The following is a 57177-nucleotide window of genomic DNA, read 5'->3' as shown; positions in this document are numbered from 1 at the left end:
CAACAGCGATATCGACCAGGCGCTGATCGATGTGCTGGTCGCCGAGCAGGTGCCCGCGACGCTGTTTCTCAACAAGCGGTGGGTCGATGCCGATCCGGATCGTGTGCTTCGACTTGCCGCGAATCCGCTGTTCGAGTTGGCCAATCACGGCTCCGCGCACAAACCGCTCTCGGTCTCGGGTCGTTCCGCGTATCGGATCGCGGGCACCGCTTCGGCCGAGGAGGCCGCCTACGAGGTGTGGGAAAACCACCAGCGGCTCACCGAGCTCACCGGTCGCGCACCGCGCTTCTTTCGCACCGGCACCGCCCACTACGACGAGGTGGCGGTCGCGATCGTCAACGAATTGGGCGAGACCCCATTGGGTTTCACCGTGAACGCCGACTTCGGGGCGACCGCCTCAGCGGCTCAGGTCCGGCGCGCGATGAGCGCGGCCGCTCCCGGTGGCATCGCCCTGGCCCACATGCACCGCCCGCGATCCGGTACCGCGGCGGGCATGGCAGCCGCACTCCCGGCCCTGCGCGCGGTCGGCTTCACCTTCGTCCACCTCTAGCGAGTCAGCGCGGCGAAGTCGAGGGCGACAGAAGCCCCCCGGTCGACGGTGAAGAAGGCCGCCGCCAACCGCGTCCCGAGTTCGAGCTGACCGATCGCGGCCAACGGCACCGGCTGGATCAACCGCACCCGCCACGGCAACGGCTCGTCCCAGGCCCGCATCTCCAGATCGAGCCGGAGCACCGGATCATCGCGCCCGGTGTAGTCGGCGGCGATCGGCGCCACCGCGAGCACCGTCGCCTCGGCCCGCCGTCCGTTCGCCAGAATCTTCGCCGCCGCCTTACGCCCCGACTCCGGCACCTCGGGCACGAACAGCACCACCCGCTCCCGATCCCCCGGATCGACCCGACACCCCACCACGTCGCCGGTCTGCATCCACTCCAGGTCCTGGCTACGCACCCGCTGCCGCACCCGCGCGTCATATGCCAGCTCCCCAGGCACCGAAACCCGCACGCTGAACCGGTACCCGCCTTCCCCCCGCCGGGTCCGCACCGAAAGTACGCTCGCCTCCGCGGGCAACCCCCTGATCAGTAGTTCCCGCCGAGCCCCCTCGGACAACAACCCCGGCCGTCGCCCGAACACCCACACCCACCGGTCGAGCAAGGTCCGACCAGAGTCGACCGCGACAAGGCTCATAGCGAGAGCGTAGTGCGAACGCCTTTCGCACAAGGGCAAATTCCCCGCACTCACCACACCACGAAGGGGGATGCACCACCTGGGGACAACTCACAACACCCGCGTTTCGCCTACCGCCTCTCGACCCTCGGTCGATACCGAACACCGAACACACTCCGACGGCGCCGGTGCCCCGCAGCGACGTTCGATCCACCGAAACCGATACCGCGTGTCCTGCCTCACAGCACTACCCACCCCGAACAGCCCTCACCCCGCACCACTAAACTCACCCCCATGACCAGTGCGTTCCCGACCATTCCCGCCGACCTCAAGCCCGCCGACGGACGGTTCGGCTGCGGCCCGTCCAAGGTCCGTCCGGAGCAACTGCAGTCCCTGGTGACTGTCGGCGCCTCGGTGTTCGGTACCTCGCATCGCCAGAAGCCGGTCAAGGACGTGGTCGCCCGCGTGCGCAACGGCCTGCGTGAGCTGTTCTCCCTGCCCGACGGCTACGAGGTGGTACTCGGCAACGGTGGCACCACCGCGTTCTGGGATGCCGCCGCCTTCGGGCTGATCCGCGAGCGTTCGCTGCACCTGACCAACGGCGAGTTCTCCTCGAAGTTCGCCTCGGTCGCCAAGGGCAACCCCTTCATCGGTGACCCGATCGTCGTCAAGGCCGAGCCGGGCAGCGCGCCCGAGCCCGTGTCGGACCCCTCGGTCGACCTCATCGGCTGGGCGCAGAACGAGACCTCCACCGGCGTTTCCATCCCGGTGTCGCGTCCGGTCGGTTCGGAGAACGCCCTGATCGCCATCGACGCCACCTCGGGCGCGGGCGGTCTGCCGGTGAACATCGCCGACTCCGACGTGTACTACTTCGCCCCGCAGAAGTGCTTCGCCGCCGACGGTGGCCTGTGGATCGCGATCATGAGCCCGGCCGCGCTGGCCCGCGTCGCCGAGATCAAGGAATCGGGTCGCTGGACCCCGGAGTTCCTGTCGCTGCCGATCGCGGTCGACAACTCCTCCAAGGACCAGACCTACAACACCCCGGCGCTGGCCACCCTGCTGCTGTTCGCCGATCAGATCGAGTGGATGAACACCAACGGCGGCCTCGACTGGACCGTGAAGCGCACCCTGGATTCGTCTTCGCGCCTGTACACGTGGGCCGAGTCGAGCTCGTTCGCCACCCCGTACGTGTCGGACCCGGCGCACCGCTCGCAGGTCGTGGGCACCATCGACTTCGACGACGCCGTCGACGCCGCCCAGGTGGCCAAGATCCTGCGCGCCAACGGCATCGTCGACACCGAGCCCTACCGCAAGCTGGGCCGTAACCAGCTGCGGGTCGGCATGTTCCCGGCGATCGATCCGGAAGATGTTTCGCAGCTGACTCGTTCGATCGACTGGGTCGTCGGTCAGCTCTGAGATAAGACCGACATCGGGCCGGTGTGCGGTGAACCCTTTCGGTTCACCGCACACCGGCTCTTCTTTGCCGCGACTGCATACATTCGCAATATTCGCCGTGTTTCGACAGATCTCGGTATCGATATTTGATGTTGATCTATCACCAAAACCCCTGTACACAAGTGGGATTCGTGCGGTGAGCCGATCAGATTAGCCCCCTGGGCAGCCTTGGCGCGCGATTTAAGTCGTGCGTGTCTGCTGCGGCGGCCAAGTAATGTGCACTACTGTCTAGGAAAGTGGGCGGTGTCGTAGCCGACGCGATAGGGAGGTAACGTGCGTGAACTTCGAGTGATCGGGGTGACGCCCGACTCCACCCACATCGTCTGCAGCGACACCGAGTCCGGCACCAAGTTCCGGTTGCCCGCCGACGACAAGCTCCGCGCGGCGGCGCGCGGCGACCTCGCACGATTCGGCCAGATCGAGATCGAAACGGAGGCGACTATGCGTCCTCGCGATATCCAGGCCCGTATTCGCGCTGGAGCGTCCGTCGAGCAGGTCACGACGGAGTCCGGGATGCCGGAATCCAAAGTCGAACGATTCGCCTACCCCGTCTTGCTCGAGCGCGCTCGCGCCGCCGAATTGGCACAGAAGGCACACCCGGTGCGGCCCGACGGCCCCTCGGTGGAAACGCTGCACGAGATCGTCACCGCGGCCTTCGCCGAGCGTGGCCACACCATCGAGCAGGCCGAGTGGGACGCCTGGAAAGACGAAAAGGGTTTCTGGGTCGCCCAATTGCAGTGGCGACACGGGCACTCCGAGATCGCGGCGCACTGGCGCTACCAGCCCGACGCGCACGGCGGTTCGGTATCGCCGCTCGACGATCCGGCCACCGATCTGATCGATCCCGACTTCGGCCGCTCGCTGCGTGGCCTGGCCACGATCCTGCCCACGCCGGTTCCGGCCGCGTCGCCGGTGATCGAATCGCCGATCCCGGTGGAGCCGCGTCCGCGCGAGCACGCCACGCCCACGGCTCGGCCGCAGAGTCGTCCGGCGCCGAACGTGGACGAGTACTACGAACAGCGTCAGGTCGCGGCAGGCGGTGGAACGGCGGCGATTCCGACCGCACCGATCCCCGCGGCGCCGGTTCCCGCTGCCGCCGCTCCGAAGCCCGCTACCCCGATGCCCGCGGTACCCACTGCGCCGACTCAGCCCGCGGCGCAACAGGACAAGCCCGTCGCGGAGGAACCGGTAGCCGACAAGCCCGCACCGAAGCCCGCGCGCACCAAGCGCGGCAAGGCTCCCATGCCGTCGTGGGAAGACGTCTTACTCGGCGTCCGCAGCTCCGGAAACTGAGCCGCCTGTCCGGGTTGCAGCCGGACCCCGATTGCGGGACAGGCGACATCGGCGCCCGGCGGTTCGAGTGGAGTCGGCTCAGGTGATTCGGCCTGGATGGGAGGTGGCTCATGGTGGCGGCTTCTACACTCTGGTACGTCGATATGCCCGATCCGGTCGCTGTGCTGACGGGAAACGTCGAGTCCGATCCCGTCGCGGCGGCGGCGTTGGCCGGGCAGTTGTATGCCGACCACGACGTTCGCCCGCACATGGTCGGCACGCTGAGCGGGTGTGCGGCGCCGGATCGTGACGAGGTCTACATCGGGTGCTACCCCGGGTTGACCGTGGTGTGTACGGCCGAGGCCGCGCTGGTGCGACCGACGAAACTACCCGATCTGCTGGTGCGGCCACTGGCTTCCGACCACACCTACCTGGTGTCCTTCGATACGACACTGCACTGGGGTGCGTTCGCGCATTGGGAGCGCGGCGAATTCCGGCGGTCGTTCAGTTCCACCCGCGTGGACATTCTCGAGAACGAAGGGCTGCCGATGGTGTGGGAGCGGACGTTCTGGGCGGGTGAGCATCCGGTGCCGTGGCGGGGCACCGATCATCCCGAACCGCAGTCGCTGCCCTTCGATCCGCCCGATTTCGCCGACGCGGCCAATGCCGAATGGCTCGGTTTCCGCTACCTGACCCCGCCCGGACCTGGCCGGCTCGCCCCTGGCGACCTGGCGGTCTGCGGATTCACGCTGTATCCGAAAGGCCAGGCGCCGGAGCAGAAACGCGCGATGGCCGATCGCCCCGGCGCGGCGACACGGCGCAAGCGCGGGCTGCTCGGGTGGCTGCGTGGTACCGATCGGGTGCTGTGAACCTCAGCTGACCTCGTAGACGATCACAGCGATCCAGCCGAGTACCACCGCGGCGGCCGCACCGGCCAGCACCCACCGCACCACCGGCGTGAACCGCCACCGCCACGCCGTCGGCGCCACCCCGACGGCCGCCACCACGTTCACCGCGATCGCCAGCAGCGGGTCGACCGCGGCCAGCGCACAGCCGAAGGCATACACCGCGACCCCGCCGAGCAGGGCGACCAGCACGGCAACGGTGCCGCCCGCCGCCCACGGCACCGAATCCACCTGCGCCCGATACGGTCCCTCGCACTCCTGGCTCATGACGTGCGCACTCGTTCGTAGAACGCCATCGCCGCGGCGGTCGCGACATTGAGCGAATCGGTGCCGGGCGACATCGGGATGCGCGCGCGGATATCGGTGGCGCGCATGGCCTCTTCGGTCAAGCCGGGCCCTTCGGCGCCGAGCAGCAGCGCCACCCGCTCCCCCGTCATCGCCGTCGCCAGATTCACCGCCTCGGGATTCGGCGTCAACGCGATGATCTGGAAACCCTTGTTCCGCAGCAGGTCAAGGCTTTCCGGCCACTGCGGCAGTTGCGCGAACGGCACCCGCAGCACATGCCCCATCGACACCCGAACCGCTCGCCGATAGAGCGGATCGGCGCACCGGTCGCCGAACAGCACCGCGTCCGCGCCCAGCCCCGCCGCGTTGCGGAACATCGACCCCAGGTTCTCGTGATCGTTGACGCCCTCCAGCACCGCGACCGTGCGCGCACCCTCGAGCACCTCCTCGACGGTCAAGCCCGCTGGACGCGGCGCGACGGCCAATACGCCACGATTGAGATGGAATCCGACCACCTCGGCCATCACCTCCGCGCTCGCGCGGTAGTACGGAAGATCGCGATCGGCGAGATCATCGGCGAGGGTCTCCAGCCGCTTCCCGACCCCGAGCAGGGCATTCGGCGCGAAACGCGAGTCGAGCATCCGCTGGACGACCACTACGCCCTCGGCGATGACCAGGCCCTTGCGCCCCGGCAGGTCCGGCCTGCGGTCGGCATTGGACAGGTCACGGAAGTCGTCGACGCGCGGGTCGGTGGGGTCGTCGATATCGATCACTTCGGCCACCGATCAATCCTGGCATGCTGGAAGCATGAAGATTGTCCAGTTGATCTTGAACGTGCTCTGGGTGCTGCTGTGCGGGTTCTGGATGGCACTGGGGTACCTGTTCGCAGCACTGATCTGCTTCATCCTGATCATCACCATCCCCTTCGGGATCGCCTCCCTCCGGCTCGCGGGGTACGTGCTCTGGCCGTTCGGTCGCACGGTGGTGGACAAACCGAGCGCGGGCGCGGGCTCGCTGGTCGGCAATGTGATCTGGTTCGTCTTCGCGGGGTGGTGGCTGGCGTTGGGCCACGTGTTCACCAGCATCGCGCTCGCGGTGACGATCATCGGCCTGCCGTTCGCCTGGGCGAACCTCAAGCTGGTGCCGCTGTCGCTGTTCCCGCTCGGCCATGACGTGGTCTCGGCCGACGCGGTGCGAGCGAACTGATCACTCCGATTCGGCAACGATCTGGTTCATGATCCCGACGGCTTCCCCGAGCACCGCGATCTGCTCGGGGCGCAGGCCGGCGAGCTGACCGGTCATCCACACCTCGCGGGCATTGGTCTCGTCGGCGATCAGCGCGCGCCCGGCGGGCGAGAGCGAGACGATGATCTGTCTGCCGTCGGTCGGGTGCGGGCGCCGTTGGACCAGGTCCAGGTCGGAGAGCGAGGCGATAACCCTGGTCATCGACGGTGGTTGCACGCGTTCTTTGCCTGCCAGCGCGCCGGGCGTCATCGCGCCATCACGAGCCAGCGTCGCCAGAGCCGACAGCTGAGTAAGCGAGATCTGCGCATCGGAACGGCGTCCGCGCAGGTGTCTCGTGAGCCGCACGACGGCCAGTGAAAGGTCACCGGCCAGGGCACGGACGTCCGATGGCGTTGTCACAGTGCAGAACTCTACGGTAAATCCGGCTGTGCTGACCGGTTTCACACAGCTACTGTTTGGGTATGGATGCCGGACCTGTCAGTCGCGAGATCCCTCAGCTGCCCCGAGTCCTGGTCGATCCGCGCCCCGTGGTGCTTGGCGGCTTCGCCCTGTGGGCCATCGCGACCGTGATCGTGTGGGTGAACGCGAGCTGGGCCGATGCCCGTCCGGTGTGCCTGATGGGGCTCGTTGTGGGCGTGCTGGGATCCTCGATCTACCTCGCGCAGCGGCGTTCCGCGCGACGCGGTGACAAGGGCGCTCAGGTGGGGCTCGGCTCCGGCTAGCTCACATCGAATTCGGCGCTGGTCCCGGTGACGGGGCGAAGCGTGCCGTCGGCACCGAGCACGTCGACGTAGTGCACGAATCGGTGCACGCCCCGTTCGGCCGTCGCGGGGACATCCCAGGTGAAGCGGGCGATCGAGACAGCGGCGCCTTCTTTTCGCCAGTGGAAACGGACGTCCCATTCACCTTCGTTGGCCACCCGTGCCCAGCCCGCGGCGGTCTGGCGCTGCACGTGCAAGAAGGTGTCGCCGCGGCGCGGATTGTGTTTCGGGTGGGCCGAGACGAACTCGACGCTCACCTGCTCGCCTCGACGACACGACGTCGGCTGGACCAGGACGTCGCCGAACGCGCGGCCTTGCGGGGTCGCGTCGGGTCCCGGCGCGGTGGCGAAGTTCGGTTGCAGCGCGGACACATCACGCGGCGCCGGTCCGCGACCGACCGGCGCTCCCGCGACGAACGCCTGGGCCAACCTGGTGAATTCCTGCACATACCCGCACAGGGTGTAGCGGCCGAACAGCGTCGAGGCGCCCTCGTAGTGCTGGGCGTCGTATTCCTCGTGCGTGGTGACGTATTCGTGATAGCTGTTCGTGTAACCCTGCAGGAGCACCTGGTCCAGTTCGACACCGAGCACCGCTGCCACCGCGCGACGCACGCGCAGTCCGGCGACGATCGTGAATTCCGCGCCGGCGGCGGCCAGATACAGGTCACCGATGCGAATCAGCTGGATCGGGACCACATTCGGCACCCACGCCACCGGCGGCATCAGTCCGAGCGGGGCGAAGATCGCCTTGGGTGCCTGGGCGTCGGCGAGCCAGGCGGGGTGTGGATGGTCGATGCCGCCGAGGAAGTCGATCATCGGATTGCGCACGCCTTCGGAGATCGGGCCGCCGGGCAGGCCGGGCCCGTCCTCGACACTGCCCGCCGCCAGGGAGACCCCCGCCGCGGCCGGTGAGGTGCGTCGCGGGGCGCCGTCGGGGGTGAAGCGGCCGTCGATCGCGAGATCGGCGAGATCGATGTAGCACAGCATCGACGCCACCTCGGCCTGCTGCGCGATCGCCTGTGCCGCGGCCTCTTTCGAGGCCCGGTGCTGGCGTTCGCCGAGGATCCTGGTGTTGTCGAACTCGTCGGTGGTCGGTCCGTTGCCGGGGGTGAGGCCGAGGTTGGGCGACATGTCACCGGCGTTGGTCTGCGCGAAGGCCGCGATGAAGTCGGCGCCGTCGAGGTGGCGGACGCCGTGTTCGAGGTGCTCGGCGGCGTAGCTGGCGTAACCCTTGTTGTCGGAGCTGATCAGGCGGTTCGCGTTGGTCATCGACGTGTTGTGGGTGGCGAACCAGGTGAGCGCACCGACCTGGCGCCCCTGCCTGGCGAACACCAGCGAGGTGACCGCGGGGTCGATCGCGTCGGGGAAGACCGCACGATCGGCGGCCGGATTGCGGTCGAAGGCCACGCGCGAGCGGTTCACGCTGGCGTCGTGCAGTTGCGCGCGGCCCAAGGTGATGGCGCCGGGCGCGAAGTCCGCGTCGGCCGCGACGATCGCCTCCACGATGCCGTCGACCTCGGCGTCGAAGACCTGCTGCTGAAATCCGAGTGTCGCCAACGTGTAGGCGTAGTCGTGCGCGGAACCGCCACAACTGGCGTGGGTGTGGGTGGAGGTGAGCACGACATTTCGCTCGGTGTATCGATCACCGAAACGGCGGGCGAGCGCGAGCAGCACCGCGCCGTGCACCGAGCCGAACACGGCGCCGTTCTCCACCGCGACGAAGGCGATTCGATTTCCGCGCGCACCGATCACGAAAGCGCGAGCACGCGGGCGCAGATGAATTCCCGCCGTGGCCTGTTCGAGTTGGGAGTAGCCCATCATGCCGCATTCCGCGGCCGGGCCCGTGAGGTCGGCGATACCGATTCCGAATTCGAATCCATCCGGATTCGCGTGTGCGACCGACATTCTCGAGCTCGTGATGACGGGCAACGCGGCGGCACTCAGTGCCGAGGCAGCGAGCACAGCGCGGCGGGACAGGGACATCGGGAGACTCCTTCGCAACTTCCATTTCGGAGACAACCACATCAACTGGTCAAATGTCCAGCATTTTCTGGCGGACCGGCGAATTGACTGTTCGTGGCGTGAGCGCTTAACTCGCACAGTGTCCTCCCGATTGAGCGTCGAAGAACGACGAGCCCACCTGATCGAGGCTGCGATCGGCCTCGCCGAGAAAAAGGGCGTGGCGGGCGTGACCACGCGCGATGTCGCCCAGGCGGCGGGCGTCTCGCTGGGTGTGGTGCATTACTGTTTCGAAAACAAGGACGCGCTGATGACCGAGCTGGTCAAAGCGCTCTCCATGGAATTGCGCGATTCCGTGGACGCCGACGAATCGGTATGGGAAGACGCCGGAACAGGAAAAGAAGCACTTCAGAAATTGGTGCGCCGCGGTTTGGAACTGATGTGGCGCAACATCGAAGCCACTCCCGAACGGCAGTTGCTCACCTACGAGACCACCACCTACGCGCTGCGCGAGGGCGAGTCGACACCGGCCAAACTGGCGATCGCCCGCGAGCAGTACGGGTTCAACGACAACACCGTCGCCGATGTGATCGACCAATGCAGCGGGGCGACCGATACGCGGTGGAAGACACCGGTCACGACGCTGAGCCGGTTCATGCTCAATGTGATCGACGGAATCGTGCTGCGGTGGCTGGTCGACGACGACAGTGAGTCCGTGCAGGTTCAGCTCGATCTGCTCGCCGAGATGATCGCGGCGCACGCGGACTAGGTCCGCTAGCCCAGCGGCGCCTGGACGTGGACGACGTTGCCCTCGCACCACCACGGGACGCGGACGGTGCCCGAGATCGCGCCGCGCAGATGTACTTCGAGGGTCTCGTGCAGAACCAGTTCACCGGTCACGTCCTGTGGTGACCACAGCTGGCGCAGCACCACACCCAACGGTTCCGCGGCCCAGCTGCTTCGTCGGCCGGTGCCCAGCACCTCGGCGCTGATCTCCTCCGAGACCAGCGGTAGATCGAGCAGCGTGGCCAGGGCATCGGCGTGTGCCGGGTCGCCGACGACGAGACGGCGCGGTGGAACGACCAGACCGAAGCAGGGCTGGTCGAGAACCATGGCCGTGCTCGCGTCGACGACGTCGCCGGACAGCGCGCGTACCTGGTCCGGCAGGTCGAGTTCGCGCGGATCGAGAGCGCCGGTGGCGACCGCGGCGGACAGCCGGGTATTGGTACGGGCGATCACCTCGGGGGCAACGGTCTTCGACGGATCGGCGAGCGCGTCGAGCAGTTCCTCGGCCAGCGCGGCGGACATGACGTCCGGCCGGACGAGAACGGGACGCAAGGCGTCGAGGTCGGCGCCTTCGATGCCGTCCACCGCGAAAGTGGGCAGAAGTCCGGCGAATTCGTTGTCGTCGGGATGGTGGAGTCGCCCCAGCGGGATGCCGTCGATGTGAGCGTGCCGGTGCAGCCACCAGGCGGTGTAGCCGTCGCGATCGGTGAGCAGCGCACGGGTGCGCGGCTCGGACAGCATGTGGCGCAACGCTTGCGGCCAACGGTCCTCGTCGACGAGGTCGAGGTCGCGAATCGCGGCGAGTTCGCGGGGATCCTCGGAAAGGCTGTTCCACCACGCCTGTTCGTCGTCGAGGTCGTGGTCGGGGCCGATCGGATCGGGATCGGTGAGCACCGCGAAACCCCAGCCGACACCGATCGCGCGCAAGGCTCGCTCGCCGTACTCGGCGACGGCGGACTCGGCGATGGTGCGCAAGGGCGCGTCGGGCGACAGGACTTCGGCCAGCGGCGCACCGGGAAGAAGCAGCTCGTCGGCGGGGCTCAGTTCGCCGGTGTGGTCGGGCAATTCGAGTAGGCCGAGCCAGGCGGGCAGTGCACCGGCCGACGCGTAGGGCGCCAGTTGGAGAACCGCGGCGACCGTGTCCGGGTCGGCCGGATCGTGCTCGAGCAGGTCGTGCAGAGCCGGATCGGTGAGCAGGTCGTCGGCGCTCGCGCTACGAGCCCCCAACCGGCCCAGGAGCGGGTGCGTGGCATCCGGGTGAACCAGGCGCGCCCAATGCACCGGCACCGCCACCGTGAGCTGATCATCGAGCACCACCGTCCGCGGGCCGGTCACCAACCGCCCGTCGGTCAACGGCACAGCAAGCGCACCGAATTCCTCGGCGGTCCTGGTGTCGACGACGAACGGTTCCAGGGCGGCGTAGAACCGCCGCCACCACCGTGGTTCGCGGTGCAGGCCGCTCGACAGCTCGGCCACCGCGGCGGGCCCGAGCCGATGGACATCGAGGACCGCCAGCTTGTCCTGACCAGCGCGGCCCGACAGCTCCGGAATCACCAGTGGCCCGGTGATCTCGACCAGAATGTCCGCCGATTCCGGGGTGAGATCGGGAAATACGCTCGCTCGACTCGGCGTGCTGCACGGCGAGTCCGCTCCGGCCGGCCGGTACGGGGCCGCGGCTTCCGATGCGAAGGGGTCGGGGTGGTCGCCGGTGTTCGGTGCGGTCTCGCCCGGACCGAACGTCGTGGCCCGGTAGGAGCCGTCGCTACCGGATTCATCCGCGGCGAGGAGGTCCATGAGGTCTGGCACGCCTCGGCTGACCGGCGCGGATTCGCCGGAGGCGGCGAGGCCGTGAGGGTCGCCGGACGCTGCCGACTCGATGGTCGTGCTGCCCGACCCGGCACGGTGCGGTGTGGGTTCGCCGGAATCCATGGCGTCCCAAGGATCTGCTCCGGCGTCGCGAGCGGCACAGACCGGGAGCCAGGGGTTGGTGCGCAGCTCGGTGATCAGAGCTTCGCGCAGGAGAGCGTCGGCCTCGCTGCGGGCGAAGCCAGGGGTGGGCACCAGGACCAGGCGGTCGCGAGGCGGCAGGGCACGGGCGAAATCGGCGTAACCCGCTGCCAATGCGGCAAGGCGCGCACCGGGGAGGAGGCGGCGGCGGTCGGGTTGCATGGGGATGTCGGCGACCAGGATCGCGGGGAGGGAGAGTTCCTCGTCGGATCGGGTGGGGGCGCGCAGGACGTCCGGGGCCGTGGCGACGGGGCGGCCCTCGCGCAGGGGGATCAGCCAGCGGGCCATGGGGGTGCGGTACTGCCACCATGTTCGGCGCTTTCCGGACGGGAGGGTGATCACCAGCTGGGAGAGGGTGCCTGCCTGGTCGGCGGCCACGCCGGCGGTGGAGGTGACAGCGGCCTCGTCGACGTCCGGGTCGCCCGCGACGGCGGCGGCCTGGCCAGGAGCGGAGGCGACAGCAGAGGTGGCTGCGGCGGAGGTGTCGCTCGCCGATGCGGCGTCGCGACGAATATCGTCTGCCGGTCGGGTGCTGGTGGCGAGAACGGTTGTCTTACTGGTGAATTCGTCGGATTCGATGCGGATGCGCTGTAGGGCGGGCAGTTCCAGGAGAAGGTCGGGCGCTTCGGCGCGCATGGCGTCGAGAAGGGTGGCCGCGTCGATGTCGTCGCGCAGGTGAACGACTATTTCGGTGTCGGCGCCCGGGAGGGGGGTGGTCGGCACGGGCCAGGCGAGTCGCAGGACCGGGGGTTCGGTCGCGGTCGGGGCGTCGGGAACGGCGATGCCCGCGTCGTGCAGGTCGTTCAGCGTCGCCACGCGGGAGAAGCGGATGGATCCGGTCGTCGAGCGGACCTCGATCTCGTCGCCGACCGAACGCACCGCGGTGAAGCCCACGCCGAAGCGACCCACCTGGGTGGCGTCGGCCTTTCCGGAGGCACGCAGTGCCGTCAGCGCGTGCACACCGGAAACGTCCAGCGGCGCACCGGTATTGGCCACGTGCAAACGCCCGTCGAGCACCCGCACGATCACCTCGCCCGCGACACCGGCCTTCGCCGCGGCGTCGGCCGCGTTCTGCGCGAGCTCGGTGAGCAAGCGATCCCGGTAGCCCGAGGCCACCAGGTCGGCCTCGCCGGCGCTGTCCTCACGCAGCCGCGTCGGCGAATCCCGCCACGCGGCAAGCACTCCGGCACGCAGCTGCGCGGTGCCGAACGGGTCTCCCGCTCCGTTCAGCGCGGCACCGACGATCCGTGCTCACTCAGATCCGTCGCTTCGCCCGGTTCCTCACCACTGCCCGCCGAAGCCGCCTCGCCTTCCGCGGGTACAGCTGCGGCCGAGGACTCGGTCTGGGTATCCGACACGCCATCGGCCGCAGTCGCGACCTCGCCGGACGCCGCGTCCGAAACGCCTTCGGCCTCCGGTGCGCTCTCGGCGGCCGGCGTGTTGTCAGCACCGAGGTCGGCCGCACCGACGGGTTCAACCGCAACGGCGGGTTCGGCTGCAACGGCGGGTTCGGCCGCGACAGTCTCGGCGTCCGCGGCGAACTCGGCGGTGACGACCTTGTCGGCGGACTCGGGCAGTGCGCCCTCGGCCAGCGCCGCGCGCTCGGCGTCCACCGCGGCGAGTGCCACGGCCTCGGCGGTTTCCTGCTTGTCGCCCGCCTGCTCGGCCGCGGCCTCGCCGACCGCGGTCAGCGAGTCGGCGGGATCGGTCGTGGAGTCCGTGGGGCCCGCGGCGATCGTTTCGGCCGCGACTTGCACGACCTCGATCGCCGGGTCGGCGGATGTCTCGGCGACAACCTCCACGACCACCGCCGCGGCATCGACGGAATCGGCCACGGCTGCCGGGTCGGCGGTCACCTCGGGCGCGACCTCGTCGATCGCCTTCTCGACCGCGGGTCGGACGATGTCGACGAAATCCACCGCGTGGTCGTCGAACGCCTCGTACAACGGCGATCCGTTTCCACTGGGGGCGACCACGTCGGAGTGGGCACCGCAGCCGTAGGCGATGTGGACCACATGCCCGTCGGCGCCCATCGCGTTGCCGCAGACACCGAAGGACTCACGCAGGGCACCGGCCAACGGCAGGTAGAAGCCGCACATGCCGCAGGCAGCGGGGGCGGCCTTGGCCATCTCGGTGTCGGGCCCGAACTCGGTGAACCAGCGCTGGGCGGCATCGGCGCGGCCTTCGACACTGAGCACCTGGACGCGGCCGAGGCCGACCTCGCGGGCCACCTCGTCGACCACCGGGTCGCCGGTGGCGACGTAGCCGGGGACCAGCCGGGGATCGTCGGTGGAGGTGGCGAGCAGGTCGCCGGGGCCGAGATCGCCGGGGCGGACCCGCTGATCCCACGGGATGAAATCGGGGGCGATCAGGGCGTCGAGGGCAGGCAGCAACGCCGACTCACTCACCGTCGCGTGGTCGGCGCCCGGGGGCGCGGCGACCACGACGGCCCACTGCCAGCCGCGGTAGCCGGGCAGGGTCGCCTCGAACCGGTGGGTGGCCGCGGTGTCGTCCTCGGCGCTCACCCCCAGATGGACTCCTACCCCGTCAGGTTCCAACGCGACGAGCGCGCGACGTGCCACCTCGGCCGCGTCGGCCAGGACGGGACGCACGCCGGACTCCGAAACAGATACTGCGCTCACGGCATACATTTTGCCGTATGAAGTGCAATCGCAGTTCGTTGGCCGTCGCAGTGCTGGTCAGTGTGCTCGGCGCGGGGGCTTGTAGCGGACCCACAGAGCCCGATCCGCCGCGGTTGCGAGTGGAGGTGATCGGCTCGTCACCGCACGATCCACAGGCCTTCACCCAGGGCCTGGAGGTGGTCGACGGCATCCGCTACGAGAGCACCGGAATGTGGGGCGTGTCGACCGCGCGGGCCACCGACCAGCGCACGGGCACCGAAACAGCCCGCGTGCGGCTGCCGGGCAGGCTGTTCGGCGAGGGCATGACCAGGGCGGGCGCGATCGTCTGGCAGCTGACCTGGCAGGACGGCTTCGCCATCGCCCGCGACCCGGTGACCCTCGCCGAAACCGGTCGCGCCGACTACACGGGTGAGGGCTGGGGTCTGTGCGCACAGCCGCACCGGCTGGTGATGAGCGACGGCACCGACACGCTCACCTTCCGCGACCCGGTGACCTTCGCGCAGACCGGCGCGGTGACCCTGTCCGGTTACCGCGATCCCCAGCCGAACGAGCTCGACTGCGCCGAGGACGGCACGGTCTACGCCAACAACTACCCGTCGGACGAGATACTGCACATCGATCCCGAGACCGGCCGGATTCTCGCGGTGATCGACGCAGCGGGGCTGCTCACGCCCGCCGAGCGACAGGGCACCGATGTGCTCAACGGCATCGCGCAACTGCCCGGCACCGACCGCTTCCTGCTCACCGGCAAATACTGGCCGCGCATGTTCGAAGTGCGATTCGTGGGGAAATAACACGGTGTGGCCGACATAGCCGAGCCGCGAGTGAACACGCACAGCTCGAGTGGGACAGAATTGGAGTCGTGACTACGCCCCGCGAACCATCCGGTCCAGACCGTGGTCGCCGGGACGGTACCGCCGCCGACCCGCACCCCGGCTACGGGCAGTACCCGCCGCGCGCACCGCGCAAGGTCTTCCCCCGGCCCGAACGGCCGCTGCCCGCCGAGCCGCCGACGGTCCGGTCGAAAAGCCTGTTCCGCCGACACCGCCCCGTCGACCCGGGCGCCCCGACCACTCCTGTCCGGAGCGGGGGCCCCTTCGGCCGCGTGCCGGACGAGCATTCGACGAGTCGGCAGGTTCCGCCGTTCGACGAGCAGGCCCGGCCCGGCCCGCGCACCGACCGAGGACGACCGGTCCCGCCGCGCGACGAGCACCCGCACGGGCGACAGTCTCCGCTCGTCGACGAGCGCAAACGTCCGTCCCCACCTCGCGACGAATCTTCACAAGGGCCCCCGGCCGGTGAGCACGGTCGACACGACGACCTCGGCCCGGACGGCACCCGGCCCTTCCCGCGCGACGAGGGCGCCGACGACCCGGCCAATCAACGAGTCCCCCGAAAACTGACCGTCACCCGCGTAGCCGCCATGCGTAGTCGCGAACTCACCGAACGCGGCATCGCGACCTTCCAGCGCGCCGCCAAGGCCGACGGCGCCGACCAATCCGGCCTGACCGCGCTCACCTACGCCACCATGGCGAACTTCGCGCTCGACGCCGCGATCGCCGTCGCCTTGGCCAACACCTTGTTCTTCGCCAGCGCCACCGCCGAATCCAAAACCAAGGTGGCCCTCTACCTGCTGATCACCATCGCCCCGTTCGCCCTGATCGCGCCGCTGATCGGCCCGCTGCTGGACCGGCTGCAACGCGGTCGCAGGCTGGCCTTGGCGACGACGTTCGCCCTGCGCGCGGGTTTCGCGCTGCTGCTGATCTTCAATATCGACACGTGGGGCCTGTACCCGCTGGCGCTGTGCATGATGGTGGGCTCGAAATCGTTCGCGGTACTCAAGAGCGCGGTGACCCCGCGCGTGCTGCCACCGGATATCGACCTGGTCCGCACCAATTCCCGGCTGACCGTCTTCGGCCTGGTCGGCGGCACGATCGGCGCGGGCGCGCTGGCCGCACTCGTCGCCCTGATCGCCGGCTCCACGGGCGCGCTGATCTTCGCCACCGGCATCGCGATCGCGGGCGCGTATCTCAGTGTGCGCATTCCGCGCTGGGTCGAGGTGACCGAGGGCGAGGTCCCCGCCACGCTGACCTATCACGGGCCCGACGCGCACACCGAGGTCATCGAACGTGGTCAGCCGTCCTCGGTGCCGCCACGGAAACGGCGCCAGCCGCTGGGCCGAGCCGTGGTCACCGGGCTGTGGGGCAACGGTTCGATCCGCGTGCTCACCGGCTTCCTCACCTTCTACATCGCCTTCGTCGCCAAGGGATCGGGCGGGAGCCCCACCGAACAGGCGGCGATGCTGGGCGTGGTCGGCGCGGCGGCGGCCGTCGGTAACTTCGGTGGGAACGCGACCGGCGCCCGCCTGCAGTTGGGCAGGCCGTCGCCGGTGGTGCTCGGCTGCACGGGCGCGTGCGCGGTGGTCGCGCTGTTCGCCGCGTTCACCGGGAATCTGTTCGGCGCCACGGTCGCGGCCCTGGTGGCCTCGGCGGCCAGTGCGCTGGCGAAGGTGTCCCTCGACGCCGCCATCCAGGACGACCTCCCCCCGGAGTCGATCGCGTCCGGCTTCGGCCGTTCGGAGACGGTGCTGCAGTTGAGCTGGGTCATCGGCGGGGCGGCCGGTGTGCTGATGCCGATCGAGTACTGGAAGGGTTTCGCGTTGATCAGCGTGATCCTGCTGGCCGGACTGCTCCAGACGTTCGTCAGCTACACCGGGCACTCGCTGCTGCCTGGCCTGGGCGGCAATCGCCCCCAGCACGTCGAGCAGGAAGTGCCCAACATCCATCCGAGAGGGACAGGAGACCCCACCTGGTGAGCAAGCTCAACGCTCGAACGATCGTCGCGCTGGTCGCGGCCGGACTGTTCGCCGTCGTCGCGGTGACCGCGGGGCTGGTCGCCCTCGCGGTGTCGAAGGCGCCCGCGCACAGTCCGAAGCTCACCGCGTACGCACACGGCAAGACCATCACCGTCGATCCGTTCATGTACTGCACGGTCAGGATGGAGGACTGCCGATACGGCGAGACCGCGCCGCTGGTGGTCCCCGTCGGTGACCCCGTGCAGCTGTCGCTGCCCGACGCGGTCTCCGACTCCCCCTGGCTCATCCAGCTGATCTACCAGCGCCCCAGCGGCGAACAGCTGGACCGGGTCCTCAGCTTCGCCGACTACCCCGACCGCGCCAGGGCACTCACCATCGAGTCGAAGCCGGAACCCGACCTGCGTCTGATCGGCATCGAGGTGCAGCTGCCGATTCTGGCCCGCGACATCGCCACCGGCGTCGAAACCTATGTTCCGCACGCCGCCTGGTCGATCGTCACCCTGGAGCCCGAGCCCCGCAAGACCTGAGATCGCCGAGCCGTGAACGAGACCGGCCCCGAACGAGATTCGTTCGGGGCCGGTCGCTTGTCACATGTCAGTGATCGAGTTCGCGAGCCACGGCCCGCACCACCTCGGAAATACGCTGGGACATCTTGCGATCCGGGTACTTTCCCCGGCGCAGATCCGGCTGAACAGTGCTCTCCAGCAGCGTGATCATGTCCTCGACCAGCCCGTGCAGTTCGTCGGGCGACTTGCGCGGGCCCGCGTCCTTGCGCGCGGGCGTCTGCCCACGGTCACGATCGCGAACGACGGTCGGCGGCGCCTCGAGCACCGTGACGCTGAGCGCCTGCGGGCCACGGCGGCCTGCCGCCATGCCGAACTCGACGCGCTGTCCGGGCTTGAGTCCCTCGACGCCCTCGGGCAGCGCGGACGAGCGCACATAGACGTCCTCGCCCTCGTCTTGAGACAGGAAGCCGAAGCCCTTCTCGACGTCGTACCACTTCACCCGACCGGTCGGCACTGCGCTCACCCGTTCATCATTCGGCACCCGCGCCCTTGTGGCCCGGGTTACACATTTCTGCTTGTCGCAAAAGAACGCGCCCCACAACAAGGCAGGACGCGATGTGCTCAGAGTCTACCCCGGTGGCTATAACGCGAGCACACCAGTTTTACGGTGCACCGGTGACGAACTCACCCGATCCGGCCTCGACCGGTCCGCGACGCTCCGGCGATCGCCTGCTGCACGTGGCTCTCGTTCTGTTCGGAGTCGGAATCCTGGCGGTGATCGCGATCTTCGTGACGCCGATCGTGTCCGACGGTGATCCGGGGCTGTGGCTGTACGGCCTGGCGATGCTCGCACCGCTGGGCTTCCTGCTCGCGATCGTCTTCGCGCTGCGGTCGGGCCGACGCGCACGTTGACGCATCAACCGATTACCCCGCGAAATGCCTTCCTAATAAACCTGTGATCTTCATCACATAACGGTGTGGTCACGAAGTGAGCGCACAGCCGTCGCGCACATTCGCCACCGCGACTACCTGCGCGGACACATCAGGGATCACCCTGAGATGACCCCGAGACCCCCCGGGACCCGCCGGTTACCAAATAGTGACATTCACCGCCGACCGTCGTACCGTTTCTCTCAGCCGGGGTAACCCCCGGAACCACCGGCCCGCCGCACCGAACCTCACCCCGCGGGTACCGGACCCCGATTGGAAACAAGGGATGAGGGCGGACCGGGAGACCTCTCAGTCCGGGCCACATGCAGGTGCGAACGAGAGGAAGAAACCCGATATGAGTGGACGCCACCGCAAGCCGACTTCCACCGGGCGCACTGCTGCCAAGGTCGCCGTCACCGGCGCGATCTTCGGCACCGCAGCCGCAGCCCTCGCCGGAAACGCCAGCGCGGCCCCCGACTCCGACTGGGATCGCCTCGCACAGTGTGAAGCCGGCGGCAACTGGGGCATCAACACCGGCAACGGCTACCAGGGTGGGCTGCAGTTCTCGCCCTCCACCTGGAACGCACACGGCGGTGGCGAATACGCCGCTTCCGCCAACCAGGCCACCCGCGAACAGCAGATCGTGGTCGCCGAAAAGGTTCTCGCTTCCCAGGGTTGGGGCGCTTGGCCGTCTTGCTCGTCCAAGTTGGGCCTGAGCAGCGGACCGTCCGAGCGTGTCGCCCCCTCCACCACCCCGAGCTGGGTTCCGGAGATCAATGTCCCGCAGGTGCAGGCCGATCCGAGCGCGGAAGTGTTCTCGGCCGTCGACCGCGCCCTCACCGTCGTGCAGCAGCAGGGCATCGCCGTGCCGCAGCAGGCTCTCGACCTCGTCAACTCCGCCAAGGGTTCTCAGCTGGACCCGGCCGTGATCGACTTCTTCCAGGCGAACAAGGGTCTGCTGCCCTCCTGATCGCTCGCATACACAACAAGAGCCCGCATCCTCGAGGATGCGGGCTCTTGTCTTTCTCGTCCGAATTACACCCGGTTGATGGTGGTCTGGGGGTGCACGTACGGCAGCGTCGCGGCCGGGACGGGAAACACGGTGTCCTCACCGAAAGGCGAGAGATTACCGGCGCGGGTCGACGACAGTTCGGTCACGGCGTGCTCGCCGTCGGCCACCTCGGGCCAGCCGTTGTCGACATAGGGTTTCTTCGATTTGTTCACCACCGGCTCATTCTGGCATATGCGACGCGGCGACCATCAGTGGCTGGCGTCGCTGTTCTGCTCCGGCGCACCGACAACGGTCGGTCGCCCTCGAACCTTCGCCGGTCCAGATCGCCGCGGCCGAGAACTGTAGGCTCGATCGGATGATCGCGACGGACTCTCTCGCCGATTGGCTCGGTGCGCGCACCGATGCCCAACTGGTGAAATTGCTGCAGTTGCGGCCCGACCTGGCGGTGCCGCTGCCTGCGTCGATGTCGGTGCTCGCGGTGCGCGCCCAACAGCGCGCGTCGGTGTTGCGTGCCGCCGACGATCTCACCACGCTCGAGTTCGCGATCATCGAGGCGCTCACGGCCAATGAGGACGCCCGCACGATCGGCACCGAGCTCACGCCGTTGACCCGCGCCACCCTGCACGCCCAGCTCGCGGATCGCGTCACCAAGACCGCGTTCACCGCCGCGCTGACCCGGCTGCTCGACCGCGCCCTCGTCTGGCAGATCGGTGACGATCTGGACCTGACACCCAGTGCCGCCGAAGCCCTCCCCTGGCCGCTGGGCGCCACGACGGCGATCCCCGACGCCCTCACCGAGCCCGAGGTGACCGCCGCGCTGGCCACCGCGAGCCCGCCCGAACGCGCGCTGCTGGACAAACTCGCCGCCACCGGCCCCCGCGGCCGCACCAGGGACGCCGCGCCCGCCACCGACCCCGACCGCCCGGTGCCGCGTCTGCTCGCCGCCCGGCTGCTGCACTGGGTCGACGACGAGACCGTGGAGTTGCCCGTCACCGTCGGCCAGGTTCTGCGCGGCGAGCCCGTCACCGACCCGCACGCGCTCGCCCCGCCCAAACCCGCACTCGCCAAGAACTCCCCCACCGAAGTGAACGCCGTCGGTGCGGGCGAAGTCGGTGAGCTGCTGCGCGACGCCGCCGATGTGATCGACGCGCTCGGCAAGCTGCCCGCCCCCGCCCTGCGCGCCGGCGGACTCGGCGTGCGCGAACTGCGCCGACTGACCAAACAGACCGGCATCGACGAACAACGCACCGGCCTGCTGCTGGAATTGCTGGCCGCCGCGAAACTCGTCGAGAAGGGCCTGCCCGAACCGACCCCCGATCTCGACTCCACCGACGATTTCTGGGCCCCGACCCCCGCCGCGGATTCCTGGCTCGACGCCCCACCCGCGACCCGCTGGGTGACCCTCGCGCAGGCGTGGTTGGAGCTGGATCGGATGCCGTGGATGATCGGGATGCGCGACGCCGCCGACAAGCCGATCGCCGCGCTGTCGGCAGAGCTGCGCGTACCCCACGCGGTGCGCGACCGGGTGGCGATCCTCGGCCTGCTCGCCGAGTACCCGACCGGCACCGCACCGACTCCCGCCGACATCGGCAAAATCCTGGCCTGGCGAATGCCGCGCCGCCGCAGGCACTTCCGCCTCGAAGCCGTCACCGCGACCCTCGCCGAGGCAGCGGTCGTCGGCCTGCTCGGCCGCGGCGCCCTCGACTCCGCCGCCAGGGCCCTGCTGCACGGCTCGGTCGCCGACGCCGAATCCGAAATGGCCACCGCACTGCCGAAACCGGTCGACCACGTCCTGGTCCAGGCCGACCTGACGGTCATCGCCCCCGGGCCGCTCGTTCCGGAACTGCGCAGCAAGATCGCCCTGGTAGCCGACGTCGAATCAGCGGGCGCCGCGACGGTGTACCGAGTCGTCGATGCCACGGTCCGTCGCGCCCTCGACGCCGGACTCACCGCCGCCGAACTGCACGCCCTGTTCGCCACCCACTCCCGCACCCCGGTCCCGCAGTCGCTGACCTACCTCATCGACGACGTGGCCCGCCGCCACGGCCAGCTCCGTGTGGGGATGGCCCAGTCCTTCCTCCGCAGCGACGACCCGGCCCTACTGGCGCAGGTGCTGGCCGCCCCCGTCGCCGAGACGCTGGCCCTGCGCGCGATCGCCCCCACCGTGGCGATCGCCCTTGCCCCCCTGGCCGAAATGCTCGACCAGCTCCGCAAGGCGGGCTTCGCCCCCGCGGGCGAGGATTCCGGCGGCGCCATCGTCGACCTCCGTCCCCGCGGTGCCAGGATCTCCGTGCGGCCCCTGGCCCGCAGGCCCTACCGCCCCACTCCCCCCAACGACGACCAGGTCGCCCAACTCGTCACCGAACTCCGCGCCGGCGAACGGGCCGCGGGCGCTCGCACCGGCCGCTCGGTCCGCACCGACGGCACCCGGACCGGCACGGCCGCGACCCTCGCCCTGCTCCAATTGGCAGCGCGCGTGGGCCGGCCGGTGAACATCGGCTACGTGGACGCCCAGGGTGTGGCCACCCAGCGCGTGGTCGAACCGCTCCGTGTGGGCAACGGCCAACTGGACGCGGTCGACCCCGTCAGCGGGGCCACCCGCCACTTCACCCTGCACAGAATCGCGTCGGTGGCCCTGCTCGACTGAGCCCCTACGGCTTCGCCATGCAAAAAGTCGTCGCGGGATCGGCGACGGTGCGGAACTGCGTGGCGTCCGCTCCGCACAGCAACTCGTCCATCTCCCCGTCGATCCGCTTGACCACCTTGAACGACGCTTCGGGCGCAGTGCAGGCCACAGCCTCGGCAGGCCGCTTCCCCGCGTCGGCGTAACAGCTGCCCTCGGCGAAGTTCGGAGCCAGGCACAGCGAGTTCTTCGCATCCCCGACAGTGCCGTTGAACACGGCGTTCTCGGCAGCGCAGTCCGCCCCCACCTCGACGATCCGGTAACTGGACTTCGCCGAGGAGCAGTCGCCCACGGTCGCCTTCATCGCGTCGGCGGCGTTGTCGCTGACCTCCACACACGAGCCCACCGCGACAGCCCCGGCCGACGACGAGTCATCGGACGAGCACGAGACCACGGCCCCGACCAGCGCCATCGCGGCCACCGGTCCGAGCACGATCCGCGCCAATAGTCGCTTCTCTGGGAAAATCACTGAAAACCTCACTCACCGAACGGTTCAGGGCGTACACAACCGCCGGTGACGATACCCAAGTGCTCGCGACGGCGCTCCCGGCGTCGAGCGAGCTGGCTACCATCACAAGATGACCCTCGACGACGTCGCAGGCGAGCTGTACACCCTCGACCCCGGCGACTTCGTGTCCACCCGCACCGAGCGCGCCGCCCGAGCCCGCGCCGACGGTGACCGCGATCTGGCCAAAGCCATCACCGCCCTGCGCAAGCCGACGGTCGCCGCCTGGACGGTCAATCTGCTGGCCCGCCACGCACCGCGGGAGATCGCCGCCCTGCTCGATCTCGGCGATGCTCTTCGGTCGGCGCAACGTCAACTCTCCGGCGAGAAACTGCGCGCACTCGGTACCCAGCGTCAACAGGTCGTGAACGCGATGACCAAGCGAGCCGCCGAGCTGGCCGCCGAGCACGACCGCCCGGCGAGCGAGCAGGTGCTGCGCGAAGTCGGCCAGACCCTCACCGCGGCGCTGGCCGACCCCGATGTCGCCGATCTGGTCCGGGCGGGGGTGCTGCCCGCCACCGCCACCTACGACGGCTTCGGCCCGGCCGGGCTGGTCGCGATCACCGGGGGCAAGGCCACCGCCCCTCAGCGCGCGAGCAAACCCAAGTCCTCCCCGAAGGACACCGAGGACAAGCGCCGCGCCGAGGCCCGACAGGAACTCGACGACGCCGAATCCGGCCTGGCAGCCGCTCGCGCCGATCGCGAGGAGGCCGAAGCCGCTGCCGCACAGGCGAAATCCGAGCTCGACGCGATCGAGACCCGGATCACCGAGCTACGCACCGAGCTCGAACACGCTGAACAACAACGCCACTTCGCCCACACCGCCGAACATCGGGCGCGCGGCGAATTCACCGCCGCGCGTAGCCAGTTCGACCGTATGCAGCGCTGGGTCGAGCGGGCCCGCGCGCGGCTGAGTGAGGATTAGGGACGCAGGGTGCCCGGATAGAGGAACGCGTCGCGCGGGGGCCTGGTGCCGTCCAGCCATTCGGCCAGGAATTCGGCGAGCGGCATCGAGGTCCGGCTCTGCAAGAACTCCCGGAATTCCGGCATCGACGCGTGGCCGTCGCGATGGGCGTTCACGAAATCTCTGATGGCCGTGAAGAACACGTCTTCGCCGATCAGTTTACGGAGTGCGTGCAGGAACAGCGGCCCGCGGTAATAGACGGAGGTGAACTCGTCGCCGACTCCGGGAGCGGCCAGCGCGATCTTCCAGAATTTCGGCTCGTCGAGGTATTTCGCGATTGTTTCGCGATACTCGGTGTCCACGTCGGCGTGGTCGATTCGTTCCGGCCACAGATAGTCGGCGGTGTAGCTGGCGAAGCACTCGTTGAGGCAGATGTCGGACCATTGCCGCACCGACATCGTGTCGCCCCACCATTGATGGGCCAGCTCGTGCACCACCGTGTTCAGATCGGCCCACGGCGCGTAGGTCGGCCGGGTCTGGGTCTCGAGTGAGAACGGCAGCTCCGTGTCCACATAGATGCCGCCGGCCACATCGAACGGGTAGGGGCCGTAGAGACTTTCGAGGAAGTCGAGAATCTCGGGCAGCCGCTGTTCGTCTTCGCGATTGGCCTCCGATTCCGGCGCGAACGCGCTCAGCACCGCGGTCCCGTTCGCCCGCCGCTGCTCGAGGAAGGTGAAGTGGTCCACCGCGACAGTGGTCAGGTAGCCGATCACGGGCTGACGCGTTTCCCAGGTGGTGTGCAGCCGTCCGTCGCGCACCACGTGCTCGGTGCGGTCGCCGGTCGACATGATCTCCCAGCCGGCGGGCACGTCGGCGTGCAGTGTGAAAGTCGCCTTGTCCAAGGGAGTGTCGTTGAGCGGGTACCAGGTGCTCGCACTGTGCGGCTCACCGACGGCGAACGCCCCACCGTTGGGCGCGTGGGTCCAGCCCGCGCCCTCGGTGTCGGCGGCCGCGCCCGCGTAGTCGACGACGATCCGCATCGGCAGCCCCGGCGGCAGGGGTAGCAGCGGCGTGACCACCAGCTCGTGCTCGCCGTCTCGGCCGAATCCCGCGGGTTGCCCGTTGACCGTCACCATCAGCACCCCGGGCCCGCTGTAATCGAGGTTGAATCGCGCCAGCGGTTGGGTCACGCGCGCATCGATGCGGGCCGTGCCGCGCAGGTGGTGCGCACCGGGTTCGTAAGCGATCGACACGTCGTAGTGCGTGACGTCGTAACCACCGTTGCCGTCGAGCGGATAGTAGGGATCGCCCAGCCCCGGGGCCCCGATCACGTGCGAATCAGCCGCTACCGGAGGGACTCCCAACGCCACCAGCGCGATCACCACGCACACCCCGGCCGACCATCGCATGGCGAAGACACCTTTCGTCGACCGGATCGCACGAACCCGACCATCGTCGCAGGCGCGCGCCAGGGACTCCGAACAGGCACGCCCGCTGGGCGGGGGTACGCCTAGCCCAGGTCGGCGGGCAGATGGTCCGGGTCGAGCAGCAGCCGTTTGGTCGCCGTGCGTTTCACGCGTGCGGCCAGCGCCAGGTTCTCCGCGAGCAGCCGCCATTCGACCTCGTTGATGGCATCGCACGCGCGGGTGATCACCTCGTCGTCGCGCGTACCCCAGGCGATCGGCATGGCGGTGACCAACTGCCAGCGTTCGCCGACCTGGCGAGGAGCACGATCGGTGCGTACCGCGACGGCGGGCACCCGCTCGCCCGGCTGTGGCGTGTGCCCCGGCAGCGTGCGCACCTTGCGGGTGATCAACGCCCAACTGCGCACCGGGGCAGCGGGTTCGGCGATATCGACCAGGGCGAGCAATACGATCGCGCCCGGCGCGGCATCACTGACGACAGCGGGTACGAGAACACCGTCGTGATAGAGCTTTTCGATACTGGACCGGTGCGGGGTCCACAGTGCCACCCACAGTGCGATGCCCGCGACGAGCACGCACACCACGGCGAGCAGGAAACCCCACGCCTGCCCGCTCCACACCAGCGCCACCGTCGCCGCGACGGCGAGACCGGCGACCAGCAGGGCGACCAGGCGCAACCTGCGTAACCCGGTGAACGTCTCGTTGACCGCGTGAGCGTGCTCACGGTCGACCACGAATTCGAAGCGGCGCACGCCTTCCTTCCTAGCACAAGTTGCGGAGGAATTGCCTCCACTTATTTGCAGAGGTAGCGATTTCGCACGTTACCCCGCTTCGACCTGGCGAACAGCCCTACACGCCGTCGCCGACGGGCGGACCGAGCAGGTCGTCGGCGTCGACGATGCGGTACGCGTAACCCTGCTCGGCGAGGAAGCGCTGACGATGCGCGGCGTATTCGGCATCGAGAGTGTCGCGCGCGACCACCGAATAGAAATGCGCCTGTCCCCCATCCTGTTTCGGCCGCAGCAGGCGGCCCAACCGCTGCGCCTCCTCCTGGCGGGACCCGAAAGTACCCGACACCTGCACCGCCACGGATGCTTCCGGAAGATCGATGGAGAAGTTGGCGACCTTGCTCACCACCAGCACCGGGATCTCGCCGGAGCGGAACGCGTCGAACAACGCCTCGCGCTCCCTGTTCTTGGTGGCGCCGGTGATGACGGGGGCGTTCAGGTCGACCCCGAGCTCGTCGAGCTGGTCCAGGTAGGCGCCGATCACCAGGGTCGGGGCGCCCTTGTGCCGGGCCAGAATGGACTCGACCACCGGGATCTTGGTGCGTGCGGTGGAACACAGCTTGTAGCGCTCCTCCGGCTCGGCGGTGGCGTAGGCCATCCGCTCGGCGTCGGTGAGCGTGACCCGGACCTCGACACAGTCGGCGGGCGCGATCCAGCCCTGCGCTTCGATGTCCTTCCACGGCGCGTCGTAGCGCTTCGGTCCGATCAGTGAGAACACATCACCCTCGCGGCCGTCCTCCCGCACCAGTGTGGCGGTCAGACCCAGCCGTCGTCGCGACTGCAGGTCCGCGGTCATCCGGAAGACCGGCGCGGGCAGCAGATGCACCTCGTCGTAGATCACCAGACCCCAGTCGCGGCTGTCGAACAGTTCGAGATGCTTGTACTCACCCTTGGATTTACGGGTGATGACCTGGTAGGTCGCGATGGTGACCGGACGGATCTCCTTGCGCTCGCCGGAGTACTCGCCGATCTCCTCCTCGGTGAGCGTGGTCCGCGCCAGCAACTCGCGCCGCCACTGCCTGCCCGCCACGGTGTTGGTGACCAGGATCAAGGTGGTGGCCTTGGCCTTGGCCATCGCGGCCGCGCCGACCATCGTCTTGCCCGCGCCACACGGCAGCACGACCACGCCGGAACCGCCCGCCCAGAACGAATCGGCGGCCATCTCCTGGTAGTCGCGCAGGTGCCACTTTCCCTCGGTGTAGTCGAGGCCGATGTCGTGCGCCTCACCGTCGACATAGCCGGCCAGATCCTCGGCGGGCCAGCCGATCTTCAACAGCATCTGCTTGATGTGGCCGCGCTCGGACGGATGCACGATCACGGTGTCGTCGTCGATGTGAGCGCCGAGCATCGGTGCGATCTTCTTGTGCCGCAGCACCTCGGCGAGCACCGCGCGATCCAGGCTGACCAGGCACAACCCGTGCGCGGGATGCTTGACCAGCTGCAACCGGCCGTAGCGGCCCATGGTGTCGACGATGTCGACCAGCAGCGGCTGCGGCACGGCGTAGCGCGAGAAGTTCACCAGCGCGTCGACCACCTGCTCGGCATCGTGGCCGGCCGCGCGGGCGTTCCACAACGCCAGCGGCGTGATCCGATAGGTGTGCACGTGCTCTGGCGCGCGCTCCAGCTCCGCGAACGGCGCGATGGCCTGGCGCGCGTTGCCTGCCAGCTCGTGGTCGACCTCGAGCAGCAGGGTCTTGTCGCTCTGCACGATCAGCGGACCGTCGGTCACACGTTGCTCCTGTGTTCATGGGCGGTCGGAGCCGCGCCGTCGGGGCCTTGTCACCCGAACGGCGCGTAGGACTTCGCCTGGGGGCGGGAACTTGCTCGATACCCCGGCCGGAACGTGTCCGGTGGGGCAGCTTTGTCAATTGTACGGACTCGGACCGACATGACCTGGGCGGAGAGTCCGCGAAGCGACTGTTCGCCGGTGCGGCGCACGAGGGTGGGCCGGGGTCCAGCGGGTGCCGACTGGACCGCGACAGAGCCGCACCGACCAGCGCAAACTCGATGCATGCTTCAGACAACGGCGGTTCTCGGGGTGGCGGCGGCGGCGCTCGGCATGGTGCTGACACCGGGGCCGAACATGATGTATCTGGTATCGCGCACCGTCGCGCAGGGGCGGCGCGCGGGGATGATCTCGCTGCTGGGGGTCGCGGCGGGGTTCGGGGTCTACCTGTTGGCGGCCGCGGCGGGGATCACCGCGGTGTTCGCGGTTGTTCCCGGCCTGTATCTGGCCGTGAAGCTGGCCGGGGCGGCGTATCTGCTGTGGCTGGCCTGGCAGGCGATCCGGCCGGGTGGGATTTCGGTGTTCGCGCCCGCCGACCTCCCGCACGACCCGGCCCGGCGACTGTTCACGATGGGATTGGCCACCAACCTGCTCAACCCGAAGATCGCGATCATGTACATGGCCCTCATCCCCCAGTTCGTCGACCCCGATCGCGGCGCCCTCTGGCTGCAGAGCCTGTCGCTGGGAGCGGTGCAGATCACCGTGGCCCTCACGGTCAACGCCATGATCGTCCTCGGTGCGGCGGGCCTGGCCACCTTCCTCGCGGCCCGCCCCCTGTGGCTGCGCACCCAGCGCTACCTCATGGGAACCGCCCTCGGCACCATCGCCGTCCTGCTCGCCACCGACAAGGCCCGCCCCGCCCCCGCCTGAGACGAGGGCCTGGTCGCGGTCGCCGAGCTCGGGCATGTCACGCTGCTGCGGAGCATCGAGGCGTAAGGAGCGGGCGGTGAGTGTTGGGGTGCTGGTGGCGACATTGGCGGCAGGTCCTTCGGTGACGGAGCTCGATTCGGCGGTGGAGGCGGTGCACCGCGGCGGCGAGATGATCGGGACCATCTCGTTCGCGGCCTCCGGGGCGCTGGTCGCCGTGCGCAAGCGGCTCGATCTGTTCGGGATGGTCGTGCTGGCGTGCGCGACCGCGCTCGGCGGCGGAATCGTGCGCGACCTGTTGCTCGGGCGCACGCCCCCCGCCGCCTTCACGAACCTGACCTATCTGTCGGCGTCGATCGTGACCGCGCTGATCCTGTACTTCATCGCACCGTCGCCCCGCCTCACCAAGGGCCCACTCGAAGTCGCCGATGCGATCGGGCTCGGCCTGTTCTGCGTCACCGGCACCGTGATCGCCGACGCGGCCGGCATCGGCGCGCCCACCGCCGCCCTGCTCGGTATGACCACCGCCATCGGCGGCGGGGTGATCCGCGACGTGCTCAGCGGCGAAGTGCCTTCCGTCCTACGCCCCGACCAGGACCTCTACGCGATCCCGGCGCTGTTCGGCGCGGCCGCTACTGCCGCGCTGTTGCACCTCGACGTGTATCGAACATGGACGGGGCTGCTCGCTGCGGCGGGGGCGGTGGGTTTTCGGCTGCTGGCGCGGCATTTTCAGTGGCATGCGCCGCTGGCTCGCCATGCGCGTGACTGAGCGCGGGTCGGGAGCGCGGGGTCAGGCGTCACCCGGCACGTAGGCGGCGGACTCCTTCGTCGATGGTTTCGTCGCTTTTGCTGAAGGTGAAGCGCACCAGGTGTTTCCAGTCGTCGGGGTGGTCGGCGAACACGCTGACCGGCACGGCGGCCACGCCCAGTCGTTCGGGGAGTTCGCGGCAGAATGTCAGTCCGTCCGCGGCGCCGAGCGGTCGGATGTCGGCGCAGACGAAGTAACCGCCTTTGCTGGCCGACACTCCGAAACCGGCGTCGCGCAGGGCCCGCGAGAGCCGTATTCGTTTGTCCGCCAGTCCGTCACGCTGGGCACGCACCCAGTCGAGCTCCTCGTTGATCGCATGGGCGACGGCAGGCTGGAACGGGCCGCCGCCGACGAAGGTGAGGTACTGCTTGGCCGTGAGAACGGCGTCGAGCAGCGGCGCAGGCGCGCACGCCCAGCCGATCTTCCACCCGGTGACGTTGAAGGTCTTCGCCGCACTCGACACCACGATGGTCCGCTCGCGCATGCCGGGCAGCGTGGAGATGCTGATGTGCTCGGTGCCGTCGTAGACGAGGTGCTCGTACACCTCGTCGGTGAGCACCAGCAGATCGTGTTCGACAGCCAGCTCGGCGATCGCGGTCAGATCTGCGCGATCGAGTACCGCGCCGGTGGGGTTGTGCGGTGAATTCACCATCAGCATGCGTGTTTTCGGCGTGATCGCGGCCCGCAAGCTGTTCAGATCGAGTACGAATCGGTCGCCGTCGGGCACCAGGCGAGCCGTGCGTCGCTGTGCGCCGGCGAGGGCGACCGCGGCGGCGTAGGAGTCGTAGTACGGCTCGATCAGCACCACCTCCTGGCGGGGTTCCACCAGCCCGAGCACGGCGGCACTGATCGCCTCGGTCGCGCCGACGGTCACCAGGATCTCGGTCGCCGGGTCGTAGGCCGTGCCGTAACGACGGGCTCGGTCCTCGGCGACCGCCTGGCGCAGCACCGGCATTCCGCGGCCCGGTGGGTACTGGTTGAGACCGTCGGCGATCGCCGCGCGCGCCACCTCGAGCATGCCCGCGGGGCCGTCGATATCGGGAAAGCCCTGCCCCAGATTCACCGCGTCGTGGCGGACGGCCAGTTCGGTCATTTCGGCGAAGATGGTCGATCCGAAGGGGCGCAGACGGGCGACGGTGGACGGCACAGGCGGCATCTCCGCAGCGTATCCCACTATTCCGTGACGTTGCCCAGCGATAGCGAACACGCATGTTTCACAAACGTTTTCCCGCTTTGACCTGGGCTATTGTGCGTTTCCCCAACCTCAGCTAGCCTCGCCGTGTTCTACCTCACACACCACTGCACGGTGGTATATCGAAAGGGGCTCACATGGCCTCACCTCTGCTCGACTTCATCCTGCAACCGGCTGCGTCGGAGGTAGCCGGTTCGGCGTTGCAGTTCATCCACGATCAGTTGTTCGGCGGTCCGATCGGCGACATGGTCACCGGTTCGGCCACGCCGGACAACAACATGGGTTCCTCGACCGGCGACCACAACCTCGGTTCGTCCACCGGCGACCACAACTGGGGATCCACCTACCCGTAAACACTCGCCTGCGACGCACCGCACTGTCTCGCGGCGCTGAGCAGCCCGGCCCAGCGCCGCGCAGCCCACCGCTGACCTCGCAGGTCCTCTTCGGGGCCGCGGGGTCAGCGGAGGCGGGCGCCGGAGAGTTTGACCACGTTGGCGAAATCGTAGGTGGCCCAGATCTTTCCGTCGCGCACCGCGAACCCGAGTACGCGCACGGGGCGGCCGAACGGCGAGTTCGGGTCGGTGAACACCAGCCCCGCCTGCCCGTTCACCGTGGCGGCGCTCATCTCGAGCCCCGATCCCTGTTGGTGCTTGCGCCACAGGCCGAGCGCCAACCGAGCGACCTTCTCCTGTCCGGCAACAATATTGAGTGCGGTCTTGGTGGTACCGCCCGCGTCGGCGGTGAACGTCGTGTCCGGATGCAGCGTCGCGGCGACCGCGGCGACATCGCCGGTGGCCAGCGCCGCGAGGAACCGTCGCACCGCCTGATCGTGCACCTCGTCGGCGACCGGTGCCGGTGCGTCGGCCACCGCCCGGCGGGCTCGCACCGCAGCTTGCCTCGCGGCATCGGCGGAAACACCCAGGATCTCGGCGATCTCGGCGAACGGCACGTCCAACCCGTCGTGCAGCACCAGTGCCACCCGCTGCTGCGGCGTCAACGCGTCGAGCACCACCATCGCCGCCATTCGGCTGTCTTGATCGCGCACCACCACATCGAGTGGATCGACAGTGCGCGAAGACGTCGCCGCCGAGACGATCGGCTCCGGAAGCCACTGCCCCACATAGGTTTCGCGCCGCACCGCGGCACTGCGCAAGTGGTCGAGGCAGATTCGGCTGACCACCGTCGTCAGCCAGGCGCGCAGATCGTCGATCTCGGACTGGTGCACCCCCGCCATCCGCAGCCAGCTCTCCTGCACCGCGTCCTCGGCGTCGCCGACGCTTCCGGTGAGCCGGTAGGCGACCGAAAGCAAATGTGTTCGATGCGATTCGAACAAGTCGGCGAGAAACGGGGAAACCATCGAGGCAGATCCTACGGAGTACCCCGCCGCGTTCGGTCCCACGGGTCTGGCACCGGTGATTCTCCGCACGCCATCTCGTCTGTACCACTACTACCGACGACAAGGACGGCGCAGCATGAGTACACCCGAGGTTGTGCTGGAGGGAATCGTGTTCGGCGAGTCACCGCGCTGGCACGACGGTCGACTGTGGTTCTCGGACTGGGGCGCGAACCAGGTGATCGTCGTCGACGATCACGGGCCCGAGGTCGTCGCCACGGTGCCGTCCTTCCCGATGTGCATCGACTTTCTGCCCGACGGTCGATTGGTGATCGTCGACTCCGCGGCCCGACGGCTCCTTCGCCGCGAACCCGACGGGTCGCTCGTGGCCTTCGCCGACCTCTCGACCGTGTCGGACACACCGTGGAACGACATCGTGATCGACGGGCGCGGCAATGCCTACGTCGACAACATCGGCTTCGATTTCCCCGGTGGGGAGTTCGTGCCCGGCGTCATCGCGCGCATCACGCCCACCGGTGAGGTGCGCCAGGTCGCCGAGGGACTCGCTTTTCCCAACGGCATGGCGATCACCGCCGACGGCGCGACGCTGATCGTGGCCGAGTCGTACGCGAATCAGCTCACCGCCTACGACATCGCGGCCGACGGCGCGCTGAGGAATCGCCGTGTGTGGGCGGCGACTCCGGGCGATCACCCGGACGGGATCTGCCTCGATGCCGACGGTCAGCTCTGGTACGCAGATGTCGGCAACCAGCATTGTGTCCGGGTTCGGGAAGGCGGCGAGGTGTCGCAGACGGTCACGCTCGACCGTGGCGCGTTCGCGTGCGCGCTCAGCCGAGACGGGGATCCGCGGTTGTACGTCGTCGGACAAAACTGGGGCGACCCCGAAGCGACCGGGCCGACGGGACAGGTCGTTGCCTTTCCCGCGCCCGCACCAGGTGCGGGAAAGCCGTGAAAATGCGGCGAGATTTTCGGCGTCGACTGTCAAGATGACCGGATGTACGAGCACACGCTCACCGACGGCACGGCCTGGCTCACCCGCCCGACCGGGGCCGACATCGACCGTATCGTCGAGTGCTGTCAGGACCCCGATGTGCAGCGCTGGACCACGATCCCCGTCCCCTATCACCGGTCCGACGCCGAGGAATTCCTCGACCGCATGGTGGCTCCCGGCTGGGCGGACAACGCGCCGGTCTGGGCGATCCGTACCGCCGCGGACGGCCCGGTCGAGGGGATGATCGGCCTGCACACGCGCGGACCGGGCGCCTGCGAGATCGGCTTCTGGCTCGCTCCCGCACAGCGCGGCCGCGGCCTGATGTCGCGCGCCATCACCCTGGTCTGCAACTTCGGGTTCGCCTCCGACGGTCTCGCGCTGGACCGGATCATGTGGCGTGCGATCGTCGGCAACGTCGCTTCGGCTGCGGCCGTGCGCCGCAACGGCTTTCGCTTCGAGGGCGTGGCCCGCTCGGGCGGGGTCCAGCGCGGAACCCGCGTCGACGAATGGGTCGCGGGGCGGCTACCGACTGATCCCGCCGATGTCGGCGACGGTTGGCCGACACTGGCGTAGTCGCGCCGGTCAGATCGGGCGGTTGGTGGCTCGGCGGGCGGTGCCTCGGTGGGCGGAGATCGTCGTCGGGTCTTCGGGCCAGGCGTGTTTGGGGTAGCGCCCGCGCAGGTCGGCGCGGACCTGGGACCAGCCGTTCTTCCAGAAGGAGGCCAGGTCGGCGGTGACGGCGACGGGGCGCTGGGCCGGGGAGAGCAGGTGCAGCAGGATGGGGGCGCGACCGTCGGCGAGGGTGGGCGGGTCGGTCCAGCCGAAGATCTCCTGGACTTTGACCGCGAGGACCGGCTGGTCGGCGGAGTAGTCGAGGCGGACCCGGCTGCCGGAGGGGACCTCGAGCCGTTCGGGGGCGAGTTCGTCGAGGCGGGCGGCGGCAGGCCACGGGAGTAGGCGTCGCAATGCGCTGCCCGCGTCGACGCGGGCGAGATCGGCACGGCGCCGCGCCGTGGACAGTTCGGGGCCGAGCCAGCTGTCGAGGTCGGTGAGCAGCGCGTTGTCGTCGACTGCGGGCCACGGTTCCCCGAGGGTGCGGTGCAGGAAGTCGAGACGTTGACGCAGGCTGCGCGAGTCGTCGTTCCAGCGCAGCAAGTCCAACCCTTCCGTCTGAAGCCCCTGCCGCACAGCGTGTTCCATCAGCGCCTTGTCCGGATTGCGTAACGCCCTCTCCGACAGCACGATCGCGCCCAGCCGTTCCACCCGACGAGCCACCACATCACCGCCGTCCCAGCGCACTTCGTCGGCCACGACCACCAACCCCGGCGCGGCCTCACGAGCGAGTTCTTCATCGGCGACGGCCGCCAACCGAATCCGCCCCTCCGCCCGGCCGGGATCGCGATCGGCGATGGCCACCGCGAGCCACTCCGCGGCAGCCAGCCCCGAACCCGGCGGCAACGTCACCGCGGTACCGCCCGCCATGAGATACGTGGACGACCCACTCGACCGCCGACGAGCCAGCCGCTCCGGCTGCGCCAGCGCGATCAACAACGCCGCGGTATCGGTTCCATAGTCACTACTCTCGTTTCCTGACTCACCGACGACACGATCGCGTCGACCCGGACTGCCTGCGCCCAACGGGGCTTCGGCCTTCGGGTCAGCGACGCTTGACCGGTCACGCCGACCCACGCGGGCGGACGCACCAGCCTGTGCGGCGCCAGGCGGTCGGGCGGGTTTGTCCGCGGTTGTCGTGCTCGTGACGAGTCGCGTCAGGCGTTGGACCTCGCGGGACCAACGGGGCGGGCGTTCGGTGCGCAGGGCGCGCAGGGCCGCCGCCGCGTCGACGGTGTGGGCAAGGGAGTCGTCGTCCATCAGAACCACCATTTCGGCGGCGGCCTTCGCGCCGACCCTGGCTTTCCCGTCGAGGAGCGCGCGGGCGAGGCGCGGGTGCAGGCCGAGATCGGCCATGGCCTTGCCGCGTGGGGTGATGTGGTCGAGGACGTCGAGGGCGCCCAGGGCACGCAGGATGCTTCGGGCCGCGGCGAGGCCACCTTCCGGCGGGGCGTCCCACCAGGCCAGACCGGTGCCGTCGGGGGTACCCCAGCAGGCCAATTCCAGTGCGAGACGGGTGAGTTCGGCGGTGCGGATCTCCGGTTCGGGGTAGGCGGGCAGGGTTTGATGTTCGTATTCGGGCCAGCAGCGCCAGGCACGGCCGGGGGCTTCACGGCCCGCGCGACCCGTGCGCTGTTCGGCGACCGCCGCCGAAACACGCACTGTCGCAAGGCCGGACAGCCCACGGCGGTGGTCGACGCGGGAGACGCGGGCCAGCCCGGAGTCGACGACAGCGCGCACGCCGGGGACAGTGAGGCTGGATTCGGCTACGGCAGTGGACAAGACCACACGGCGTCGCGCCCCCGGCCGGAGCGCGAGGTCCTGCGCCGCGCCCGCGAGCCTGCCGTGCAGCGGGACCACATCGACATCGTCGAGGTCGCGCAGCAGCCCTGCCGTGCGGTTGATCTCGCCGACACCTGGCAGGAAGACGAGCACATCACCGTCGATGGCGGCCAGCGCGCTGCGGGTAGCCCGCGCGACCTGCGCTTCGATCCGCTCGCGGGGCAGGGCCGGGAGGTAGTCGACCTGGACCGGGTAGGTCCGCCCGTGTACCTCCAGCACCGGGGCTCGCGAACTCTCGACCGAAAGCTCCCGGTCCACCGGTCCCGTACTCCCGGCCTCCCCCGCGCCGAGCAGCTGTGCCAGCCGATCCGCGGCCACCGTCGCCGAAGTCGCCAAGACCCGCAGATCCGGCCGCAGCCCCGACCGCGCGTCGAGCAACAGCGCCAGCAGCAGATCGGCGTCCAGATGCCGCTCGTGGCATTCGTCGAGCACCACCGTGCCGACCCCGGCCAACTCCGGGTCGCTCTGCAATCGCCGCACCAACAACCCCGAGGTCACCACCTCGATTCGTGTCCGCGGCCCCACCTTCCGATCACCCCGCACCGCATACCCCACGGTCTCGCCCACCCGCTCCCCCAGCAACGCCGCCATCCGCGCCGCCGCCGCCCGCGCGGCCAGGCGCCGAGGCTCGGCCACCACGACGCGCCCCGAAGACCCGGCCGCCAGCGCCAACGGCACCAACGTGGTCTTGCCGGTGCCCGGCGGCGCGACCAGCACCGCGACCCCACGATCGGCCAGCGTCGCGGTGATCCGCTCCAGCGCCGGTCGCACCGGAAGGTCGGGGAGTTCGGGAAGCTTCATCACCGACCAGTCTGCCGCGCCCACGGTACGACCCGGCAACCGCGTATCCGGCCGGTCGGCAGGGCGCTCGTCACCCGGAAGGTATTTCCCGATCGGCGACCACTGGTTACCCTGCGGGAGATGAGCATCGAGTTCGCGTTGACCACGCTTGTCATCGTCGCCACGCCGGGGACCGGGGTCCTGTTCACCTTGGCGGCTGGGCTTTCCCGGGGCACGAGGGCGAGTGTGATCGCCGCCTTCGGGTGCACGTTGGGGATCGTTCCGCACATGGTCGCGGCGGTCACGGGGCTGGCCGCGCTGTTGAACACCAGTGCGGTCGCGTTCCAGACGTTGAAGTATCTCGGCGTCGCCTATCTGCTCTACATGGCGTGGAACACGCTGCGGGACAAGGGCGCGCCGGCGATTGCGGAAGATCGCGTCGCGACGGAGCCGTCGGCGCGACAGGTCGTCACCGCTGCGGTGCTGCTGAATATCCTGAACCCGAAGTTGACGATCTTCTTCTTCGCGTTCCTGCCGCAGTTCGTGCCGACCGGCGCACCGAACGCGCTGGGCCGCATGCTCGAGCTCAGTGGGCTGTTCATGCTGGCGACCTTCGTGGTGTTCGCGGGCTACGGAGCGGCCGCGGCCGCGATGCGCACCTATGTGCTGTCACGCCCGGTGGTGGTCCGATGGGTGCGGCGGGTGTTCGGAGTCTGCTTCGTCGCTCTCGCGGGGCGACTCGCGGTGCAGAACCAGTAGACACAGCAGTGCGGGCCCCGGAATCCGAGGCCCGCACCGACGATCGAAAGACTAAGCGCGGCGCGCGGCCACCGCTTCGGCCAAACGGTCGAGCTGGGTGGCGGTGGTGTTCCAGTCGATGCACGCGTCGGTGATGGACTGGCCGTAGGTGAGATCGTCGGCCTTACCGAGGGTCAGGTCCTGGCGACCGGCGACGAGGAACGACTCCAGCATCACCCCGACCACGCCCTGCTCGCCCGCGGCGATCCGGTCGGCGATGTCGGTGACGACGTCGACCTGCTTGTTGTGGTCCTTGTTGCTGTTGCCGTGGCTGGCGTCGACCACCAGGCGCTGGGCCAGCGACGACTTCTCCAGGCGCAGCTTGGCCTCGGCGCAGGAGGCGGCGTCGAAGTTGGTGCCGTTGCTGCCGCCGCGCAGGATCACATGGCAGTCGGGGTTGCCCGAGGTGCGGATCAGCGCGGAGCGACCGTCGAGGTCGGTGCCGGGGAAGACGTGGCTGGCGGCGGCGGCGCGCACACCGTCGACCGCGACCTGCACGTCACCGTCGGTGCCGTTCTTGATGCCCACCGGCATCGACAGCGCCGAGGACAGCTGCCGGTGCACCTGGCTGGCGGCGGTGCGGGCACCGATCGCGCCGTAGGAGACCAGGTCGGCGATGTACTGCGGGGTGATGGGGTCGAGGAACTCGCACGCGACCGGCAGGCCGAGGGCGGTGATGTCGACGAGCACCTTGCGGCCGATGCCGAGACCGGTGTTCACGTCGAACGAGCCGTCCAGGTGCGGATCGTTGATCAGACCCTTCCAGCCCAGCGTGGTGCGCGGCTTCTCGAAGTACACGCGCATCACGATGTGCAGCCGGTCGCCCAGCTCGGCGGCCTTGGCGGCCAGCTTGCGGGCGTATTCCAGCGCGGCGGCGGGGTCGTGCACCGAGCACGGGCCGACGATCACCATGAGGCGGTCGTCGTCGCCGTTGAGCACGTCGACGGTGGCCTTGCGACCCGTTCGCACGGTGTCGGCGAGGGCGTCGGTGATCTGGTGGACCATGCGGACCTCGGCGGGCGAGCGAAGCGGGCTCACGCTGAGGGTGCGCTGGTCGTCGAGGTCGGAATGCCGCGAGTCGACATCGGCTGCGGTGGTCATGAGATGTGGGTCCTTTGCGTTAGGAGGCCGACCCACGGAAATCGCTACCGTCGAGCCGGGCGTTATCCGGCTCGAGGTGGAGGAAGTCAGCGCGCAGGGTCGCAGACCGGCCCACCCAGGGCCGGATAGCTAAACCAGAAATATGCGCGCTGCATGCCGTGGACTGTACCACCGGTGAAACGCCGAACGGTCTGCCATGGTTGCCCAGAGTGTGGACCGTCACATCGCGAGCGCCGTGCCGAAGGACTTGACCTCAACCCTTCTCGAGGTCCTAGCGTCGTGGTCGAGGAAAGGAAATCGACTGTGACAACGCTGGTTACGGGCGCGACCGGCAACACCGGTCGCCAGGTAGTACGGGAGCTCGTCAGCCGTGGCGAGAAGGTCAGGGCGGTGACCCGCGATGCCGACGCCGCACGCACGCTCCTCGGCCCCGAGGTGGAACTGTTCACCGGCACGCACAACGTGCCCTCGACTCTCGACGATGCCTGGCACGGAGTCGACCGACTGCACGTGACGGTGACCAACGGACTCGCCGATGTCGGTGCCGAGCTGATCGGCAAGGCGGTCGACGCGGGCGTGCGGCGCATCACCGTCGTCTGGGGTGGCGGGGTCGGCCCGGTCGAGCGGGCGATCGCGGAGTCCGGGGTGGAGTGGACCCGGCTGGAACCGCAGGAGTTCATGTCGAACACGCTGACCTGGCTCGATCCGATCCGGGCCGACGGTGTCGTGCGCGAGCCGTACGCCCATCCGAGCGCGCTGGTGCACGAGGCCGATATCGGAGCGGTGGCCGCCGTCGCACTGCTGGAAGACGGGCACTCCGGCCGCGCGTACAACCTCACCGGCCCGCAGGCCCTCACTGCGCCGCAACGGCTGGCGATCCTCGGGCAGGCGGCGGGCCGCGAGTTCGCCTTCACCACGATCACCCACCAGCAGGCGGTGGAACGGCTGATGGCGACCGGGGTCTCGAAGGCCGACGCCGACTACGTGATCGGCTGGTACGCCGAGTCGAGCCCCGAGTCGTACACGGTCGACCCGACGATGGAGCAGGTACTCGGCCGCCCCGCGCGCACCTTCGCGCAGTGGGCGGCCGAGCACGGGCACCGCTTCACCTCGTAGTCCCGGCCGGCGCGCCGAGCCATCACATCCTGGACGAGCGTCCACCAGGCCTTCAGGGAGACATCTCCCGAGAAGGGAAATCCACCATGTCCTGGTGATCACTTGTCCAGCAGCGGTATCAGCTCCACTGACCGGGGACGTAGTCGCCCGCGGGGGTGTGGGCGACCGCGTTGAGCCGGGTCCACGCGTTGATCAGCGCGATGGCCGCGATCAGGGCACCGACCTGGTCGTCGTCGTAGTGCTTGCGGACCTGATCCCAGGTGTCCTCGCTGACCTGGCCACCGTCGGCGACGCGGGTCGCCTCCTCTGCCATCGCGAGAGCGGCCCGCTCGGCTTCGGTGAACACGGTCGCCTCTCGCCATGCGGCGACCAGGTTGATCCGCACCGTCGACTCGCCCGCATGGGCCGCGTCCTTGGTGTGCATATCGGTGCAGAAGCTGCAGCCGTTGATCTGCGCTACCCGGATCTGCACCAGTTCGTACGTAGCGTTGGGCAGCGGGGACTCGTCGATCACCTTGCCCGCCATCCGCATTCGCTTGACGAAACTGGCAGTGACAGGGTTGGTGTAGAGGTTGAAGCGCGCTTCCATGATGACTCCTTCGTCGTGGGGTTCATCAAGATGACGAGGTAGCCGTTCACAGTGTGACGTCGATGTGACGCCAATCACTCAGATGAGCCCGCAGAGCTTCTCGGAGAGCTCCCACAGCCCGGCCGCGACCTTGCGATTCCTGGCCGCCGGTGCGCTGCCCGCCCGGGCGGGGTCACCGCGCAGGCCGAGGAATCCGTCGGGACCGTAGAAGGCGCCCGGCACCACATCGGCGGTGGCGGCGAACAGGGTGGGCAGCGCGCCCTGGTCGGCGTTCTGGGCGAGCGTGCGATTGCCCAGCCACATGATCGCGTCCTGAACGGATTCGGTGTGCGACATCAGTTCGGTCGCGGCGTAGCCGGGGTGCGCGGCCACCGAGATCACCGCCGCGCCCTCACCGGCCAGGCGACGCTGGAGTTCGTGGGCGAACATCAGATTGGCCAGCTTGGACTGGCCGTAGGCGAGCCAGCGGTCGTAGCGGCGCTGCTCCCAGTTGGGGTCGGCCAGGTTGATCCTGCCGATGCGGTGCGCGACGCTCGAGACCGTGACCACGCGATCGGTGATGCGGTCCAGCAGCAGGTTGGTGAGCGCGAAGTGCCCGAGATGATTGGTGCCGAACTGCATTTCGAATCCGTCGGCGGTGCGGCGCAGCGGCAGCGCCATCACGCCGGCATTGTTGATCAGCACATCGACTCGCTCGATCGAGTCGGTGAAGGCGCGCACCGAATTCAGGTTCGCCAGGTCGAGTTCGCGGACTTCGGTGTCACCACGCATCCCCGCGGCGACCCGCTCGGCCTTGGCCGTATCGCGACAGGCCAGGATCACTCGCGCGCCCGCCTCGGACAGCGCACGCGCGGTGGCGGCGCCGAGACCACTGTTGGCACCGGTGACGATGACGGTGCGGCCGGTCTGGTCGGGCAGGTTCGCGGTAGTCCACTTACTCACCGGCAAAGTGTAGTGACGCCGGAGAAATGCGCGAATCGGCAAGGCTCGGTGCGCAGTTCGCCCCGGCGGCGGCGCGCACCCGCTCCCGTGATCACGACTGCGCCAGGATCTCGTCGTCGGTCATCGCGGCGACTTCCAGATACATCGTGGCGACTACTTCCAACCGGCCCACGTCGCCGGATTCGGCTTCCCGTTGCAGCATTCGTGCCGCGAGGCCTTCGATGGTGCGGGCGGTGAACAGGTCGGCCACGACGGTGTCGGGGGCATCGAGCCATTCGCGAATGCGGGCGACGGCGGTGGTGGCGAGCACCGAATCGCCGCCGAGGGCGAAGAAGTCGTCGGTGACACCGATCGCGTCGGTGACCAGCACCTCCGCGACGACCGCGACGAGCGCCCGTTCGAGATCGGTGCGCGGCTCGACGAATTCGGCCGCGCCCTCGTGCTTTTCGAGCACCGCGCGGATGGCCTTGCGGTCGGGCTTGGCGTTCGAGGTGAGCGGCAGTTCGGCCAGCAGCTCGAGGCGGGTCGGCACCATGTACGACGGCACGAGGTCGGCGGTCGCGGCGAGCACGGCATCCACGTGCAGCGTGACGCCCGGAGTTGGCACCACCAGCGCGACCAGCTTCGGCGCCGCCGTACCGACCACCGCGGCCACGGCGTGCCGGACGCCGGGGACCGCGCGCAAGGCGCTTTCCACCTCGCCGAGTTCGACGCGGTAACCCCGGATCTTGACCTGATGATCGGCGCGGCCGAGGAATTCCAGGCCACCGTCGGGCAGGTAGCGCGCCAGGTCGCCGGTGCGGTACCAGCGCAAACCCTCGTGGGTGACGAACCGGTCGGCGGTGCGCTCGGGGTCGTTGCGATAACCGGCGGCCACGCCGTCACCGCCGATCCACAGTTCGCCACTGACCCAGTCGGGGCAGTCGTTGCCCGAGGGCCCCACCACGCGGCACTGCACATTGCGCAGCGGCGTGCCGTAGGGCACGGCGGTCCACTCGGCGGGCACCCGCGCGTCGACGACCTCGCAGATGGTCGAGTGGATCGCGGTTTCGGTGGCGCCGCCGAGACCGGCGAAACGGCTGTGCGGGGCCGCCTCGGCCAGGCGTGCGGGCAGGGCGATGTCGACCCAGTCGCCACCGAGGATCACGGTGCGCAGCGACGCGAGCGTCGTCGTGCGGGACTCGACCGGGTCGGCGGCGGCGGACCGCGAATCCGCGAGCTGTGCCGAGCCGTGGGCGCTCGCCGCGGCGGTGAGCAGCATGTCGAGCAGGCTCGGGACGCAGTTCAGCAGCGAAACCCGGTGGCGGCCGATGAGTTCGACCCATACGGCGGGGTCGGTGCGCTGTGCGTCGTCGACGGTCACCACCGCGCCACCGGCGGCGAGCAGGCCGAAGATGTCGTAGACGGAGAGGTCGAACTCGAGTGCCGACAGGGCCAGTGCGCGGTCGCTCGGGCCGAGGTCGAAGCGTTCGTTGAGGTCGTCGATGGTGTTCATGGCGGCGCGGTGCGGCACCTCCACGCCCTTGGGTTTGCCGGTCGAGCCGGAGGTGAACAGCACGTAGGCGATGTTCTCCGGGTCGCCGAAGACGGGGCGAGCCAACGGCCGCGCGTGGGTGCGCGCCTGCGCCAGGTCGATCGCCCGCGCGTTCGGGATCTGCGCGCCGCCGACGGTGAGCACCGCGACGGCATCTGCGGTGCCGAGGATTTCGGCGCGACGAGCGGCGGGCTGATCGAATCCGATCGGCACGTACACCGCGCCCGCCGCGAGCACACCGAGCACCGCGACGATCTGGTCGGGGCCCTTCGGGAGCTGCACCGCCACCGAATCACCGGGCGCCACACCGGCTTCCCGCAGCGCACCGGCCACAGCCAGCGCGTCGGCGGCCAGCTCGCCGTAGGTCAACTGCCCGGCCGGCTCCCACAGCACCGCGGGCGCGGCCGGATTCGTCGCCGCGTTGGCGAAGAACCCGGTGTGCAGCAGCCCGCCGCTCACCGGCCCGGCGGTGGCGTTGACGCGCGCCCGAGTCGCGGCCTGCTCCACCGGAATTCGCACTCCGGCCTCGGCCTGCCACCCCGCCCCGCCCACGAACCGAGGGCGGTCGACCGAATCCGGTGCCGCGTCACCGGGCACCACCGGCAAGATCGCCGGGGTCAGCTCGGGCTCGATCGCCGTCGGTTGCGCGCCGGCGGTCTCGGCCGCGTCGCGAGACTGGCCGCCGAGACGTTCGATCGCTTCGATGTAGCGAGCGAACATGGCCTCGACCATGCCCGAGGGGAAGGCGCTCTCACGGATGTCCCAGTTCAGCAGCAGGCCGCCGCGGACCTCGGTGACCTGTGCGTCGAGCAGGACCTGTGGGCCCTGGGAGATGATCCAGACGGGGTCGCCGAAGGTGTCGGTGACGATGTCGCCGAAGAGTTCGCCGAGGTTGAGGGCGCTGGTGTAGACGATGGGAGCCAACACCGGTTCGCCGCGGTGACGACCCAGATCGCGCAGGACTTCCAGGCCGGAGTAGGCGGAGTGCGCCCCTGCCTCGTGGAGGCGTTGCTGGAGCGCACGCGCGCGATCGGCGACGGTGGCGGGCTCGGTGACGTCGACTTCCAGCAGCACCGAGGAGGTGAAGTCGCCGACGACGCCGTCGACCTGCGGGTGCACCGGTTCGCGATGGAACAGCGGCAGATTCAGTAGGAAGCGGCGCTGAGCCGACCAGCCGCCGATGGTTTCGGCGAACACCGAGGCCAGGGCCATCGCCGGGGTGATACCGCGGGCATGGGCGGCGTCGAAGACCCGCGCCTTCGCCTGCGGGGAGAGCCAGCGGTGCAGGCGGATCGTGCGGTTCGGGTCCGAGATGTGCTGGGCCAGCGGCAGTTCCGGTGCGCCGGGCAGCTCACTCAGGCGATCCTGCCACCACGCGCGGTCACGGGCGCGCTCGTCGGCGAGGGCATGAACCGCCGTCGGCCGCGCGGCAGCGGTGTCGGCACCGTGGGTCGCGGCGCTCTCGCGGCGGTGCTCGGCCAGGTACTGGCGGAAGGTGTAGTCCTGCGGCGGCAACTGTTCGCCGTGATAGAGCCGGGCGAGGTCGGTGACGAGGATGCGGTAGCTCATCGCGTCGGCGGCGAGCATGTCGACATCGAGGTGCAGACGGGTGCGGCCGCCGGCGAGGCGGGTGAGGGCGATATCGATCACCTGGCCGTCTTCGACCGCCATGCGCTGATGGGTCCGCGCGCCGCGCAAGTCCACGAGCCGCTGCTCGGCCTCCTCGACGGGCACCTCGCGCAGATCGGTCACGCCGAACACCGCGCGACCGGGCCGGTCGAGGGTCTGCTGGGTGCCGTCGGGCAGGAACCGGGTGCGCAGCATGGGGTGGCGCGACAACAGCTGTTCGACGGCCCGCTCGAGCCGCTCGGGGTACACATCGGAGCCGTCGAATTCGACGTAGAGATGCGCGGCGACGCCACCGAGCTGCTGGGCGTCGGAGCGCCCGATCCAGTACGCGTGCTGCATGGGCGCGAGTGCGAATGGGGTGCCGTCGTCGGCAACGAGCACGGATTCGGCTGCGGCGGTGGAACCGTCCGCCGGGGCAGCGGCGTTCGCCACACTCGACTCGTCGGCACCGACCGACGCGAGGTCATCGGCGTCGGCGCCGTTGAGCAGGGCGTACCAGGCGTCGACGGTGGGGTGGGCGGCCAGCAGGGCGAAGTTCACGGCGATGCCGCGTTTGCGCCAGGCGCCCGCGAGCTTCATGGTGCGGATGGAGTCGAGACCGAGCTGGATCAGGTCATCGGCCTCGGCGACGGCGTCGGCGGTGATGTCGAGGTGACGGGCGATCGCGGCGCGGATCTCGGCGCGATCGATCCCGGCGCCGCCGGTGGGTGCTGTCTCCATCTGCCGATCACTCCTTGCTCGCCGCCCATCACCGGACGGATTCGGTACTGCCCGGCGGCAGCCTACTCCATTGAGATAGGGTTGCCTAACCTTTGCAAGTGTAGCGAGACTCGAGTGAGGCAGTACGTGACGTCGACATCGGCAACCGGCCACCGCGCGGGCTATGTCCCGTTTCCCGAAGCCGCCGCGCAGGAGTACCGGGCCGCGGGCTACTGGACCGGGCGCACGCTCGGCGATCTGCTGCGCGACTCCGCACGCACCCAGCCGCAGCACCCCGCGGTGCTCAGCGACGCAGGCACGCAGACCTACGCCGAACTCGACGCCGCGGCCGATCGGATGGCGCACGGCCTGCTCGCGCTCGGCATCAACCCCGGCGATCGTGTCATCGTCCAGTTGCCGAACATCCCCGAATTCGCCACCGCCCTGTTCGGCGTGCTGCGCGCCGGGATCATCCCCGTCCTCACCCTGCCCGCGCACCGTCGTGTCGAGATCGAGCATCTGGCCGCACTGTCCGAAGCGGTCGCCTACCTCGTCCCGGACCAGCTCGGCGACTTCGACTTCCGCGAACTCGCCGAGACGGTGCGACAGGCGGTGCCGAGCCTGCGCCACGTACTGGTCGCCGGCGATCCGGGCGACACCGGATTCCTCACCCTCGATTCGGTGGCCCGTGACGGTGGTTCGCTGCCCGAACTCGACCCGTCCGACATCGCGGTGATGCTGGTCTCCGGCGGCACCACCGGCCTGCCGAAGCTGATCGCCCGCACCCACGACGACTACGTCTACAACGCCACCGCCAGCGCGCGGGTCTGCGAACTCACCCCCGACGACGTCTACCTCGCGACCCTGCCCGCGGCCCACAACTTCCCGTTGGCTTGCCCCGGCATCCTGGGCACCGTCGCGACCGGGGGCGCCATCGCCTTCACCCTCGACCCGAGCCCCGAAGCCGCCTTCGCCGCGATCGAGAGGCACCGGGTGACCGTCACCGGTGTCGTTCCGCCGCTGGCCCAATTGTGGAGTGCGGCAGTGGACTGGGAGGACGCCGACCTCAGCTCGTTGCGCCTGCTCCAGGTCGGCGGGGCACGCCTGGCCGAGGTGAACGCCCGCGATGTCGAGCCCGCGTTGCAGTGCACCCTGCAGCAGGTGTTCGGGATGGCCGAGGGGCTGCTCAACTACACCCGTCTCGACGACGACAAGGAACTGGTGTGCACCACCCAGGGCCGACCGCTCTCCCCGGCCGACGAACTGCGCGTCGTCGACGCCGAGGGCAACGAGGTAGCCCAGGGCGAAGAAGGTGAACTGCTCACCCGCGGCCCCTACACTCTGCGCGGCTATTACCGTGCGCCCGAGCACAACGCGCGCGCCTTCACCCCCGACGGGTTCTACCGCAGCGGCGACCTCGTGCGCCGACTGCCCAGCGGCCATCTGGTCGTGAGCGGCCGGATCAAGGACGTGATCAATCGCGGTGGCGAGAACATCTCGTGCGACGAACTCGAGGAGCACCTGCTCGCCCACCCCGCCGTGCGCCATGCCGCCGCGGTCGGCCTGCCCGACGCCTCACTCGGTGAGAAGGCCTGCGTCGTCCTGGTTGTCACCGGCGATCTGCCGACCCTCGGCGAGATCAAGACGTTCCTCACCGATCGCGGGCTGGCCACCTACAAGCTCCCCGACCTCGTCCGCCAGGCCGATGCGCTGCCGATCACTGCGGTCGGCAAGATCGACAAGAAGGCCCTGCGCGCCCTGCACGGCTGACACACGCACCTGAACACGCGAAACGGCGGCCCACCCCGAGCGGGTGGGCCGCCGTTTCGATTCGGGTATCAGGCCTTGTACGCCTTGACGACGTAAGGGGCGACGCTACCCAGCTTTTCGCAGGTCTCCTCGAACTCACGCTCGGGCCGCGACTGTCCCACGATCCCCGCGCCCGCGCGCAACCACGCACCTTCACCGGTCTGGTAGATCGCCCGCAGCACCAAGGTCGCCTCGAGCGCGCCGGTGGGCGAAACACAGACCACCGCTCCGGAATACAACCCCCGCGGGTCGTGATCGTTGCGGAACACCGAGTCGACACCCTCGCGCTTGGGGATGCCGGAGGCGGTCACCGACGGGAACAGCACCTCGAGCGCGTCCCACGCGGTGCGGTCGGCGGCCAGGGTGCCGCGCACGGTGGAGGCCAGGTGCTGCACACTGCCACGCTCGCGCACCGCCATGAAATCGGAGACCGCCGACGTGCCGGGCACCGCCACCTCCGCGATCTCGGCGAACGAGGTCTGTACCGAGATCGCGTGCTCCACGATCTCTTTCGGGTCGGCGAGCAGGTCGGCGCGGGCGGCGACGTCGGCCTCGATACCGAGTCCGAACGCGCGCGTGCCTGCCAGCGGTTCGGTGGTGACGATGCGATTGTCGTCGACAGAGGCCACCAGCTCCGGGCTGAACCCGGCCGCTTCGAGCCCACCCAGCCGCAGCAGGAACGAGCGGGCCGGGGTGTTGTTGGCCCGGCCGAGGCGATAGGTCGCAGGCACGTCCGCCGCGAACGGCAACTCGACCTTGCGCGACAGAATCACCTTCTGATAGCTGCCGGAACGGATTTCGGCGACCGCCGTGGCGACTCGCTGCGCGTAGTTCGTCGGGTCGGGCCGCACGTCGACCGGCGAGGCGACCGGCAGGTCGGCGCCCTGCGACCCGGCGATCAGGTCGTGGATGTCGCACGCTTCGTTCGGGGTGGCGCCGCTGATCCGCACGCCGGTGGCGTCGATGCGCACCTCGATGCGCGGGATCATCAGATGCGCCAACGAGGTCAGCGGATTGAGGTAGTGGGTCGCCGAGAGCGAGTAGGCGCAGAATTCGAAGCCGATCCAGCCGTACGCGTTGCGACCGTCGATCGGCAGGCTCGCCAGCGCGGCGTCGATGGCGGTGGCGGGGCTGCCGGTCCACGCGCGTGCGGTGGTCTCACCGCCCCAGACCGTGCGCAGTTCTCCGGCGTCGAGTTCCACGCTGCCCAGCGGATCGGCGGCGAACACCCACTCCCCCGGCTTCTCGTACATCACGTACTCGCCGAACCGATCGGACACGGCCAGACGTGACATCGCTGCCGCCGGGTCGGCCACATACTCCACCCGCACGGGCTGTTCTGTCGACGACAACGATCCTCCAAGGTAAAGCTGACCTAACTTTGCCTGGTTAGGTTAGCATTACCTCGCCGTTTGGCCAGACCCGCGCTGGGTATTCTGCACCACTATCGCCCGCCCCGCACCCGCGCTCCCCCGCGCGTCGGGCAACGCGCTGTTGCCGAGTTCGATGCGCCGAACCAGATCTGCGGCTTGAATGGAGCAATGATCGACAAAGGTGGGCGGCGCGGCCCGCAGGCAGACTCGGTGGTCGCGCTCGTCGACGCGGCCTCCGGCGTCGAACGCGAAGTGATCGGCGACTGGATCGCACAGGGGGGCATCGGCAGGGAGATCGACTGCACCGCCCCGGTGACCCAGCTCGACCTCGACGCGAAAGCCATCACCAAGCGGCTGGTCGGCAGGCACGACGACCCGCTGGTCGTGCCGGTTCGGGTGCTGTGGCTACCACCCGAACGCGACGGCGTGCGCCGAGTGACCTTCGCCGACCTGGCGATGCTCACCAACCCGCGCAAACCCAACCGCCTCGTCCAACGCAGGCTGCTGCGTACCGAACCCGACCGCCACCGTGTGCTCGTCGGCGCACCCGCCCGGCTCAGCGCGCTGCGCACCAACCATCCCGAAGCCGCGGCCCTGCTGCGCGCGGGCTCGGCCGACCCGTTCGCGCGCGCGGTGGTGCGAGCCGCGGTGGTCGCGCTCGAACGGGCCGAACGCACCGTGATCGGCGATCGCTACAAGGTGCCCCAGCTGGTGGCCGAGGAGATCCTCGACTCCCCCGAATTCCAGCGCAAGCTCGACTACATCGCCGACGAGATCGGCTCCGAGCCCGACCAGGTGTATCGCAACGCGGAGAAGGCGCTGCGCGAACTGGTCGCCGCGCAGAGCCGCCTGGTCTCGGACCTGTTCACCCAGGCGATGCGCCCGGTGCACGCCTCGACCTGGAAGGTCGACACCGACCTGCGCGGCCTCGACGCGTTGCGCAAGCTCAATCGCAAACACCCGCTGGTTTTCCTACCCTCGCACCGCTCCTATGTCGACGCGTTCGTCCTCGGTGACGTGCTGGCGCGCAACGACTTTCCGCCCAATCACGTGATCGGCGGCGCGAACCTCAACTTCTGGCCGATGGGCCCGATCGCGCGCCGCACGGGCACGGTGTTCATCCGACGCAGTTTCGGTGACGACGAGGTCTACAAGGCGGTCGTCGAGGAGTACTTCGCCTACCTGCTGGCCAAGCGCTTCAATATGGAGTGGTACTTCGAGGGCGGCCGCACCAGAACCGGCAAGCTGCGCCCACCGCGCTACGGGCTGCTCAATTACCTTGCCGCCGCGGTGCGTTCGCGTCGCGTCGACGACGTGATGCTCGTGCCGGTCTCGATCACCTACGAGCGACTCAACGAGCTCGGCGCGATCGCCAGCGAACAGGCCGGAGGCAAGAAGAAGCCCGAGGGCATCGGCTGGCTCGCCAGATATGTGCGCAGCCAGCAACATTCGGCGGGGCGGGTGTATGTGCGTTTCGGCGAGGCGATTTCGGCGCGCGAGCGCCTCGGCGTGCACGGCGATCCGCTCGATCAGCGGCCGATCACCATTCCGCTGCGCGACACCGAGACCGGCACCGCCACCGTTCCCGATGAGCAGACACTGGCCGCCGCCGAGCAGAAGGCCGTGCAGCGCTTGGCCTTCGATGTGGCGGTCGGCATCAACGAGGTCACCCCGATCACCGTCAACGCGCTGGTCACCCTGGCCTTGCTCGGCGTGCACGAGCGCGCGCTCACCCTCGGTCAGGTGCGCACGGTGCTCGACCCGGTGCTCGGCTATATCGCCGGTCGCGGACTGCCCAGCGGCGAACTCTCCACGCTGCGCGACGAACAGGGCCTGCGGGTGGTGCTCGAACAACTCGCGCTGGCGGGTGTGGTCACCGTGTATCGCGGCGGGCTGGAGCCGGTGTACGCGATCGAGCCCGGCGCGCACCTGGAGGCGGCGTTCTACCGCAACAGCGCGGTGCACTGGTTCGTCAATCGAGCCATCCTCGAACTGGCGGCCCTCACCGCGGTGGAACAACCCGGTGACGATCCGCTGCGGTCGGCGTGGAAGGCCGCGTTCGCACTGCGCGACCTGCTCAAGTTCGAGTTCTTCTTCCCCGAACGGCAGGAGTTCGCCGCGCAGATCATCGAGGAAGTGCGGCGCATCGTGCCCGAATGGGACGAGCACACACCCGACGACCGGCTCGATCGCCAATTCCTCGGCGCTGTCACCGAATCCGGGTTCGTGATGGCCCATCGCGTGCTGCGCTCGTTCTTCGACGCGCAACTGGTGGTGGCCGAACGGCTGGTCGCCCGCCCGGCCGACGCGACGATCGATCGCAAGGAGTTCATCGACGAATGTGTGGCGGTCGGCAAGCAGATGCTGTTGCAGCAGCGCCTGCACAGCCCGGAATCGGTGTCGTCGGAATTGTTCACCAGCGCCTGGAAACTGGCCGCCAATCACGGTCTCATCGCGCCCGCCGCCGAGGGCGGCGAAGCCGAGTTGATCGACAAGCGGCAGGAATTCGCCGACCAGCTGCGTGATCTCGGCGACCGCATCGCGCGGGCGGCCTCGCTCGACCCGTCGAACAGGAACACACACTGATGAGCACACTCGCCGAAGCCGTGGCCGCGATCAGGTCGGGACCGCACGGCGCGCAGGTCGCCGCGGTGTTCGACTTCGGCGGCACCGTTGTCGACGCGCTGCCGCGACGAGGGTTGGCACGCAAGATGTTCCAGCGCGGTGACGAGCGCCTGGCCACCCTGCTCGGTGGGATCGGGCGCGGTGGCAGCGACGGCGACTACGGCCGATTCCTGCAGGCCGTCGAACGAACATTGGCGGGCTCGCCGGAGGACGAGCTCGAGCAGCTGGGTCGCAAGGCCTTCGGCAAGCAGGTCTACGGGCGACTGTTCCCCGAGGCGTGGCAGCTCATCCGCGCGCATCAATTGGCCGGGCACACAGTGATATTGGTCAGCGAGCTCACCCGATTCCAGGTGCGGCCCGTCGCCGACCGATTCGGCATCGACACCGTGCTGTGCACCGAACTCGCGGTCGAGGACGGCGTGCTGACGGGCCACCCGGTGGGCACACCGCTGTGGCGCACCGGAAAGTCCACCGCGGTCGTCGAATTCGCCGCGGACATGGAGATCGGCTACGTCTACGCCGACAGCGTGGCCGACCTGCCCCTGCTCGAGCTCGCCCGGCGACCGACCGTGATCGACCCGGACCCGGCGCTGGCCACCATCGCCGCCGACAACGGCTGGCCCACACTGACTTTCCGCCTGCGCCGAGCTCCACGCCCGCTCGACTACCTGCGCACCGTCGCCGGATTCGGCGGGCTCATCGGCGGTGCGCTGGTCGGCGTGCTGCGCAAGTCCTACACCGGCAAGCGTCAGACCATGGCCGACGCGCTCATGCACGACGCCACCACCGCCACGCTGCGCGCCATCGGCGTGCGGCTACGCGTGGTGGGCGCCGAGAACGCCCGCGCGCCGAGACCCGCGGTCTTCCTGTTCAACCATCAGAGCCAGTTCGACGTGATCATCGTGCCGAAGGTCCTCGACGGCGCGGTGACCGGCATCGGCAAGAAGGAACTCGCCAACCACCCGCTGTTCGGCCCGCTGATGCGGTTCGTCGGTGTCACCTTCATCGACCGCACCGATACCGAGCGCGCGAAAGCAGCGCTCGCCCCGGTGGTTTCGACCCTGCGCGACGGACTCTCGATCGCGGTGGCGCCCGAGGGAACTCGCTCGTTCACCCCGGGCGTTGCCCCCTTCAAGAAGGGCGCCTTCCATATCGCCATCCAGGCGGGCGTGCCGGTGATCCCCGTGGTGGTGCGCAACGCGGGCGAAATCGCCTGGCGGGATTCGGCGATCGCCCGACCGGGCGTGGTCGACGTCGCGGTGCTCGCGCCGATCGATGTCTCCGGGTGGGACCCGGCCGCGATGGACGACGAGGTCGAACAGGTCAGGCAGCTGTTCGAGAACACCCTGCTGAACTGGCCGGCGCCCGACTGACGTCCGGCCGAGCGCGACGACGCCCGGCCGGACGCACCTCAGCTCTCGAACAACCGCTGCCCGAGATAGTGCCCAGGTCCGGGAACGCCGGGCGGGATCGCGAACACCGCCGAGCCCACCGGCGTCGTCCATTCGTTGAGCGCGTCGAACTCCGCCAGCCGCCGCTGCACCGGCAGGAACTGGGCGTCGACGTCGCGCTGGTAGGCGACGAACAGCAGTCCCGAATTCGACAGCTGCCCCGGTGCGGGCGCCTCGTCGTAGTTGAAACCGCGCCGCAGGAACCGCTCACCGTCATGGGTGTGCCTGGCGCGGGCGACGTGCGACGACGGCGGGATGACCGGGATGCCGTTGCGGTCGACCGCCGTCAGGTCGGGCTCGTCGTGTTCGGCGGTGCCGGTGAGCGGCGCACCGGTGGTGACCTTTCTGCCGACGGTCAGTTCGCGGCCGTCGGCGTCGAGTTCGTCCCAGGTGTCGAGGTCCATCGCGATGCGGCGCAGCACCAGCGAGGTGCCGCCCCGCAGCCACGGCCTCGACGCGCCGTCGTCCCAGACCAGTCGCTCGAAGTCGACCGTGCGCGGGGCGATGTTGACGGTGCCGTCGACCTGGCCCATGAGGTTGCGCATGGTCTGGCCGCGCGGCGCGTCCCGGAACCCGCGCTGCACCCAGCGCACCGTCACCAGCGACCGCACGTGCTTGGACAGCACCCGCACCGCGTGCGCGACCGTCGTCGCCTCCTCGGCGCAGACCTGGAGTACCAGGTCCGCGCCGGTGTAGGCGGGCTCGAGTCGGTCGACCGGGAACGGCGGCAGCTGCCGCAACCAGCTCGGTCGTCGTGCGGTGAGACCGGTGACGGTGAACAACTCAGGGCCGAAACCGACCGTGATCGTCAACCGCGCGGGTCTGGCGGCGAGTTCCGGTTCGGTGTCGGCGAGCGCGGGCAGGCCCTGGGTGAGCCGCGCCGCGTCGTCGGTCCAGATCCGGAGCAGGCCGATGACGTCGTCGCGGCCGACGCCGGGCGCGAGATCGAAACCGGCGAACGCGACGTGACCGGGCGGCGTGGTCTCGATGCCGGCCTGGTGCGTTCCGTAGAACGCCACCACGTCGAGCCCGTGGTCGGGTTCGGGTCGCCGGTCTGTGAGACCGGCCGCGCCCCAGCCCATTCCGGCCGCGCCGACGACTCCCACCGCCGCCGCTCCCCCGCCGAACAACCGGCGGCGGGAGAGCCCGGCATGCGGATCAGCCACCGTGCGTGGGGTGCTCGGTGCCCGGCGCGTAGTTCTCGTTGCCGCCGGCGAAGTCCCGCACCTGGGCGCGGACGACGGTGCTCGAGCCGTCGTCGAAGGTGAGGGTGAGCGAGGTTTCGGTACCGGTGCGCAGTGGCTGCCTCAGGTCCATGAACATCAGATGCTCGGCGCCGGGCCTCAGCGTCACTTCGCCGTGCGCCGGGATGGTGATGCCACCCGCCTTGGGGCGCATGGTCTTGGCTCCGGTGCTGTCGGGCACGACCTCGTGGATCTCGACGCGGTCCGAGGCCGGGCTGGTCGCGGCGACCAGGGTCACCGGTGCGTCGCCGGTGTTGCGCAGGTTGCCGAAGGCCGCGGACATGCCGGAATCGGCGGCCTTGATCCACTGGTCGCTCATCGTGATCCGGTCGCCCCCCGCCACGGGGGCATCGGGTGCGGGTTCGGAACTCGAGCAGGCGGTGGCGAAGACAGCGAGGACCGACAGTGCGGTCGCGGCGCCGAGACGGCGGGCGGCACGAGGGGAACGCAGGCGGGTACGCGGGTACGCGGACATGGAGAACTCCGATCATCGGGTGAGGTGAAGCCCGGACCGGCAGGTCGCCCATGACGAATCGACCGCCGAGACGGCGGAATTCGGCGGCTACGCCGGAACGGGGTGAACGACGGTGCTGCCCGCTAGAGGTGGACCGCGCAGGCCGATACCGGGTCGAAGCAGGAGTTGGCGAAGGACCGCTCGCTCGTCGGCGATGGGCGACAGCACCCCACGCGCGACCGGGCACGGGACCCCCGCCAGCACCACGGCAAGACCTCGCACGCTGGTGATCGCCCGGCGCACGCCGACTTCGGCGGCGCGAATCGCGATCGTGCCCACCGGTATCGCCACCAGGTGGGCGAGCAGCATCGCGGTGGAGACACTGTGGTGGTGCTGCGTGTGCCCCATCGAGAGCGCGGTGTGCCCGATGCCCTGCCCGACGGCCAGCACCGCCATGGTCGACACGGGACTGTTCCCCCGCGGCATCGCGGTGACGACCACCCCGATCAGGGCGCAGGCGGCGAACAGCAGCGTGGAGGCGGATCCGGTGGGGACGGCGCTCGCGCCACCGAGCCCGTGAGCCGCCACGGCGACGGCGCCGGACGCGGAACCCACTGCCGCGCCGCGTAAGCGCGCGGTGTGATCCGTCGGTGAGGGCACGACGCCATGCTACGACCCTCTGTCGTAGGTGTCGGCCCCAGGGCCTATGACCAGGGCCTCAGCGCGGCATCGCGGCCGGATTCGACCGAGCGCTTGACATGAATAAAGGTTTAGGTTTGATGATTGTCCCACCACCGAATGAGGGAGAACATCATGAGCACCGTCACCGCCCCCGCCACCTACACCGTCCCCGCACTGAACCGGCCCGTGGCCGTGCTCGGCGCCGCTGCCGCCGCCGTCGTCCTGAATCTGATCGTCTGGGCGATCGGCGCCGCCGCGGGCGGATCGTTCATCATGACCGACCAGGGCAAGGCTTCCAGTGTCGCGGCCGGCGGGGTGATCATGATGTCGGCCGTGCCGCTGCTGATCGGACTGACGGTCGCCGTCCTGGTGTCCTACGTGTGGACCGGCGTACTGCGGACCGCCGCGGTGGTCGGGTCGGTGCTGTCGATCGCGACCATCGCCCTGACCGTGTCCACCGACTTCGACACCGCCTCCACCGTCGCCCTGTCGGTGATGCACGTGGTGCTGGTGCCGGTGATGGTGATCGCGCTGGAAGGCGTGCGGCGCACCATCACCGCGAAGTGACCCGACAACGCAGCGAAGGCCCCGCCGAAACCGTCGGCGGGGCCTTTCGCGTCGCGTCGTCTACACAGAGCGACCGAACAGCAGCTTCCACGGCATGAGCGCCGACTCGAGCTGCACCTTCAGGCTCATCTTCGAAGCACCGACGGTGCGCTCCTCGAAACGGATCGGGACCTCGGCGATCGTGTAGCCCTTCTTGATCGCGCGGTAGTTCATCTCGACCTGGAACGAGTAGCCGTTGCTGCGGATCGAGGCCACGTCGATCGCCCGCAAGGTGTCGGCCTTCCAGGCCTTGAAGCCGGCGGTCGCGTCCTTCACGCCGAGGCGCAGGATCAGGTTCACGTAGAAGTTGGCCCAGGCCGACAGCGCCTTGCGGTACCACTTCCACTCCGCGGCGGTGGAACCACCGGGAACATAGCGCGACCCGAGTGCCACCCCGACATCGTCGGAGCTCAGCTTCTCGAGCATCGACGGGATCACCTCGGCGGGGTGCGACAGATCGGCGTCCATCTGGATCACCACATCCGCGCCCTCGTCGAGCGCCGCCGTGATGCCCGCGATGTAGGCGCGGCCGAGGCCGTCCTTCTCGGTGCGGTGCAGCACACTCACCACATTCGGCAGCTCTGCGGCCAGTTTGTCGGCGACCTCACCCGTGCCGTCGGGTGAATTGTCGTCTACCACCAGCACGTGCAGATCGGACACCGGCAGAGCCGTCAGCCGCTCCACCGCCACCGGCAGATTTTCCCGCTCGTTGTAGGTCGGCACAACAACGGTAACCCTCAAGGGTTGCCCTCCCTGCTCACCTGGATAGCCCCGCGGCCCAGGTTGCGGGCACGGAGCATGTCATCGATTCGTTATGACGGTACTCGATCGCCCTGACGCATTCCTGAGTGCCCGTGCGCGGCGCTCACCACAGCCGCCCGGCGTGGACCAGCGCGTCGACGACCAATCCGATGCCGAACACGACGAACAGCACCCGGATCACCGGCGGCCCGAAGCGCGTGATCCCCCGCACGAGCAGGCGGTACACCCGCCGTGCGCGCGGTGTCCGCCGCATCGCCAAGGCCAGCACCACCAGCGGCAGCAGCAGCGCGATCGCGCAATAGCCGACCACGACCAATGGCCACACCACCGGCAGCGGGCGCTGCGCGGACAGCAGCGCCAGGGCCGCGAGATAGGGCACCGAGGTCGGCACCTTCGCCAGGCCCAGCGTGAACCCGATCACGCCCATCAACCACGGGTACCTGCGCACCGGCTCGACCCAGCGGCCGCCGGTGGAGGTGGTGGTGTCGACCGGCAGCGCGGCGACCGCGATCAGCACCAGACCGATCACCAGTTCGCCCCAGTAGCGCAGGGCGGGGGTCAGCTCGAAGTCCAGGAGCCGGACCAGGAAGTCGATGCCGAGCACAGTGCACACGCCGAAGGCCACCGACACCGTGAAAACGCCGCCGAGGAAGCTGAGCACCCCTGTCATCGGCGAGCGTCGGGTCAGCCTGGCGTCGGCGACCACGGCCGTGGTGATCGCCACCAGCAGCACATCGAGCGCGTCGAGCAGGGCGAACCCGAGCAGGGCGAACAGTCGATACCCATCCATGACGTGGCTGACCCTACTCGCCGGTCATATTCGCGCGCCGACCCGTCGGTCACATCAGCATCACCGCGATGTCCTGGCGAAAGCCCTTGACCTGCGCGGTCTCGAGATCGATCCTTTCATCTGGACTGGACTCCCCCGCAAACGGCGCCGGGTGGTTACGCTTTTGAGCACCGGCCGTGCCGGGATCCGCGATCGTGAAGGGGCAGACATCGTGGCAGAAATGTCATTCGACCCGTCAGCGCTCGACGCTTATCAGCGTGCGGCGGCTCGGGTTTCCGAACTTCTTGGCACAGCGGCCGACGATACGACGACCGCGGCCGGGGTCGACCTGTCCGGGCTGGGCGTGCTCGGGCGCGAATTCGCCGCCGCCTGGACACAGGCCGCGGGCGCACACGCGTCGACGCTGAGCACGGCGGGCAACCTGGTCACCGCCTATCAGGACATCTTGAATCGCTTCGGCGACACCGTGACCGGGATCGACACCGGGCTCGCAGGCGATCTGCGCGCGGTCGAGGGTGAGGTGGCGTGATGCGTTCCAAGTCGCTGGTCACCGAGACCACGTTGAGCACGATCACCCCCGCCGAGGCCGAGGCGAAGATCGCGCCGGTGATCGCCCTGCTCGAAGTGCCGTTGCTCGAGCTGCGCAGATCGTTGGGCAGCAACACCTCCGCCGATCCCGATGCCTCGGTGGTCGC

The 57177-nt window shown here is 69.1% G+C and carries 52 protein-coding genes (1 of these 52 only partly in view); 26 read left to right on the top strand and 26 right to left on the bottom strand.

Features of this window, described 5'->3' with window-relative positions; all coding sequences use genetic code 11:
• Positions 1-550, top strand: the 3' portion of a protein-coding gene (locus tag ACFWUR_RS07825; RefSeq protein WP_378903629.1) for a polysaccharide deacetylase family protein. The gene continues 182 nt to the left of window position 1, outside the view; 550 of the gene's 732 nt are visible here — the last part of the coding sequence; the start codon falls outside the window, past its left edge; the stop codon is at positions 548-550.
• On the opposite strand, the gene ACFWUR_RS07820 is transcribed toward ACFWUR_RS07825, so the two are convergent.
• Positions 547-1185: a hypothetical protein gene (locus tag ACFWUR_RS07820; RefSeq protein ID WP_378903627.1), complete on the bottom strand. Its 639-nt coding sequence runs from the start codon at positions 1183-1185 to the stop codon at positions 547-549. The genes ACFWUR_RS07825 and ACFWUR_RS07820 overlap by 4 nt on opposite strands.
• Before the next feature lie 273 nt (positions 1186-1458).
• Between ACFWUR_RS07820 and serC the strand changes: the two genes are divergently transcribed.
• The 3 genes from serC to ACFWUR_RS07805 all read left to right on the top strand — a co-directional run bounded on the left by serC (position 1459) and on the right by ACFWUR_RS07805 (position 4760).
• Entirely contained in the window at positions 1459-2580 is a 1122-nt protein-coding gene (gene serC / locus ACFWUR_RS07815; protein WP_378903624.1) for a phosphoserine transaminase, read from the top strand.
• 312 nt (positions 2581-2892) lie between these two features.
• Positions 2893-3912: a septation protein SepH gene (gene sepH, locus ACFWUR_RS07810; protein WP_378903621.1), complete on the top strand. Its 1020-nt coding sequence runs from the start codon at positions 2893-2895 to the stop codon at positions 3910-3912.
• 110 nt (positions 3913-4022) lie between these two features.
• Positions 4023-4760 carry a DUF6928 family protein gene (locus ACFWUR_RS07805; RefSeq protein ID WP_378903618.1) on the top strand — a complete coding sequence of 246 codons (738 nt, stop codon included), beginning with the start codon at positions 4023-4025 and terminating at the stop codon, positions 4758-4760.
• Positions 4761-4763: 3 nt separating this feature from the next.
• Here the strand turns inward: ACFWUR_RS07805 and ACFWUR_RS07800 are convergent, their stop codons facing one another.
• A complete protein-coding gene (locus tag ACFWUR_RS07800; RefSeq protein WP_378903615.1) occupies positions 4764-5063 on the bottom strand; it encodes a DUF2537 domain-containing protein in 300 nt (99 codons plus the stop codon).
• Complete coding sequence (locus ACFWUR_RS07795) at positions 5060-5863, bottom strand: TrmH family RNA methyltransferase (RefSeq protein WP_378903612.1); 804 nt, start codon at positions 5861-5863, stop codon at positions 5060-5062. The genes ACFWUR_RS07800 and ACFWUR_RS07795 overlap by 4 nt, the downstream gene beginning before the upstream one ends.
• Before the next feature lie 25 nt (positions 5864-5888).
• On the opposite strand from ACFWUR_RS07795, the gene ACFWUR_RS07790 reads away from it, so the two are divergent.
• A complete protein-coding gene (locus ACFWUR_RS07790) occupies positions 5889-6287 on the top strand; it encodes a YccF domain-containing protein (protein WP_378903610.1) in 399 nt (132 codons plus the stop codon).
• Here the strand turns inward: ACFWUR_RS07790 and ACFWUR_RS07785 are convergent, their stop codons facing one another.
• Positions 6288-6725 carry a MarR family winged helix-turn-helix transcriptional regulator gene (locus ACFWUR_RS07785; protein WP_378903607.1) on the bottom strand — a complete coding sequence of 146 codons (438 nt, stop codon included), beginning with the start codon at positions 6723-6725 and terminating at the stop codon, positions 6288-6290.
• Between the two features lie 62 nt (positions 6726-6787).
• Here ACFWUR_RS07785 and ACFWUR_RS07780 point away from each other — a divergent pair, with 62 nt between their 5' ends.
• On the top strand, positions 6788-7048 hold the full coding sequence (locus ACFWUR_RS07780; RefSeq protein ID WP_378903604.1) for a DUF2530 domain-containing protein: 261 nt from the start codon (positions 6788-6790) through the stop codon (positions 7046-7048).
• On the opposite strand, the gene ACFWUR_RS07775 is transcribed toward ACFWUR_RS07780, so the two are convergent.
• A complete protein-coding gene (locus ACFWUR_RS07775; RefSeq protein ID WP_378903601.1) occupies positions 7045-9069 on the bottom strand; it encodes a neutral/alkaline ceramidase in 2025 nt (674 codons plus the stop codon). The genes ACFWUR_RS07780 and ACFWUR_RS07775 overlap by 4 nt on opposite strands.
• Before the next feature lie 118 nt (positions 9070-9187).
• On the opposite strand from ACFWUR_RS07775, the gene ACFWUR_RS07770 reads away from it, so the two are divergent.
• Positions 9188-9814 (top strand): TetR/AcrR family transcriptional regulator, encoded by a 627-nt coding sequence (locus ACFWUR_RS07770; protein WP_378903598.1) that lies wholly within the window; start codon positions 9188-9190, stop codon positions 9812-9814.
• A gap of 5 nt (positions 9815-9819) precedes the next feature.
• Here the strand turns inward: ACFWUR_RS07770 and ACFWUR_RS07765 are convergent, their stop codons facing one another.
• Positions 9820-13020 carry a sacsin N-terminal ATP-binding-like domain-containing protein gene (locus ACFWUR_RS07765; RefSeq protein WP_378903595.1) on the bottom strand — a complete coding sequence of 1067 codons (3201 nt, stop codon included), beginning with the start codon at positions 13018-13020 and terminating at the stop codon, positions 9820-9822.
• Positions 13021-13064: 44 nt separating this feature from the next.
• On the bottom strand, positions 13065-14480 hold the full coding sequence (locus ACFWUR_RS07760; RefSeq protein WP_378903592.1) for a DUF3027 domain-containing protein: 1416 nt from the start codon (positions 14478-14480) through the stop codon (positions 13065-13067).
• Positions 14481-14497: 17 nt separating this feature from the next.
• On the opposite strand from ACFWUR_RS07760, the gene ACFWUR_RS07755 reads away from it, so the two are divergent.
• The 3 genes from ACFWUR_RS07755 (at position 14498) to ACFWUR_RS07745 (ending at position 17822) form a co-directional block, all read left to right on the top strand.
• A complete protein-coding gene (locus ACFWUR_RS07755) occupies positions 14498-15274 on the top strand; it encodes a glutaminyl-peptide cyclotransferase (RefSeq protein ID WP_378903589.1) in 777 nt (258 codons plus the stop codon).
• A 68-nt stretch (positions 15275-15342) separates the two neighbouring features.
• Positions 15343-17295, top strand: coding sequence for an MFS transporter (locus ACFWUR_RS07750; RefSeq protein WP_378903586.1), 1953 nt, complete (start codon positions 15343-15345; stop codon positions 17293-17295).
• Positions 17292-17822 carry a DUF2771 domain-containing protein gene (locus tag ACFWUR_RS07745; protein ID WP_378903583.1) on the top strand — a complete coding sequence of 177 codons (531 nt, stop codon included), beginning with the start codon at positions 17292-17294 and terminating at the stop codon, positions 17820-17822. The genes ACFWUR_RS07750 and ACFWUR_RS07745 overlap by 4 nt, the downstream gene beginning before the upstream one ends.
• Positions 17823-17889: 67 nt before the next feature.
• Here the strand turns inward: ACFWUR_RS07745 and ACFWUR_RS07740 are convergent, their stop codons facing one another.
• Positions 17890-18315, bottom strand: coding sequence for a cold-shock protein (locus ACFWUR_RS07740; protein WP_378904173.1), 426 nt, complete (start codon positions 18313-18315; stop codon positions 17890-17892).
• Between the two features lie 161 nt (positions 18316-18476).
• Between ACFWUR_RS07740 and ACFWUR_RS07735 the strand changes: the two genes are divergently transcribed.
• Both ACFWUR_RS07735 and ACFWUR_RS07730 read left to right on the top strand, forming a co-directional pair.
• Positions 18477-18713, top strand: a complete 237-nt coding sequence (locus ACFWUR_RS07735; RefSeq protein ID WP_378903580.1) for a hypothetical protein — start codon at positions 18477-18479, stop codon at positions 18711-18713.
• Positions 18714-19086: 373 nt separating this feature from the next.
• Entirely contained in the window at positions 19087-19701 is a 615-nt protein-coding gene (locus ACFWUR_RS07730; protein WP_378903577.1) for a transglycosylase family protein, read from the top strand.
• Positions 19702-19766: 65 nt separating this feature from the next.
• Here the strand turns inward: ACFWUR_RS07730 and ACFWUR_RS07725 are convergent, their stop codons facing one another.
• On the bottom strand, positions 19767-19958 hold the full coding sequence (locus ACFWUR_RS07725) for a hypothetical protein (protein WP_378903574.1): 192 nt from the start codon (positions 19956-19958) through the stop codon (positions 19767-19769).
• Positions 19959-20098: 140 nt separating this feature from the next.
• Here ACFWUR_RS07725 and ACFWUR_RS07720 point away from each other — a divergent pair, with 140 nt between their 5' ends.
• Positions 20099-22390, top strand: coding sequence for a helicase-associated domain-containing protein (locus ACFWUR_RS07720; protein WP_378903571.1), 2292 nt, complete (start codon positions 20099-20101; stop codon positions 22388-22390).
• A gap of 4 nt (positions 22391-22394) precedes the next feature.
• On the opposite strand, the gene ACFWUR_RS07715 is transcribed toward ACFWUR_RS07720, so the two are convergent.
• Positions 22395-22895, bottom strand: a complete 501-nt coding sequence (locus ACFWUR_RS07715; RefSeq protein ID WP_378903568.1) for a hypothetical protein — start codon at positions 22893-22895, stop codon at positions 22395-22397.
• A gap of 109 nt (positions 22896-23004) precedes the next feature.
• On the opposite strand from ACFWUR_RS07715, the gene ACFWUR_RS07710 reads away from it, so the two are divergent.
• Positions 23005-23856, top strand: coding sequence for a hypothetical protein (locus ACFWUR_RS07710; protein ID WP_378903565.1), 852 nt, complete (start codon positions 23005-23007; stop codon positions 23854-23856).
• Here ACFWUR_RS07710 and ACFWUR_RS07705 read toward each other — a convergent pair.
• The 3 genes from ACFWUR_RS07705 to ACFWUR_RS07695 form a co-directional block, all read right to left on the bottom strand.
• The gene (locus ACFWUR_RS07705; RefSeq protein WP_378903562.1) at positions 23853-25244 is read right to left on the bottom strand and encodes a M1 family metallopeptidase; all 1392 of its coding nucleotides are present in this window, start codon (positions 25242-25244) and stop codon (positions 23853-23855) included. The two genes, ACFWUR_RS07710 and ACFWUR_RS07705, sit on opposite strands and share 4 nt — an antisense overlap.
• Positions 25245-25345: 101 nt before the next feature.
• Entirely contained in the window at positions 25346-26011 is a 666-nt protein-coding gene (locus ACFWUR_RS07700; RefSeq protein WP_378903560.1) for a DUF3239 domain-containing protein, read from the bottom strand.
• A gap of 97 nt (positions 26012-26108) precedes the next feature.
• The gene (locus ACFWUR_RS07695; protein ID WP_378903557.1) at positions 26109-27776 is read right to left on the bottom strand and encodes a DNA repair helicase XPB; all 1668 of its coding nucleotides are present in this window, start codon (positions 27774-27776) and stop codon (positions 26109-26111) included.
• Positions 27777-28058: 282 nt separating this feature from the next.
• Here ACFWUR_RS07695 and ACFWUR_RS07690 point away from each other — a divergent pair, with 282 nt between their 5' ends.
• The gene (locus tag ACFWUR_RS07690) at positions 28059-28703 is read left to right on the top strand and encodes a LysE family translocator (RefSeq protein ID WP_378903554.1); all 645 of its coding nucleotides are present in this window, start codon (positions 28059-28061) and stop codon (positions 28701-28703) included.
• Between the two features lie 169 nt (positions 28704-28872).
• Positions 28873-29469 (top strand): trimeric intracellular cation channel family protein, encoded by a 597-nt coding sequence (locus ACFWUR_RS07685; RefSeq protein ID WP_378904170.1) that lies wholly within the window; start codon positions 28873-28875, stop codon positions 29467-29469.
• 28 nt (positions 29470-29497) lie between these two features.
• On the opposite strand, the gene ACFWUR_RS07680 is transcribed toward ACFWUR_RS07685, so the two are convergent.
• Entirely contained in the window at positions 29498-30664 is a 1167-nt protein-coding gene (locus tag ACFWUR_RS07680) for a pyridoxal phosphate-dependent aminotransferase (RefSeq protein ID WP_378903551.1), read from the bottom strand.
• Positions 30665-30837: 173 nt separating this feature from the next.
• Between ACFWUR_RS07680 and ACFWUR_RS07675 the strand changes: the two genes are divergently transcribed.
• Positions 30838-31053, top strand: coding sequence for a hypothetical protein (locus ACFWUR_RS07675; protein WP_378903548.1), 216 nt, complete (start codon positions 30838-30840; stop codon positions 31051-31053).
• Positions 31054-31157: 104 nt separating this feature from the next.
• On the opposite strand, the gene sigJ is transcribed toward ACFWUR_RS07675, so the two are convergent.
• Positions 31158-32057, bottom strand: a complete 900-nt coding sequence (sigJ, locus tag ACFWUR_RS07670) for an RNA polymerase sigma factor SigJ (protein ID WP_378903545.1) — start codon at positions 32055-32057, stop codon at positions 31158-31160.
• A 115-nt stretch (positions 32058-32172) separates the two neighbouring features.
• Between sigJ and ACFWUR_RS07665 the strand changes: the two genes are divergently transcribed.
• Positions 32173-33006, top strand: a complete 834-nt coding sequence (locus ACFWUR_RS07665; RefSeq protein ID WP_378903542.1) for an SMP-30/gluconolactonase/LRE family protein — start codon at positions 32173-32175, stop codon at positions 33004-33006.
• 42 nt (positions 33007-33048) lie between these two features.
• Positions 33049-33618: a GNAT family N-acetyltransferase gene (locus ACFWUR_RS07660; RefSeq protein ID WP_378903539.1), complete on the top strand. Its 570-nt coding sequence runs from the start codon at positions 33049-33051 to the stop codon at positions 33616-33618.
• A gap of 9 nt (positions 33619-33627) precedes the next feature.
• Here the strand turns inward: ACFWUR_RS07660 and ACFWUR_RS07655 are convergent, their stop codons facing one another.
• Positions 33628-36300 (bottom strand): ATP-dependent RNA helicase, encoded by a 2673-nt coding sequence (locus ACFWUR_RS07655; protein WP_378903535.1) that lies wholly within the window; start codon positions 36298-36300, stop codon positions 33628-33630.
• A 120-nt stretch (positions 36301-36420) separates the two neighbouring features.
• Between ACFWUR_RS07655 and ACFWUR_RS07650 the strand changes: the two genes are divergently transcribed.
• Positions 36421-37038 (top strand): LysE family translocator, encoded by a 618-nt coding sequence (locus ACFWUR_RS07650; RefSeq protein ID WP_378903532.1) that lies wholly within the window; start codon positions 36421-36423, stop codon positions 37036-37038.
• Between the two features lie 51 nt (positions 37039-37089).
• On the opposite strand, the gene ACFWUR_RS07645 is transcribed toward ACFWUR_RS07650, so the two are convergent.
• Positions 37090-38178, bottom strand: a complete 1089-nt coding sequence (locus ACFWUR_RS07645) for a 3-deoxy-7-phosphoheptulonate synthase (protein WP_378903529.1) — start codon at positions 38176-38178, stop codon at positions 37090-37092.
• A 303-nt stretch (positions 38179-38481) separates the two neighbouring features.
• Between ACFWUR_RS07645 and ACFWUR_RS07640 the strand changes: the two genes are divergently transcribed.
• The gene (locus tag ACFWUR_RS07640; protein WP_378903526.1) at positions 38482-39294 is read left to right on the top strand and encodes an NAD(P)H-binding protein; all 813 of its coding nucleotides are present in this window, start codon (positions 38482-38484) and stop codon (positions 39292-39294) included.
• Between the two features lie 118 nt (positions 39295-39412).
• Here ACFWUR_RS07640 and ACFWUR_RS07635 read toward each other — a convergent pair whose 3' ends face one another.
• The 3 genes from ACFWUR_RS07635 to ACFWUR_RS07625 all read right to left on the bottom strand — a co-directional run bounded on the left by ACFWUR_RS07635 (position 39413) and on the right by ACFWUR_RS07625 (position 44708).
• The gene (locus tag ACFWUR_RS07635; RefSeq protein ID WP_378903523.1) at positions 39413-39883 is read right to left on the bottom strand and encodes a carboxymuconolactone decarboxylase family protein; all 471 of its coding nucleotides are present in this window, start codon (positions 39881-39883) and stop codon (positions 39413-39415) included.
• A gap of 78 nt (positions 39884-39961) precedes the next feature.
• Positions 39962-40825, bottom strand: coding sequence for an oxidoreductase (locus ACFWUR_RS07630; RefSeq protein WP_378903520.1), 864 nt, complete (start codon positions 40823-40825; stop codon positions 39962-39964).
• 91 nt (positions 40826-40916) lie between these two features.
• Positions 40917-44708: an amino acid adenylation domain-containing protein gene (locus ACFWUR_RS07625; protein WP_378903517.1), complete on the bottom strand. Its 3792-nt coding sequence runs from the start codon at positions 44706-44708 to the stop codon at positions 40917-40919.
• Between the two features lie 126 nt (positions 44709-44834).
• Between ACFWUR_RS07625 and ACFWUR_RS07620 the strand changes: the two genes are divergently transcribed.
• A complete protein-coding gene (locus tag ACFWUR_RS07620; protein WP_378903514.1) occupies positions 44835-46457 on the top strand; it encodes a (2,3-dihydroxybenzoyl)adenylate synthase in 1623 nt (540 codons plus the stop codon).
• A 68-nt stretch (positions 46458-46525) separates the two neighbouring features.
• On the opposite strand, the gene ACFWUR_RS07615 is transcribed toward ACFWUR_RS07620, so the two are convergent.
• Positions 46526-47791 (bottom strand): salicylate synthase, encoded by a 1266-nt coding sequence (locus ACFWUR_RS07615; RefSeq protein ID WP_378904167.1) that lies wholly within the window; start codon positions 47789-47791, stop codon positions 46526-46528.
• A gap of 246 nt (positions 47792-48037) precedes the next feature.
• On the opposite strand from ACFWUR_RS07615, the gene ACFWUR_RS07610 reads away from it, so the two are divergent.
• Together ACFWUR_RS07610 and ACFWUR_RS07605 are read left to right on the top strand one after the other, a co-directional pair.
• Positions 48038-50455 (top strand): glycerol-3-phosphate 1-O-acyltransferase, encoded by a 2418-nt coding sequence (locus ACFWUR_RS07610; protein ID WP_378903511.1) that lies wholly within the window; start codon positions 48038-48040, stop codon positions 50453-50455.
• Positions 50455-51867, top strand: coding sequence for a 1-acylglycerol-3-phosphate O-acyltransferase (locus ACFWUR_RS07605; RefSeq protein WP_378903508.1), 1413 nt, complete (start codon positions 50455-50457; stop codon positions 51865-51867). Before ACFWUR_RS07610 ends, ACFWUR_RS07605 begins: the two co-directional genes overlap by 1 nt.
• A 38-nt stretch (positions 51868-51905) precedes the next feature.
• Here the strand turns inward: ACFWUR_RS07605 and ACFWUR_RS07600 are convergent, their stop codons facing one another.
• The 3 genes from ACFWUR_RS07600 to ACFWUR_RS07590 form a co-directional block, all read right to left on the bottom strand.
• Complete coding sequence (locus ACFWUR_RS07600) at positions 51906-53111, bottom strand: Dyp-type peroxidase (RefSeq protein ID WP_378903505.1); 1206 nt, start codon at positions 53109-53111, stop codon at positions 51906-51908.
• On the bottom strand, positions 53104-53664 hold the full coding sequence (locus tag ACFWUR_RS07595) for a copper chaperone PCu(A)C (protein WP_378903502.1): 561 nt from the start codon (positions 53662-53664) through the stop codon (positions 53104-53106). The genes ACFWUR_RS07600 and ACFWUR_RS07595 overlap by 8 nt, the downstream gene beginning before the upstream one ends.
• An 87-nt stretch (positions 53665-53751) precedes the next feature.
• Entirely contained in the window at positions 53752-54303 is a 552-nt protein-coding gene (locus tag ACFWUR_RS07590; protein WP_378903499.1) for a hypothetical protein, read from the bottom strand.
• 153 nt (positions 54304-54456) lie between these two features.
• On the opposite strand from ACFWUR_RS07590, the gene ACFWUR_RS07585 reads away from it, so the two are divergent.
• Complete coding sequence (locus ACFWUR_RS07585) at positions 54457-54891, top strand: DUF6069 family protein (protein ID WP_378903496.1); 435 nt, start codon at positions 54457-54459, stop codon at positions 54889-54891.
• Between the two features lie 60 nt (positions 54892-54951).
• Here the strand turns inward: ACFWUR_RS07585 and ACFWUR_RS07580 are convergent, their stop codons facing one another.
• Together ACFWUR_RS07580 and ACFWUR_RS07575 are read right to left on the bottom strand one after the other, a co-directional pair.
• Positions 54952-55671, bottom strand: coding sequence for a polyprenol monophosphomannose synthase (locus ACFWUR_RS07580; RefSeq protein WP_378903493.1), 720 nt, complete (start codon positions 55669-55671; stop codon positions 54952-54954).
• A 124-nt stretch (positions 55672-55795) separates the two neighbouring features.
• Positions 55796-56482 (bottom strand): GAP family protein, encoded by a 687-nt coding sequence (locus ACFWUR_RS07575; protein WP_378903490.1) that lies wholly within the window; start codon positions 56480-56482, stop codon positions 55796-55798.
• Positions 56483-56693: 211 nt separating this feature from the next.
• Between ACFWUR_RS07575 and ACFWUR_RS07570 the strand changes: the two genes are divergently transcribed.
• Positions 56694-57011 carry a hypothetical protein gene (locus ACFWUR_RS07570; protein WP_378903487.1) on the top strand — a complete coding sequence of 106 codons (318 nt, stop codon included), beginning with the start codon at positions 56694-56696 and terminating at the stop codon, positions 57009-57011.
• The last annotated feature ends 166 nt before the right edge of the window (positions 57012-57177 follow it).

The organism is Nocardia sp. NPDC058633 (assembly GCF_042717045.1).
In the GTDB taxonomy this organism is placed as follows: domain Bacteria; phylum Actinomycetota; class Actinomycetes; order Mycobacteriales; family Mycobacteriaceae; genus Nocardia.
The sequence above is the reverse complement of the archived record's forward strand: the minus strand, read 5'-3'. Positions and strand labels throughout refer to the sequence as shown.

Coding starts and splice junctions, on each gene's coding strand:
- ACFWUR_RS07820 (WP_378903627.1), bottom strand. CDS start 1,185: ATGAGCCTTGTCGCGGTCGACTCTGGTCGGACCTTGCTCGACCGGTGG.
- serC (WP_378903624.1), top strand. CDS start 1,459: ATGACCAGTGCGTTCCCGACCATTCCCGCCGACCTCAAGCCCGCCGAC.
- ACFWUR_RS07805 (WP_378903618.1), top strand. CDS start 4,023: ATGGTGGCGGCTTCTACACTCTGGTACGTCGATATGCCCGATCCGGTC.
- ACFWUR_RS07800 (WP_378903615.1), bottom strand. CDS start 5,063: ATGAGCCAGGAGTGCGAGGGACCGTATCGGGCGCAGGTGGATTCGGTG.
- ACFWUR_RS07790 (WP_378903610.1), top strand. CDS start 5,889: ATGAAGATTGTCCAGTTGATCTTGAACGTGCTCTGGGTGCTGCTGTGC.
- ACFWUR_RS07780 (WP_378903604.1), top strand. CDS start 6,788: ATGGATGCCGGACCTGTCAGTCGCGAGATCCCTCAGCTGCCCCGAGTC.
- ACFWUR_RS07775 (WP_378903601.1), bottom strand. CDS start 9,069: ATGTCCCTGTCCCGCCGCGCTGTGCTCGCTGCCTCGGCACTGAGTGCC.
- ACFWUR_RS07755 (WP_378903589.1), top strand. CDS start 14,498: ATGAAGTGCAATCGCAGTTCGTTGGCCGTCGCAGTGCTGGTCAGTGTG.
- ACFWUR_RS07730 (WP_378903577.1), top strand. CDS start 19,087: ATGAGTGGACGCCACCGCAAGCCGACTTCCACCGGGCGCACTGCTGCC.
- ACFWUR_RS07720 (WP_378903571.1), top strand. CDS start 20,099: ATGATCGCGACGGACTCTCTCGCCGATTGGCTCGGTGCGCGCACCGAT.
- ACFWUR_RS07710 (WP_378903565.1), top strand. CDS start 23,005: ATGACCCTCGACGACGTCGCAGGCGAGCTGTACACCCTCGACCCCGGC.
- ACFWUR_RS07705 (WP_378903562.1), bottom strand. CDS start 25,244: ATGCGATGGTCGGCCGGGGTGTGCGTGGTGATCGCGCTGGTGGCGTTG.
- ACFWUR_RS07690 (WP_378903554.1), top strand. CDS start 28,059: ATGCTTCAGACAACGGCGGTTCTCGGGGTGGCGGCGGCGGCGCTCGGC.
- ACFWUR_RS07685 (WP_378904170.1), top strand. CDS start 28,873: ATGATCGGGACCATCTCGTTCGCGGCCTCCGGGGCGCTGGTCGCCGTG.
- ACFWUR_RS07680 (WP_378903551.1), bottom strand. CDS start 30,664: ATGCCGCCTGTGCCGTCCACCGTCGCCCGTCTGCGCCCCTTCGGATCG.
- ACFWUR_RS07675 (WP_378903548.1), top strand. CDS start 30,838: ATGGCCTCACCTCTGCTCGACTTCATCCTGCAACCGGCTGCGTCGGAG.
- sigJ (WP_378903545.1), bottom strand. CDS start 32,057: ATGGTTTCCCCGTTTCTCGCCGACTTGTTCGAATCGCATCGAACACAT.
- ACFWUR_RS07665 (WP_378903542.1), top strand. CDS start 32,173: ATGAGTACACCCGAGGTTGTGCTGGAGGGAATCGTGTTCGGCGAGTCA.
- ACFWUR_RS07660 (WP_378903539.1), top strand. CDS start 33,049: ATGTACGAGCACACGCTCACCGACGGCACGGCCTGGCTCACCCGCCCG.
- ACFWUR_RS07655 (WP_378903535.1), bottom strand. CDS start 36,300: ATGAAGCTTCCCGAACTCCCCGACCTTCCGGTGCGACCGGCGCTGGAG.
- ACFWUR_RS07650 (WP_378903532.1), top strand. CDS start 36,421: ATGAGCATCGAGTTCGCGTTGACCACGCTTGTCATCGTCGCCACGCCG.
- ACFWUR_RS07645 (WP_378903529.1), bottom strand. CDS start 38,178: ATGACCACCGCAGCCGATGTCGACTCGCGGCATTCCGACCTCGACGAC.
- ACFWUR_RS07635 (WP_378903523.1), bottom strand. CDS start 39,883: ATGGAAGCGCGCTTCAACCTCTACACCAACCCTGTCACTGCCAGTTTC.
- ACFWUR_RS07625 (WP_378903517.1), bottom strand. CDS start 44,708: ATGGAGACAGCACCCACCGGCGGCGCCGGGATCGATCGCGCCGAGATC.
- ACFWUR_RS07615 (WP_378904167.1), bottom strand. CDS start 47,791: ATGTCACGTCTGGCCGTGTCCGATCGGTTCGGCGAGTACGTGATGTAC.
- ACFWUR_RS07610 (WP_378903511.1), top strand. CDS start 48,038: ATGATCGACAAAGGTGGGCGGCGCGGCCCGCAGGCAGACTCGGTGGTC.
- ACFWUR_RS07605 (WP_378903508.1), top strand. CDS start 50,455: ATGAGCACACTCGCCGAAGCCGTGGCCGCGATCAGGTCGGGACCGCAC.
- ACFWUR_RS07595 (WP_378903502.1), bottom strand. CDS start 53,664: ATGTCCGCGTACCCGCGTACCCGCCTGCGTTCCCCTCGTGCCGCCCGC.
- ACFWUR_RS07585 (WP_378903496.1), top strand. CDS start 54,457: ATGAGCACCGTCACCGCCCCCGCCACCTACACCGTCCCCGCACTGAAC.
- ACFWUR_RS07575 (WP_378903490.1), bottom strand. CDS start 56,482: ATGGATGGGTATCGACTGTTCGCCCTGCTCGGGTTCGCCCTGCTCGAC.